We start from the raw sequence: 57,363 nt of genomic DNA on the forward strand, positions 1-57,363 counted from the left end.
CTCTATCAGATCTTTCCGATCCGATTTCCTCGGTGCTTTCCAGGTTTCCGCTCTCGCGGTTTCCTTTCCGGCGGTTCCGACTTTATCAGAAGTTTTTGGCCGGACTGACCGGCCACTCATTTCTGATTCATCGGGAGAGGCTTCTTCGAACTCAGAGATTCAAGAAGCAGATAGACACTCACTGTGCCGGTCCGGGGCTGAGCCCCACTTCCAGGCAACTGTTCGAATCTACCTCCCCGCAGTCGCCGTGTCAACGGCTCCCGTGGGGCGAAGAGGAGACTAGCAGTTGAACGGACGTACTCGCACATCCGCCGGTGGACGGGACGATCAAGCGGCTGTGGGGACGGTCGCGCTGCGCTCCGCCGCCTCGACGTCACCGGTCTCACCGGTACGGGCGGCACGACCGCCGAGGACGTAGACGTAGGCCAGGAAGGCCACTTCCGCGGCGATGCCGATGGTGATGCGGGCCCAGGTCGGGAGCCCTGACGGGGTGACGAAGCCTTCGATGGCTCCGGAGATGAAGAGGACCAGGGCGAGGCCGATGGCCATGCCGATGGCGGCGCGGCCCTCTTCGGCCAGCGCTGTGCGACGCGTGCGGGGTCCGGGGTCGATCAGTGTCCAGCCGAGGCGCAGGCCGGTGCCTGCAGCGACGAAGACCGCGGTGAGTTCCAGCAGACCGTGCGGGAGCACCAGGCCGAGGAAGGTGTCCAGGCGGCCGGCCGAGGACATCAGGCCGACACCGACGCCCAGGTTGAGCATGTTCTGGAAGAGGATCCACAGGACCGGGAGCCCCAGGAAGACGCCCAGGATGAGGCAGAGCGCGGCAGCCCAGGCGTTGTTCGTCCACACCTGGGCGGCGAAGCTGGCGGCCGGGTGGCTGGAGTAGTACGTCTCGTACTGGCCGCCGGGGCGGGTGAGGTCCCGGAGTTCGCTGGGGGCCGCGATGGAGGCCTGGACCTCCGGGTGGGTGCCGATCCACCAGCCGAGGAGCGCCGCGACGGCCGTGGACAGCAGGGCTGTGGGCACCCACCAGTGCCGAGCCTTGTAGACGGCGGCCGGGAAGCCGTGCGCCAGGAAACGGGTGACGTCGCGCCATGAGGCGCGGCGGGTTCCCGTCACCGCACTGCGCGCGCGTGCCACGAGCTGGCTGAGCCGGCCCGTCAGCTGCGGATCGGGGGCGCTGGACTGGATCAGGGACAGGTGGGTCGCTGCACGCTGGTAGAGGGTGACGAGTTCGTCGGCCTCGGAGCCGCTGAGGCGGCGCCGGCGGCGGAGCAGGGCTTCGAGGCGGTCCCACTCCGCACGGTGGGCGGAGACGAAGACGTCGAGGTCCATCGGTGTGCCTGCTCCTCGGCTGATCGTCGGCGGCTCGTCGTGGATCAAGCTTGTCGTACTACGGTGCGATGCTCAGCTTGGCAGACTGGGGGCTGTCGGGGGCAGGGCAGGGGAAGGGACGGCGGGCGTGAGTGAGCTGGTGACGGGCGAGGCCGTGGCGTTGGAGCTGCGGCCCGCGAGGTTGCCCAGCAGGGCGCTGGCCGTGCTGCTCGATCTTGTGGCGGCCGTGGCGGTCTACGTCGCCGTGACCATCGCGCTCGTCGCGTCGACGGCCTCGCTGGACGAGGCGGCGCAGACGGCGCTGTCGATCGCGTCGTTCGTGCTGGTGCTGGTGGGCGGCCCGATCGCCGTCGAGACGCTCAGCCACGGGCGGTCGCTCGGGAAGATGGCGTGCGGGCTGCGCGTGGTGCGGGACGACGGTGGTCCGATCCGGTTCCGCCACGCGCTGGTGCGGGGTCTGATCGGGGTGATCGAGATCCTCATGACCTTCGGGGTCGTCGCCTGCATCGCCTCGTTCGTGTCGGCCCGTGGCCGGCGGCTGGGGGACGTGTTCGCGGGGACCCTGGTCGTGCGGGAGCGGCTTCCGGTGACCCGGAGCGGCTTCGTGCCGCCCCCTCCGCCCTGGCTCGCGGGGCGGTTCGCGGAACTGGACCTGTCGGCGGTGCCGGACGGGTTGTGGCTCGCGGTCCGTCAGTACCTGACGCGCATGCACCAGCTGGATCCGCAGGTGGGCTGGTCGATGGCGCAGCGGCTGGCGTCGGATCTCGCGGGGCGTACGGGGGCGCCGGTGCCGCACGGGGTGCCGGCGGCGGCCTATCTGGCGGCGGTCGTGCAGGAGCGGCAGGTCCGGGAGACCCGGCGGGCGTTCGGCAGCGGGCCGGTCGCGCCCGCCGGGTCTCCCGGTGCGCCCGCGGCTCGGGGCGGACCCGGCGCTGCTTCCGCCGCGTCCCTGCCGCCGGTCGCGCCCGGTGCCGAGTCCTCCGCGTTCACGCCCCCGGTCCCGCCGGGTACGGCACCGGTGGCGTCCGCACCGCCCGCCGGGCCGGTTCAGCCGCCCGTCGAGCCGTCCGCTCCGCGGTCGGGCGGGGCGTCGGAGGACGCGCGGCCCGAGCGGTCCGGTACGGGATTCGTGCCGCCGGCGTAGGGGTGCCGAGCCCGAGCCGGCCGGTGGTTCAGGGGAAGACCGACGGGGGCGATTCCAGGTCCTCGAGTTCGATGCCGGGGGCGGCGAGGACCACGTCGCCGGCGATGTGCACGGCGTGCTGCTCCCCCGTGTCCAGTGCTGTGACCTGGTATTCGTCCACGATGAGGGGGGCGTTGTCAGTGGGGTGTGCTTCGCTTCTCAGCAAGGTCCAGGACTGGTCGACGGTGCGGGGGGCCAGGACCGGATCCGTGAAGGCGACGAGGCGTACGCGCGTGGCTGCGGAGGAGGGGATGAGGCGCAGGAGCCGGGCGGTGGCGACGAGGAACGCCGGGGAGGTGCCGGTGAAGGCGTGGGCGCGCACGTTGCCTTCGGTGGCCTCGGTTCCGGTGGGGTCGGTGCGGACCCAGGTGACGCCGTCGAGGGCGGCGCCGCGGACCTGCCAGGCGGCGGCGTGCAGTTCTAGGCGGAGGGGGCGGCCGAGCTCGTCGAGGGTGAGGTCGACGGAGCCGTGGTGATCGCCCGAGGGGGCGGTCAGCTGGGAGACGTAGCGCCAGCCGGAGGGGCCGGGGGCGCACTGGAAGTGTTCTTCTGCGAGGGGGGTGTGATCGTGCGGATCGTGGAGCGAATAGCGGCCGCGGGGCATGGGGGTCCTGGGTCCTGACGGGCTGGGCCGGTCATCGGCCGGTCGAACGGGGCAGGCCCCCCGGCACGGGGGTGCGGGGGGCCTGCCTCGGAGCTTCGGCTACTGGCCGGCGGTGCTGTTCCGGTCCCGGCCGAGAGCCGGCCGGGAGCGGTTCGGCAGCCGATCAGTAGCGGTAGTGGTCCGGCTTGTACGGGCCCTCGACCTGCACGCCGATGTACTCGGCCTGCTCCGGGCGCAGTTCGGTGAGCTTGACGCCGAGGGCGGCCAGGTGGAGGCGAGCGACCTTCTCGTCCAGGTGCTTGGGCAGGACGTAGACGCCGGTGGGGTACTCGTCGGGCTTGGTGAACAGCTCGATCTGGGCCAGGGTCTGGTCCGCGAAGGAGTTGGACATCACGAACGACGGGTGGCCGGTGGCGTTGCCGAGGTTGAGCAGCCGGCCCTCGGACAGGACGATGATGACCTTGCCGTCGGGGAAGGTCCAGGTGTGGACCTGCGGCTTGACCTCGTCCTTGACGATGCCGGGGATCTTCGCCAGGCCGGCCATGTCGATCTCGTTGTCGAAGTGGCCGATGTTGCCCACGATGGCCTGGTGCTTCATCTTGGCCATGTCGGAGGCCATGATGATGTCCTTGTTGCCGGTCGTGGTGATGAAGATGTCGGCCGTCTCCACGACCTCGTCCAGGGTCGTGACCTGGTAACCGTCCATCGCCGCCTGCAGGGCGCAGATCGGGTCGATCTCGGTGACGATCACCCGGGCGCCCTGCCCGCGCAGCGACTCCGCGCAGCCCTTGCCCACGTCGCCGTAACCGAAGACGACCGCGGTCTTGCCGCCGATGAGGACGTCGGTGGCGCGGTTGATGCCGTCGATCAGCGAGTGGCGGCAGCCGTACTTGTTGTCGAACTTCGACTTGGTGACCGCGTCGTTGACGTTGATCGCCGGGAACAGCAGGGTGCCCTCGCGCTGCATCTCGTACAGGCGGTGCACGCCGGTCGTGGTCTCCTCGGTCACGCCGCGGATCTCCGAGGACAGCTGGGTCCACTTCTGGGGGTTCTCGCCCAGGGTGCGGGTCAGCAGCTCGAGGATGACGCGGTGCTCGTCGGACTCGGCGGTGTCGGGCGAGGGGACCTTGCCGTCCTTCTCGTACTCGACGCCCTTGTGGACGAGGAGGGTGGCGTCACCGCCGTCGTCCAGGATCATGTTCGGGCCGCCGGTGGGGCTGTCCGGCCAGGTCAGGGCCTGCTCGGTGCACCACCAGTACTCCTGGAGCGTCTCGCCCTTCCAGGCGAAGACGGGGACGCCCTGGGGGTTGTCCACGGTGCCGTTCGGGCCGACGGCGATGGCCGCGGCGGCGTGGTCCTGGGTGGAGAAGATGTTGCAGGAGGCCCAGCGGACCTCGGCGCCGAGGGCGACCAGGGTCTCGATGAGCACGGCGGTCTGCACGGTCATGTGCAGGGAGCCGGTGACGCGGGCGCCCGCCAGGGGCTGCGCCTCGGCGTACTCCTTGCGGATCGCCATCAGGCCGGGCATCTCGTGCTCGGCGAGGGTGATCTCCTTGCGGCCGAAGTCGGCCAGGGAGAGGTCGGCGACCTTGAAGTCCTGTCGGTTCTCGACAGTCGTCATTGCGAGCTGCTCCTCGGGTTGGGTCGAGGGTGGGTACGGCTGGTCTGCGCGGCGGCGGACACAGGGGTGCCCGAAAGAGGACACAGGCATGCCCGCGTGCGCGCAGCGCAGTCCGTCGGAGGCCCTCTCTCCCTCGGCCGGTCCGCGGTGGGACCGCCCGACCGCCATCAGCAGCGACGTCTGGCTCCGTCCCAAGCTACACCGGGGGCGGGTGCGATCCCCAGTCCGCCCGCGAACACATCGAGCCGATCATGTGAGGGAGCCGGGGCGATCGGGGCCTTCCGCATCGGGCGGCGGAAGGCCGTGGGCCGGCCGGGTGCGCGGGGCGCGGGCCGTGGAACGCCGCGGGGCCCGCCGGGTGTCCGGCGGGCCCTACGGGTCGGAGGCGGTGTCGTCAGTGGTCGGTGGCGTGGGGGGCCGGGCCGCCGGGGCTGGCCTCGGGGTCGGGGCCCTTGGCCGCCTCGGTCTCGCTGTAGATGTCCGGTTCGAGGTAGATGACGCGGGCGATCGGGACGGCCTCGCGGATGCGGGCCTCGGCGGCGTCGATGGCGTGGGCGATCTCGGTGGCCGTGTCGTCGTGCCGGACGGCGATCTTCGCGGCGACGAGGAGCTCCTCGGGGCCGAGGTGCAGCGTGCGCATGTGGATGATGCGGGTGACGACGTCGCCGTCGACGACGGCGGCCTCGATCTTGCGGGTCTCCTCGGCGCCGGCGGACTCGCCGAGCAGCAGCGACTTGGTCTCGGCGGCGAGCACGAGGGCGATCAGGACGAGCAGGATGCCGATGCAGAGGGTGCCGATGCCGTCCCAGACGCTGTCGCCGGTGAGCAGGGCGAGGCCGACGCCGCCGAGGGCCAGGACGAGACCGACGAGGGCACCGAGGTCCTCCAGCAGGACGACCGGGAGCTCGGGAGCCTTGGCGTGGCGGACGAAGTCCTTCCAGGACCGGCCGCCGCGCAGGCTGTTGGACTCCTTGATGGCGGTGCGGAAGGAGAAGCCCTCGGCGATGATGGCGAAGACCAGGACGCCGACCGGCCAGTACCAGTGCGTCAGTTCGTGCGGGTGCTTGATCTTCTCGTAGCCCTCGTAGAGGGCGAACATGCCGCCGAGCGAGAAGAGGACGATGGAGACGAGGAAGGCGTAGATGTAGCGCTCGCGGCCGTAGCCGAAGGGGTGTTGCGGGGTCGCCTCCCGCTTGGCCTTCTTGCCGCCGACGAGCAGCAGCGCCTGGTTGCCGGAGTCGGCGACCGAGTGCACGGACTCGGCGAGCATCGACGACGAGCCGCTGAAGAGGAACGCCACGAACTTCGCTACCGCGATCGCGAGGTTGGCGGCCAGTGCCGCCACGATCGCCTTGGTGCCGCCTGACGCGCTCATTGGTTCGCGTTGTCCCTTCGTACGCCGTTCCAGGGCCGGGGCGCCGCCGTGATGCGACGCCCGTGGCTTTGCCCGTGCTTGACGGTGGGCCATTGTTGCAGCCCGCCGCAGCCGCGGTGGTTCAGGTCACCGGCACGGGGGGCTTCGAAACGGTCAGACGACGACGGTGGCCCGGAAGAGCGTTCCGGATCCGGACACTTCGGCCTTTTCGCCGGCCGGGACGAAGACGGAGCGGCCCGGGGCCAGTTCGTGCTCGCCCGCGCGGACGGTGCCGGCGGTGCACAGCAGGATCTGCGGGGTCGCCCGTGTGAGGTCGCGGGGGCCGCCCGCTTCGGCGAGGACGTAGCGCGAGAGGCGGAACTCGTCGATGGGCGTCTCGTAGACCTCTTCGCCGTCCGGGGCGGCCTCGGGGCGCAGCACCCCCGGGTCGGCGGCGTGGAAGCGGACGATGCGCAGGAGTTCGGGCACGTCGACGTGCTTGGGGGTCAGGCCGCAGCGCAGCACGTTGTCCGAGTTGGCCATGATCTCGACGCCGAGTCCGTCGAGGTAGGCGTGCGGGACGCCGGCGCCGAGGTAGAGGGCCTCGCCGGGCTGGAGCCGGACGTGGTTGAGCAGCATCGCGGCGATGACGCCGGGGTCACCGGGGTAGTGGTGGGCGATGTCGGCGTACGGGGCGTAGGCGCCGCCGAGGCGGGTGCAGGCGGCTGCGGCCTCCTCGACGGTGCGGGTCATCTCCTCGCGGTCGGCGGTGAGGATCGCCGTGAGGACCTCGCGCAGGGCGGCGTCCTCGGGGTGGGCGTGCAGCAGGTCGACGTAGGGCTTGAGGGAGTCGACGCCGAGGCCGTCGAGGAGGGCGGCGGCCTCCAGGGGGGCGCGGAAGCCGCACAGGCCGTCGAACTCGGTGAGGGCGCAGATGAGTTCGGGCTTGTGGTTGGCGTCCTTGTAGTTGCGGTGCGGGGCGTCGGCGGGGATGCCGCGGCGCTCCTCGTCGGCGTAGCCCTCCCTGGCCTGGGTCAGGTCGGGGTGGACCTGGAGGGAGAGGGGGGCGCTGGCGGCCAGGAGCTTCAGCAGGAACGGCAGGCGGGGGCCGAACCGGGCGACGGCGGCGGCGCCGAGTTCCTTCTCGGGGTCGGCGTCGATGACGTCGGCGAGGGTGCCCCGTGCGGTGCGCGAGGGGGCGCCCGGGTGGGCGCCCATCCACATCTCCGCCTGCGGTTCGCCGGTCGGTTCGGTGCCGAGCAGCTGCGGGATGGCCGTCGGGGAGCCCCAGGCGTAGGGGCGGACGGTGTTGTCGAGGCGGTCCATGGCGTTCTCTCTGCGTGTACGGGCGTGCGGGCGCGAGGGACGTCCCCGGCGTCAGGGCGTCCCGGGCAAGATCAGGCCCTCGAGGCGAGCGCCAGGTAAACCGCGGCGAAATCCGTCATGGCGATCAGTTCCGCGAGGGTCTCCAGTTCGCCGCCCGGCTCGGGTTCGAGTTCGCTGATCGGCGTGTCGTGGCTGAGGGCGAGTTCCCGGGCGCCGGGGGCCGCGGTGAGGCCGCCGATGGGGCGGTCGCGCAGGAGCACCACGCGCGCGTGCAGGGCGGGCGGTTCCTCGACGCGGTCGCGGAAGAAGTCGTCCGGGTCGGCGCTGGCGGCGAGTGGGCCGGCCAGCAGCGCGCTGTGGGCGGCGAGGGCCTCGGGGAGCTCGGCGACCATGGCGGGGGCGCCGGACAGTTCGGCGAGGGCCGCGGCGAAGCGGCGGCCGGCGGGACCGGCCGAGACGCCCTCGGTCCACACCAGGGGCAGCGCGTCGGCGAGTTCGGTGGCCAGGGTCTTGGCGGGGTTGCTGTAGGTGGCGATGGCGGGGCCGCAGCGTTCGGCGACGCGGTCGAGGCGGTCGGCGACCTTGGCGAGGGCGTCCGGCGGGGCTTCGAGCAGGCCGGTGCGGTCCAGCAGCGCGAGGAGCGGGGTGAGCAGGGCCCACAGCACGCCGGGGGCGGACGCGGCGAGCGGCTCGTCCTGGTCGTAGGGCGCGGTCGCCATGGGGACGAACAGGCCGTGCGAGCCGTTGACGGCGTCGGCGAGCGGGGAGCCGGCCGGTGCCACGGCGACGACGGTGCAGCCGCGGCGGTAGGCCTGCTCGGCCAGCAGGGACAGGCCCGGTTCGGAGCCGTCCGGTGTGGTGATGAGCAGCAGGTCCACCGAGCCGGTCCAGCCGGGCAGTTCCCAGCGCAGGGCGCCCGCGGCGGGGGCGACGCCCGTGGGGGCCAGCCGGGTGACGGGGCTGCCGGCGGCGGCGAGGGTGCCGAGGAGGTCGGCCGCGTGGGTGGCGGCGGCGCCCGGCCCGGCGATCAGGACCGCGCGGGGGCGGCCGTCGGGCTTGAGGTCGTTGATGCCGGCCTCGGCGGAGTGGCGGGCCGCCGTGCGCACCCGCGCGCCGGCTTCGGCCGCGCCGCGGAGCAGTCCGCGGCGGTCCGCCTCGGCGAGGGCGTCCGGGTTGTCGAGCAGCGATTCGTCGAGCATGGGGCGGCAGCCTCCGATCGCCGGGGTCTGTGGGATGTCGTCCTACGTCGATGCCCGCCGTGCCGGGACGTCATGTGCTCCGCGGACCGCGAAGGTGCGCCCCGTGGCCGTCAGGCGGGGCGGCGGGCCTCGTCGACGAGGAGGACGGGGATGCCGTCGCGGACGGGGTAGGCCAGGCCGCAGCTGTCGTCGGTGCAGACCAGCTCGCTGTCCTGCTCCCGGAGCGGGGCGTGGCAGGCCGGGCAGGCGAGGATGTCGAGGAGGCCGGATTCGAGGGGCATGGAGGTTCCTTCGCGGTGCGGGCGCATGGGTCGTGCCTGGTCAGATTACCGCCGCGGGGGGCGGGGCCTCAGCCCCTGATGATCCCGAGGACCTCGTCCCGCACCCGGGCCATCGTCTGCGGGTCCCTCGCCTCGGCGTTCAGCCGGAGGAGCGGTTCGGTGTTGGAGGGGCGGACGTTGAACCACCAGTCGGCGGCGGAGACCGTCAGACCGTCGAGCTCGTCCAGGGTGACGCCCTCGCGGGTCGCGTACGCGGAGCGGACGGCGGCGAGGCTGGCCCGCTGGTCGGCGACGGTGGAGTTGATCTCGCCCGAGCCGGTGTAGCGGTCGTACTCGGCCACGAGGGACGACAGCGGGGCGTCCTGGCCGCCGAGGGCCGCCAGGACGTGCAAGGCCGCCAGCATGCCCGTGTCGGCGTTCCAGAAGTCGCGGAAGTAGTAGTGGGCGGAGTGCTCGCCGCCGAAGAGGGCACCGGTACGGGCCATCTCGGCCTTGATGAAGGAGTGGCCCACGCGGGTGCGGACGGGGGTGCCGCCGTGCTCGGCGACGACCTCGGGGACGGACCAGGACGTGATCAGGTTGTGGATGACGATGCCCTGGCCGCCGTTGCGGGCCAGTTCGCGGGAGGCGACGAGGGCGGTGATCGCCGACGGGGAGACGGGCTCGCCGCGCTCGTCGACGACGAAGCAGCGGTCGGCGTCGCCGTCGAAGGCCAGGCCCAGGTCGGCGCCCTCCTCGCGGACGCGCTTCTGCAGGTCGACGAGGTTGGCCGGGTCGAGGGGGTTGGCCTCGTGGTTGGGGAAGGTGCCGTCGAGCTCGAAGTACAGGGGCACCAGCGTCAGGGGCAGGCCGGCGAGGACCTCGGGGACCGTGTGCCCGCCCATGCCGTTGCCGGCGTCGACGACGACCTTCAGGGGGCGGATCGCGCCGAGGTCGACGAGGGAGCGCAGATGGGCCGCGTAGTCGGACAGCGTGTCACGGGCGCTGATGGTGCCCGTCCGGGCGGCGGCCTGCGGGGCCCCGGTCCCGCTCCAGCGCTCGACCAGTTCCCGGATGTCGGCCAGGCCGGTGTCCTGGCCGACGGGGGCGGCGCCCGCGCGGCACATCTTGATGCCGTTGTACTGCGCGGGGTTGTGCGAGGCGGTGAACATGGCGCCGGGCAGGTCCAGCGCGCCCGAGGCGTAGTACAGCTGGTCGGTCGAGCACAGGCCGATCTCCGTCACGTCGGCGCCCTGCGCCGCGGCCCCGCGGGCGAAGGCCCGTGACAGGCCGGGTGAGGAGGGCCGCATGTCGTGCCCGGTCGTGATGGCGCTCGCTCCGGTGACCTGGACGAAGGCCGCTCCGAAGAGTTCGGCCAGGGACTCGTCCCACTGGTCGGGGACGACCCCGCGTACGTCGTACGCCTTGACGACCTGCGACAGATCAGCAGCCACGCCCCGCCTCTTCCTGGAAAGTCCACTCGGGCGGTCCAACCTACCCGCACCGCCGCGTGGGCCTTGAGCCGGACACCGCCGGGCAGGAACGACCGGCAGGGGCGGGGTCGCGAGCAGGGGGGAGCCGCGGCCAGGGCGGACAGGCCGAGCCAGCCGCCGACGGGCGCCGGTTCCTGGACGTACGCGGACGCCTCACCGGTGTCCGCCGAGCGAAAGCGATTTCTCGCCGCTGCGGAACGGACGGGTCACGTCCGCGCCGGGGGCGCGTCGACGGGTGGGTGTGCGGAGAAACCGGGAGCGGCGCGGCGCGGCGCGGTCAGTTGTCGGGCGAACGCAGGACCCGCAGGTGACCGCGCCGGGCGACCTCCATCGGGTCGGCCGCGCGCCCCCCGCCGCCGGCTCCGGCCGCCCGCTCCTGGGGGCGGGCCGCCTCGCGCACGGCGTTGGCAAGCGCTTCGAGATCGTCACCGCTGGGGCGGGCCGGCGCCGAGCCGTCGAGGAGCCGGACGACCTCCCAGCCGCGCGGGGCGGTGAGGCGCTCGGAGTGCTCGGCGCACAGGTCGTAGCAGTGGGGTTCGGCGTAGGTGGCGAGCGGGCCGAGGACCGCGGTCGAGTCGGCGTAGACGTACGTCAGCGTCGCGACGGCGGGACGGCCGCAGGCGGTGCGCGAACAGCGACGTACAGGGCTCACGACGTTGGACGGTACCGCACTCTTGAGCGGGCCGCGACGACTCTCCACCAGGTCACTCCACCGTGTCGTGGCGTGAAACGCCCCACACACCCCTTCGAGTGCACCTTACCGACTGCTCGGGCCCTCCCGCACCCGGCCTGGGACAGCTCCACGAGCGGTCAAAAGTCAGCATAAAGAGGTCAATTGCCGCGAAGTTCTCGGTCTCATCGAGAGGCGGGAGCGAACCCGAGCTTGGCTTGAACGGTCATGTGACGACATGCCGTGCGAGGCGGCCGGAACCCGCCCCGGCAGCCCCGCCGTGCCGGGCACGCGGGCCCCGCGGGGACTACCCTTCACCAGTGATGGACAAGCCCGTAGCCCCCCGCACCGCCGCCCCCGGGCCCCGCCGCCGTGATCGGCACGGCCGGGGCATGCGCGGGCCGATCGCACCCCCGCAGGTGCCGCTCGCCGCGAGTCGCGCGGAGGCGTTCGCGGATCTGGTGCAGGACTCCGTGGAGCGCCTGGAGCGGCGGTGGCCGCAGCTCGCCGACATCGATTTCCTGGTCCTGGAGGTGCCCCGGCTCGACGGGCCCGGCCAGGCCTGGCACGACGAGGCGGTTCCGCTCGGCGGGACGGTCGGCGCGCGCGAGGGGCGCCCCGCACGCGTGGTGATCTACCGGCGGCCGGTGGAGATCCGCACCAAGGGGCGGGACGAGCGGGCGGCGCTGGTGCACGAGGTCGTCGTCGAGCAGGTCGCCGAGCTGCTGGGACTCACACCGGAGACCGTGGACCCGCGCTACGGCGAGGACCAGGGCTGACCCCGCCGCCGGCCGGCCGGACCGTCAGGGCGGGCCGGGCCGGCAGACCGATCCGGCCGGTGCGGCCTAGTCCAGCAGCACCGACAGGTCCTGCTCCGCCCGCGGCACCGCGACCGTGCCCCGGTCGTCCGGGAGGACCTGCACGGTGAAGGCCGGGACGCCGTCCCGCGCGGCCGACAGCGTGCGGGCGCCGTGGACCGGCCCGCCGGAGACCGGCTCGACGGTCAGCGCGTAGGTGCCCTTCAGGCCGCCGGGGACCGGGGGCTCGATGTCCTGGGTGGTGCCCGCCTTGATCGTGTACGTCTTGGACACCGGGGTGCCGCCCCCGCTGCCCGCCGAGGCCGTGACCTCGACGGTGGCGGCGCGGCCGGGAGCGGTCAGGGACAGGGTGCTGCCCTTGGCGCCGTTGGCCGGGGCCGTCGCGCGCGTGCCGACGGGGCGGGTGGCCGGGATGAACGCCGTCTCCTTCCGGTCCCCCTTGCCGCGCACGACACGCAGGGCCGCGACGACCGGCACCGACTGCTGGGTCGGCGTCAGCACCAGGGAGCCCGGCTCGCCGCGGGTGACGTCGCCCAGGTCCACGGCGGCGGTCATCCCGCCCTTGACGTGCACCGTCTCGTGCCCGGCCGGGGTGATCAGCCCGGACGGGGAGGCGAGGCGCACCTTCAGGTCCGCGTCGGCGTCGCCGGGGGCGAAGGCGATCAGGCGCACCTCGGTGGCGTCCTTGGGGATGCCGGGCAGGACCAGGCTGCCGGACGGGTCGGCGGACGCGGCCAGCCAGTCGCCGCCGATCTTGTCGTCCAGCGCCTGCACCGCGGCCCCGACGCGGCCGCTGCGGACGTTGACGTGCACGGTCAGGTCGGTCTGGTCCGCGTCCGCGAGGGTGGACAGCAGGACCGGTTCGCTGGAGTGCGCCGGGACGGTGATGCCCTCGCCCACCTCGGACTTCAGCAGGCCGTCCTTGCCGTAGAGCTCGATGTCGACCACGGCCGCGGCGTCGTCCGGGTTGGTCAGGTGCACGTAGTCGGTGCGCTCGGGGGATGTGGCGGCGCCCGGGAACCAGAAGTCCGTGTCCGGCGCGGTGCAGGTCACGCCCTGCAGTCCCCGGCCCGTGCCGGCCGCGACCTCCGTCGTCTCCTGGAGGGTCCAGCCGGGGGCGAAACGGCCGTCGGCGGTGCCGACCAGGGCGGGTGCGTCCGAGCCGGACGTCTCGCCGGTGACGGGCCTGCCCGGCTCCTTGGGGGTCAGCACGGGCTCGCCGGCCGCGTCCCCACTCGAGGTGCCGCCGGTCTTCTCGCCGTCCTTGCCGTCCTTGCCGTCCTCGCCCTTCCCGTCGTCCGCGGCCCCCGCGTCGGCCGACTTCGCGGCGGCCGCCCGGAGTTCGGCCTTGCCGCCGCTTCCGGCGCCCTTCGTGACGGGGGTGAAGGACGTGTAGGTGGTCTCGGCGATGTCGGACGTGCTCGGCGCGGGGCACAGCAGGCTCGTGCGCTCCACGGGCCGTTGAGCGGCCGGCTGGGCGGCGCTCTCCGTGCCCGTGGCGTCCGGGGCGGACAGCGCGGCGAATCCGGTGACGGCGGCGAGCGCGGTCGCGCCGGCGATCAGGGACAGGGTCGTGCGGTTCACTGCTGGCTCCCGTCGGGACGCTCACTGCCCGTGCCGTGGGGGTGGTGGTGCTGCTGCGCCGGGTCGTACGGCGTGCCGTAGTCCTGCGGGTACGAGGGGTCGTAGCCGGTCCGGTCGTACGGGGTGTGGCCGTACGGGGCCTGGTCGTGACCCGCCTGGGGGGTGCCGTCGTAGGCGTACGGGTCGTACTGGCCGGCCTGGTACGGGTCGGGCTGGTACTGCTGCCCGTACGGGTCCGCCGGGTACGCGGCGTCGTGGTACCGACCGTTGTCGTGGCCGCCGTACTCGTGGCCGCCGTACTCGTGGCCCGGGTGGGCCGCCGTGTCCCACTGGCCGCCCTGCTGCGGGGGCACGGCGGCGGGGGGCTGCGGGGGCGGGAAGTCGTCGGGTGCGGGGGCCTGTTCGGCCTCGGCCTCGGCCTGGGCGCGCAGCCGGCGGGCGCGGCGGCCCTCCCCGGCGGCGGCCTGGGCCGGGACGACGGGCTCCTCGGGCAGGTCGTCGTCGATGTCGCGCCGGCGGCCGGGCAGGGCGAGCACCACGAGGACGAGGGCCAGCAGTCCCTGGGCCCACAGCCAGGCGGTGTGGCCGATCGGGTCGTCGTGGGTGACGTCCAGCCTGCCGCCGGAGGCGGGGAGTTCGAAGCCCTGGGCCCAGCCGTCGACGGTGGTGGGCTTCAGGGGCTTGCCGTCGAGCGTGGCGGTCCAGCCGTCGGAGGCGGTGTCGGCCAGGCGCAGCAGGCGCCCGCCGGCCCCCGCAGGGATCGTCGTGTGGATGTCGACCGGTCCGGCGGCGACGGGCTTCGGGGTGCCGGAGCCGGCGGGGGCGACGATCACGGCCCGGGCGACCGACCGCTTGACGTGCCACAGCGCGCCGCCCTCCTGCCGGCTGAGCCGGGCCAGGCCGGGCGTGGCGTCCAGGACGCGGGTGACCTCGCGGGGCGCGCCCTGGTGGACCAGCACGTAGCCGATGGCGAAGTCGCCGAGCTGGCCGGCCTGGTCGGCTCCGGAGCCGGCGACGAGATGGGCGACGACCTTGTCGAGCGTGGCGTTGTCCCCCTGGGAGGCGGCGATCTCGGCGTCGCCGAGACGCGCACCGGAGCCGCGGACCAGTGTGTAGCGGACGTGGGCGGTGGAGTCGCTGTCGAGGACGAGGGTGCGGGCCTGGTCGCCGTTCGTGCCGCTCTCGTCGGCGACGAAGGCCGGGACCTGGACGGGGTCGCGCCGCTCCAGGGGCCCGTCGGCACCGCCGATCATCCAGCCCGCGGCGATGAGCAGCGGGCCGGCGGCGGAGGCGAAGGCGATCAGGACGGCGACCGGCTGGCGCCAGCCGAAGCTCTGCTCGGCCACGCGCGAGCGTGCCCCGTCGGCGCCGAGCGCGGCGGCCGAAAGCAGGGCGATGCCGTGGACGAGGGTCGCGGGGCCGGCCCAGGCCGTGCCGTTGGCGAGGACGGCGAAGACGAAGCCGGTCAGGGCGACCACCCAGGCCGTGCGGATGCCCAACTGGCGCTCCGCGCGCAGCAGGGCGGCCAGCGCCGCGAGGACGATGCCGAGGAGCATCAGGCCGCTGACCGTGCCGGGGCCGCCCGGGCTCGCGCCGAGCAGGTCCGTGGCGGAGGCGGCCGACGCACCGAAGTCCAGCCCGGCCTCCCGGAAGAAGCCGAACGGCAGCAGCGTCAGCGACCAGGGGGCGAGGACCAGCAGGGGGGTGCCGAGCTGGGCGAGGAAGCGCAGCCCGTAGGCCAGGACGTCGGAGCGGCGCAGGACCAGCAGTGCCAGACCGAGGACCAGCGCGACGGGCCACACGACCGGGGTGAAGGCCGTGGCGATCGTCAGCAGCAGCGCATAGGCCCAGGTGGCCCGCCAGCTGCCGCGTGTGCCGCCGCTGTGCGCGAGGCCGCCGGCCGCGACGGCCGCGCGGGCGATCAGCGGCAGCAGCACGGCGAGGACGGCGGTGCCGATGCGGCCGCCGGCGAGGGCGCCGGTGGCGGCGGGCAGGAAGGCGTAGACGACGGCCGCCCAGGCGCGCAGCAGCCGGGACTGGACCAGCGGGCGGGAGGCGAAGTAGGCGGTGACACCGGCCAGGGGCACCGAGCAGACGAGCAGGAGCGTGACGGCGAGGCCGGTCGACCCGAACAGCAGGGAGGCCAGCAGCGCCACCAGCGCGAGGTACGGCGGCGCAAAGGAGGTGCCTCCGGCGCCGACCGGGTGCCAGGCGTCCAGGTAGCGCGCCCACAGCTCCGAGGAGTCGGCCGGGGCGGGCAGCAGCGCGCCGCCCGCGAGGGCGCCGCCGCCGAGGAGCTGGCGGCAGGCGACCAGGGAGACGAGCAGCAGCACCAGGAACAGCACCGGGCCGGGCTTGCGCGCTACGCGCTTGAGCCGGGCGAACTGCTCGACCTCCAGGAAGTCGGCGTCGTCACCGCCGGGGCCGGACTCGACGGCCCCGCCGTGCCGTCCGGCCCCGGCGGTGACCTCCGGGTCGGAGCGGCCGACGAGGTCGCCGGCGACCTGCTCGACGGTGGCCCGGACGGTCGCGCCCGGCGGCGGGAACAGCGGCCGCAGCTCGTCCTTGTCGACCCGGGGCGCACCCCGGTCGCGGCGCCCGGCGAGGATCCGCTCGGGCCGCAGCAGGGTGCCCAGCAGACCGCGGATCTCGTCGACGGCCTGTCCGGGGACCTTGCCGACGAGGTAGGCGACGGTCCGCACCAGGGTGCCCAGCACGATCCGCAACAGCACCCAGGGGAGCGCGGCCGTGCGCGAGTTGACCAGGAGGGTGTAGACGGCGCCGGCCTTGTCGACCTTGTGCGGGGAGGCCGCCGTGCGGCCGACGCAGTCGACGGTGCGGCGTTCGCGGGAGGCCGCCTCGGCGTGCCGGACGACCGCCTCGGGGGCGATGAGGACGCGGTAACCGGCGCTGTGGGCGCGCCAGCACAGGTCGACGTCGTCGCGCATGAGGGGCAGGTGGCGGTCGAAGCCGCCGAGCTGCTCGAACACGTCCCGGCGGACCAGCATGCCGGCGGTGGAGACGGACAGCACGGGCCGGACGTGGTCGTGCTGGCCCTGGTCCTGCTCGCGGCGGTCCAGGCCGGTCCAGCGGCGGCCGGAGTCGGCGATGGAGACGCCGACCTCGAGCAACTGCCGCCGGTCGTACCAGCCGCGCAGCTTGGGGCCGACGACGGCGACGTCCTCGCGGCCCAGTTCGTACTCGGTGTCCACGACCCGCAGGAGCTGGGCCAGGGCGTCCGGTTCCGGGGCGCAGTCGTCGTGCAGCAGCCACAGCCATTGGACCGGCTCGCCGTGCGGCAGCTCGGGCAGGTCGTAGGCGTCGTCGCGCCAGGAGCGGGTGACCGGGTCCCAGCCGCTGGGCCGCCTCAGGTACGGCAGTTCGTCCGGGGTGAGGACGGGGGCGGTGCGGTCGCACTCCTCGACGGCCTGGCCGAAGCCGGTGCGGCGGGCCAGGTGCAGCACCCGGTCGGCGCCGAGGGCGTCGGTGACCAGCTCGGCGGAGGCGTCGGCGCTGCCGGTGTCGGCGCCCATCGCGTACTGCACGGGGCGCTCCTGGCCGAGCAGCCCGGCCAAGGCGTCGGGCAGCCAGCGGGCACCGTCATGGGAGACGAGGACCGCGGTGACCACGTGGCGCGGGAACTCGGGTGTGTGGGCCGGGTCGAACGCGGCTGAGGCAGCGGTGTCGTGAGGAGCTGCCGGGTGGCTGTGCACGGACATCGAGGTACGGGCCCCGGTTCGCTGGACTGTGGTGGACGCCCGCGACCGGTGGGGGCTGCGGGGCGTCTCGGACGAGCGACCACACTATCGGCTGCGCAACACGGCGGCCCGCCGCCTGTGGACAACCCACGGGCAACGGGCCGTTCGGACAACGGGGGCGGGTCAGACGGCCGCCTTCTTCAGCCGGCGGCGCTCACGCTCGGACAGCCCGCCCCAGATGCCGAAGCGTTCGTCGTTGGCGAGGGCGTACTCGAGGCATTCGGAGCGGACCTCACAGGCGAGGCAGACCTTCTTGGCCTCCCGGGTCGAGCCGCCCTTCTCGGGGAAGAAGGACTCGGGGTCGGTCTGGGCGCACAGTGCGCGCTCCTGCCAGCCGAGTTCCTCGTCCGCGTCGTCGACCAGCAGTTGCTGCACCGTCTCGGTCATGTGCGCCCCTCGTCTGTCTTCTCGCGTCCCCGTGATCTAGCCGTTACCGATTCCGGCTGAACGACACGAGTGAAATTACAAGTGTGCTGCTCCGGGCGAGTCAAGCTGAGATCTGCTATTGGGCCCCTGATTCACTCTGCGGAACCAAGCCCTTGCGGTAAGTGTTCAAATCACCATAAAACCTGACACACCGACAGGGCCCCGGAGGGCCCTGTCGTCCGCCGGACCCCTCGCAGATCTCTACGGGGAAGGACGCCCAGTCGTTCGACCTCGTTCCGACGCACGCCCCGAAGCGAACGGGATCACATTCGGATCACGAGTACGCAACGGGGTTTGTGCGCCCGGATGGACGCCATGTGTCCCGGGTGGGGCATGGACAAACCTTTCATCGGAGAGATCGACCGGATGAGGTGAACCTCATCCCACATACCGGGTGCCGAGTTGACAGTGGGGGTGTGAACCGGTGTCCTAGTGGGCATGCTCGCGAACTTGGCATCCACCTCGACCCGCACCGCCGGGTCCCATGGTGCTGCCCGCGTTCGCTGTAGCTGTTGCTGTCGCGGCTGTTGAGCCCAACGCGCTCCGGCTGCCGCCGGGTCACCCACGACCCGGCCGCTGTTCCCTCCGCTCCCACCAGGGCACTCCTGTCGCCGCCCGCGATCCGGGCACAGGCGGCGCGACCCCCCACCGACCTCCACTCCCGCCGAGGAACCACCGCACCCCATGAACAGCGACAGCGACCTCCAGATCGCCGGCGACATCCTCGAAGTCCAGCACCTCCTGCAGGCCCCGCGCGAGCACCCGGCGACCGTCGCCGAGTTCGCCGGACTGGCCCGCTCCCTCGCCGCCGACACCTCCCAGTGGGAGCACCTCGTCCGCTACGACGCGACCAGCCGCTGGTACCACCGCCTGCGCACCGGCCCCGGCTACGAGGTGTGGCTGCTGTCCTGGGTGCCCGGGCAGGGCAGCGGGCTGCACGACCACGGCCGCTCCTCCGGAGTGCTGACCGTGCTGCGGGGGGCGCTGACGGAGCGCACGGAACGGGGCACGCGCGCCTTGCGGGCGGGCGCCCAGCGCGTGTTCGCGCCCGGGTACGTGCACGAGGTGGTGAACGACGCGCTGGAGCCCGCCGTGAGCCTGCACGTGTACCACCCGGGGCTGACGGAGATGCCGATGCACACCGCGCCGCACTGCGAGGCCCGGAGCGTACCGGGCGGCGTCACCGCCTGACGGGGGCGGCCGCCGAGGGCCGGGGGGTGCCCGGTGGCCATGGCCGGCGGACCGCTGCCGCGGTCGCCTGCGAGACTTGCCCCATGCGCATTGTGGTTCTGGCAGGCGGCATCGGTGGTGCCCGGTTCCTGCGCGGTCTGAAGCGGGCCGTGCCCGACGCGGACATCACGGTCATCGGCAACACCGGGGACGACATCCACCTCTTCGGGCTGAAGGTCTGCCCGGACCTGGACACGGTGATGTACACGCTCGGCGGCGGCATCAACGAGGAGCAGGGCTGGGGGCGCGCCGACGAGACCTTCCACCTCAAGGAGGAACTCGGGGCGTACGGCGTCGGGCCCGACTGGTTCGGCCTGGGCGACCGGGACTTCGCCACGCACATCGTGCGGACACAGATGCTGGGCGCCGGTTACCCGCTGAGCGCGGTGACCGAGGCGCTGTGCGACCGGTGGCGGCCGGGCGTGAAGCTGATCCCCATGTCGGACGACCGCGTCGAGACGCACGTGGCCGTCGAGATCGACGGCGAGCGCAAGGCGATCCACTTCCAGGAGTACTGGGTGCGGCTGCGCGCCTCCGTGGCCGCCGAGGCGGTCGTGCCGGTGGGCGCCGACCAGGCCAAGCCCGCGCCGGGCGTGCTGGAGGCCATCGCCTCGGCGGACGTGATCCTCTTCCCGCCGTCCAACCCCGTCGTCTCCATCGGCACGATCCTCGCCGTGCCCGGCATCCGCGAGGCCATCGCCGACGCGGGGGTGCCGGTGGTCGGCCTCTCCCCCATCGTCGGCGACGCACCGGTGCGGGGCATGGCCGACAAGGTGCTCGCCGCCGTGGGCGTCGAGTCGACGGCGACGGCCGTCGCCGAGCACTACGGCTCGGGCCTGCTGGACGGCTGGCTCGTCGACACGGTGGACGCGGGAGCGGTGGAGGCGGTCGAGGCGGCCGGGATCCGCTGCCGGGCCGTGCCGCTGATGATGACCGACGCGGACGCCACCGCCCGTATGGCCCGGGAGGCACTGGACCTGGCGGAGGAGGTGCGCGGCGCGTGAGCGGCGGTGAGCGGGGCGCCGCCGGGTACCGCGTGTGGGCCCCGGCCGGGCTGCCCGAGGTGACGCCCGGGGACGATCTGGCCAAGCTGATCGCGGCCGCCGAGCCGGCGCTGGCCGACGGCGACGTGCTGCTCGTCACCTCGAAGATCGTGTCCAAGGCCGAGGGCCGGATCGTCCGGGCGGACGACCGGGAGGCCGCGATCGACGCCGAGACGGTCCGGGTGGTCGCCCGGCGCGGCGCCCTGCGCATCGTGGAGAACCGGCAGGGCCTGGTCATGGCCGCCGCCGGGGTCGACGCCTCCAACACCCCCGCAGGAACCGTACTGTTGCTGCCCGAGGACCCGGACGCCTCCGCCCGGGCGATCCGCGACGGGCTGCGGGACGCGCTCGGGGTGGACGTCGGCGTCGTCGTCACCGACACGTTCGGGCGGCCCTGGCGGGCCGGGCTCACCGACGTCGCCATCGGCGCGGCGGGCGTGCGCGTCCTGGACGACCTGCGCGGCGGCACGGACGCGCACGGCAACCCGCTCAGCGCCACCGTCGTCGCCACGGCCGACGAACTCGCCGCCGCGGGCGACCTGGTCAAGGGCAAGGCGGCGGGCCGGCCCGTCGCCGTGGTGCGCGGGCTGTCCCACGTCGTGGCCGACGGCGACGAGCAGGGGGCACGGGCCATGGTCCGCGGCGCCCGGGACGACATGTTCCGCCTGGGCACCTCCGAGGCGGTCCGGCTGGCCGTGACGCTGCGCCGCACGGTGCGGGCGTTCACCGACGAGCCCGTGGACCCCGCCGCCGTACGGCGGGCCGTGGCCGCGGCCGTGACGGCGCCCGCCCCGCACCACACCACGCCGTGGCGGTTCGTGCTGCTGGAGTCGCGGGAGTCGCGGTCCCGGCTGCTGGACGCCATGCGGGACGCCTGGATCGCCGACCTGCGGCGGGACGGGAAGACGGAGGAGTCCATCGCCCGGCGCGTCCGGCGCGGCGACGTCCTGCGCAACGCGCCCTGCCTCGTCGTGCCCTGCCTCGTCATGGACGGCGCGCACCACTACGGCGACGCCCGCCGGGACGGCGCCGAGCGTGAGATGTTCGTGGTCGCCGCCGGGGCGGGCGTGCAGAACTTCCTGGTCGCGCTCGCCGGTGAGCGGCTGGGCTCGGCGTGGGTGTCCTCGACGATGTTCTGCCGCGACGTGGTGCGCGAGGCCCTGGACCTGCCGGGCGACTGGGACCCGATGGGGGCGGTGGCGGTCGGGCATCCGGCGGGGGAACCGCCCGAGCGGCCCGAGCGGGACGCGGAGGCGTTCATCGAGGTGCGGTGATCAGGGCCGGGAGGGGCCTACCCTCGTAGGGCCCCCCGGCACCGGCACTCGCACCCAGGGACTTCACCGATGGCAGGACGATTCGCCCCCCGGCCCACCCGCACATCCGTGCGCGGTGGCCATGTCGCCGTGGGCGGGGGCGTGCCGCGGCAGGCCGCGGGGCCGGGGCGGGTACGGGACTGGGTGCCCGACGGGCCGCTCGACCTGGGGCTGGTGCTCGGGCCGCTGCGGCGCGGGCCCGGGGACCCGACGTTCCGCGCGACGCCGGACGGCTCGGTGTGGCGCGCCACTCTCACCCCGGCCGGACCGGGCACGCTGCGGGTGTGCGCCCACGGCGGCGGGGTGCGCGGGCAGGCCTGGGGACCCGGGGCCGAGTGGCTGCTGGAGCGGATGCCGGAGCTGCTCGGGGCCGCGGACGAACCGTCGGCCTTCGTGCCGCGGCACCGGCTGCTGGCGACGGCACGGCACCGGCGGCCCGGGCTGCGGCTGACGCGCAGCGGGCTGGTGCTGGAGTCGCTGATCCCGTCGATCCTGGAGCAGAAGGTCACCACGGACGAGGCGTACCGGGCGTGGCGGCTGCTGGTCCGCCGCTACGGCGAGCCCGCGCCCGGCCCCGCGCCGGAGCGCATGTACGTGATGCCGGCGCCCCGCACCTGGGCGCTGATCCCGTCGTGGGAGTGGCACCGCGCGGGCGTCGACAACAAGCGGGCGTCGACGATCCTGCGCGCCGTGCGGGTCGCCGCGCGGCTGGAGCAGACGGTGGGGATGGAGCCCGCCGCCGCCCGGGCACGGCTGGAGCTGGTGTCGGGGATCGGGCCGTGGACCTCGGCCGAGACGGTGCAGCGCAGCCACGGGGCGGCGGACGAGGTGACCGTCGGCGACCTGCACCTGCCCGGCATCGTGGGCTGGGCGCTGGCCGGGGACCGGGACGCGGACGACGCGGTGATGCTGGAGCTGCTCGCACCGTACGCGGGCCAGCGGCACCGGGCGGCCCGGCTGATCCTGCTGAGCGGACGGGTCCCGGCGCGCCGGGCGCCGAAGATGCCCCGGTGGGACATCGGGCGGTTGTGAGGCGCGCCGGACGGGGCGGCCGGGCCGCCCCGTCGCACGAGCGGCCTACTGGTCCGAGGAGAAGCGCACCGCGCCCGCCGGGATGCGGGCGTCGCACCATATGCGGGCGCCTTCGAGCAGCTCGTTGTCGGCGCCGATCACCGCGCCGTCGCCGATGACCGTGCCGGTGAGGACCGAGCGCTCGCCCACGCGGGCCCGGGTGCCGATCAGCGAGTCGGTGACGACGGCTCCCGGCTCGATCACCGCGCCCGGCAGGATCGTGCTGCCGAAGACCCGCGCGCCCTCCGCGACGAACGCGCCCTCGCCCACCACCGTGCCGCCGGACAGCTTCGCGTCGGAGGCGACGTGGGCCGTCGGCAGCACCAGGCGGTCGCCGCAGCGGCCCGGGACGGCGGGCGACGGGGCCCGGCCCAGGACCAGGTCGGCGGAGCCGCGCACGAAGGCGGCCGGCGTGCCCAGGTCGAGCCAGTAGGTGGAGTCGACCATGCCCTGGAGGTGGGCGCCCGCGGCCAGCAGGTCGGGGAAGGTCTCCCGCTCCACCGACACCGGCCGGCCCTGCGGGATCGTGTCGATCACCGAGCGGCGGAAGACGTAGGCCCCCGCGTTGATCTGGTCGGTGACGATCTCCTCCGGCGTCTGCGGCTTCTCCAGGAACGCCAGCACCCTGCCCGTGTCGTCCGTGGGGACCAGGCCGTAGGCGCGCGGGTCGGTGACCTTGGTGAGGTGCAGGGAGATGTCCGCGCCCGAGGTCGCGTGGGCGTCGACCAGGGCGCGGATGTCGAGGCCGGTGAGGATGTCGCCGTTGAAGATCAGGACCGGGTCGTCGGGGCCGGAGTGCAGCCGGGAGGCGACGTTGCGGATGGCTCCGCCGGTGCCGAGCGGCTCCTCCTCCGTGACGTACTCCAGGTGCAGGCCGAGCGCGGAGCCGTCGCCGAAGTAGGGCTCGAAGACCTCGGCCAGGTAGGACGTGGCGAGGACGATGTGCTCGACGCCCGCCGCTCTCGCTCTGGCCAGCTGGTGCGTGAGGAAGGGCACCCCGGCCGCCGGGACCATGGGTTTGGGCGTGTGCACCGTGAGCGGGCGCAACCGGGTGCCCTTGCCGCCGACCAGGAGGATCGCTTCTGTCACGTGTCGTCTCTGCTTCCTGCCGGGACCGGCCGAACTGTCTTTCGGCCGGTCAGTGTATGCAGACCGTTCCGTGGCGCCTTCGCTGGCCGTGCGGCGTTCCGCCTCCCTGCCCCGCATGCCCCCCCGGCGGCGGCGGTGAGGACGTGTGGCTCAGCGGCCCTGGTAGTGGGCCGCCTTGGAGCGGGCCGAGCCGAGCTTCGCGTAGAGCTTGCCGCCGGGGCACTCCGTCTTGAAGCCGTCCCGGTGCCCCGAGATCACGTTCAGCCGCACCTTCCTGCCCTTGCTGTAGAGGTTGCTGCCGGCCGACGTCAGCGTGGTCTTCTTCTTCGGGTTCATCCCGTGCAGGCCGAGCTTCCAGGCGCTGAGCCGGGCGACGGCCTTGACCGCGGCCTTCGACGGCTTCTTCGAGCCGTACGTCCCGAGGACGGCGATCCCCATGCTGTTGCTGTTGAAACCGAGGGTGTGCGCGCCGAGGACCGGCTTGGCCACGCCTCCGGCCCGGCCCTCGTAGATCTTTCCGCACTTGTCGACGACGAAGTTGTAGCCGATGTCCCGCCAGCCCATGCTTCTGACGTGGTAGCGGTAGATACCGCGGATGAGTGAGGGGACCTGCGAGCAGTTGTAGCCGTTGCCGCTGGCGGTGTGGTGCACGAAGGCCGCCTTGACCTTCTTCGTGTACTTGAAGCCCGACTCCCGCAGCCCTTCGTCCGCGCCCCAGCCGCGCCGCGTGACGATGGCCGGGCGGGGGCCGATGTACGGCTTCGCCCGCGGGGCGGTGGCCACCCCCTCGGCGGCGAGCGCGAGCAGCTCCTGCTCGGTCTCGGCGCGGTCGAGGGCCGCGATCTGTGCGGCGCCCGGGGCGGCGAGGCCGGCGTTGGCGGCGGAGGCCTCGGCGGCGGCGGTGCTCTCGGCGGCGGAGCCCGCGGTGCGGGGTCCGTCGACGGACCGGTCCTCGTCACCCGGGTCGACGAGTTCGAGACGGAGTCCGGCCGGGAGCGGAGGCGCGGCGGCCGCCCCGCGGGCGTCGGTGCCCTGCCCGGTGGCGTCCTGCGCCGGCTCGGAGCGGACCCGGAGCTCCACTCCGTCGGAGTCGCCCACCCACAGCGGTGCCGTGGCGCCGCGCACCCGGCCCGAGGCGCCCTCGGCGGTGTCCCGGTCGGCCGCGTGCTCGGTGTTGTGCGTCTCCAGGGCCTGCCAGTCGGACCAGGCGCCGGTCGCGGCGGTGCGGGTGCGGACCTGGACGCGGCCGTGCAGTTCGGCCGCGGGGTCGTCCCAGACGACCCCGACGAGGGAGAAGTGGCGTACGGAACGGCGGGGCACCACCTGCTCGGTGGCGGGGGCGGAGGGGGTGGCGCGGTCGCGGGCGGAGGGTTCCAGGGGGAGGGACTGGGTGCTGCCGGGGACGGCGGGCGCGGCCGCGCGAGGGGCCGGTGCGCCGGGGGCGCCCGCGTCGGCCGCGGGTCTCGCCGCCGCGGCGGCGGGCGGGGTGAGGGGAAGGGCCAGAGCGGCCGCACAGGTGACACCGATCGAGGAGGCAAGGAATCCACGCATGCCCCTGATCTTGGACATAGTCATACAAGTCTGTCCATCTGGGATGTGACGGGCTGTCGGCCCGGATTCCGCCGAACCGGTGGCGCATCCGGGGCGGGTCGGGAGGCCGTCCCTTGGGCGCGGGCCCGGGTGTTGCGTACGCTTGCCCGGGTGAACGCCACCGATCGCACCCCTGCCGACCTGCTGGCTTCCGCGCTCGCCGCGGACCCCGGACGCCCCCTGGTGACCTTCTACGACGACGCGACGGGCGAACGGGTCGAACTGTCCGTGGCCACCTTCGCCAATTGGGTGGCCAAGACCTCGAACCTGCTCCAGGACGAACTGTCGGTCGAGCCCGGGGACCGGGTGGCCCTGCTGCTGCCGGCGCACTGGCAGACGGCGGTGTGGCTGCTGGCCTGCGCGTCGGTGGGCGTCGTCGCCGACGTGGCCGGGGACGTGCGGGCCGCCGACGTCGTGGTGAGTGGGCCGGACGGGCTGGAGACGGCCCGGGGCTGCTCCGGGGCACGGATCGCGATGGCGCTGCGGCCGCTGGGCGGACGGTTCCCGCAGGTGCCGGAGGGCTTCGCCGACTATGCGGTGGAGGTGCCGGGGCAGGGTGACCGGTTCGTGCCGTACACGCCGGTGGACCCGGACGGCCCCGCGCTGATCGTGGCCGGCCGCGAGTTCAGCGGCGCCGAGGTCGTCGAGCGGGCCCGGGCGGAGGCGACGGCCCTGGGGCTGACCGGTCCCGGGTCGCGGATCCTTTCGGGGCTCGGCTTCGACACGTGGGAGGGCCTGAACGCGGGCCTGTACGGGCCGTTGGCGACCGGAGGCTCGGTGGTGCTCTGCCGCAACCTGGACCGGGCCGGCGCCGGGGTGCTCGACAAGCGGATCGAAAGCGAACGCGTCACGACCCTCGCCCAGGGCTGAGCCACGCGGCCGGACCGAGCCGACGGGGCTGACGGCCGGGCGGCTGGGCGGCTGGGCCGAGTACGAGGGCTCTCGCCGGGCGGCTGGGCGCGAGTACGAGGGCTGAGCGGGCTCGTTCGCTCGTTCGGCGTATCCCCATCCCTCCCCCGGGGCCCGTCCGGGCCATCGTCGTAGGAAGCAGTGCGCACGTTCCTACGTCAGGAGGGGTGGTCCCTGTCGTGGCCGACACAGGAGGGCAGGGGCCGGTGCGGGGGCCCGTCGCCGGGGCCACGGCCGGTGGCGGGGGCCTGGCCAGGCGGCGCCGGCGGCGGTGGGTGCGGATCGCCGCGTTCACCTTCACCGGCGTCGTCCTCGTGGCCGCGGGCGCGGGCTGGGCCGTCTACGCCAAGCTCAGCGGGAACATCACCCCCGACGAGGCCGCCGCGGCGGAGCTGGCGCGCTACGAGAAGGAGCGGCCCACCGCGCTGGTCAAGGACGCCCGGAACATCTTGCTCATCGGGTCGGACTCGCGCGAGGGCGACGACAACGCCCGCTACGGACGGGACTCGGGCACCGAGCGGTCCGACACCGCGATCCTGCTGCACCTGTCCGCGGGCCGCGGCCGGGCGACCGCCGTGTCCCTCCCCCGCGACCTGATGGTCCAGCTGCCGGGCTGCCGCCGCCGGGACGGATCCCGCAGCGCGCCCCGGTTCGCCATGTTCAACCAGGCGTTCCAGGTGGGCGGTTCGGCGTGCACGATCCGCACGGTGGAGAAGCTCACCGGCATCCGGGTCGACCACCACGTCGTCGTCGACTTCCACGGCTTCAAGGAGATGGTCGACGCCGTCGACGGCGTCCAGGTGTGCCTGCGCGAGCCGATCGACGACCGGGCCGCCAAGCTGCGGCTGCCCGCGGGACGGGTCACCCTGAACGGCGAGCAGGCCCTCGGCTACGTCCGCGCCCGCAAGTCCCTCGGCGACGGCAGTGACACCGAGCGGATGGAACGCCAGCAGCGCTTCCTCGGCGCGCTCGTCAACAAGGTGCGCAGCAACGGCGTCCTGCTGAACCCCGCGAAGCTGTATCCCGTGCTGGACGCCGCCACGTCCTCCCTCACGACCGACCCGGATCTGGCGAGCCTGCGCGGGTTGTACGAACTCGTGCGCGGCCTGCGCGACATCCCCATCGAACACGTGCAATTCCTGACCGTGCCGCGGGAGTCGTACGCGCTCGACGCCAATCGCGACCAGCTCGTGGAGCCCGAGGCGGAGGAGTTGTTCGAGCGGCTGCGCACCGACAGGGCGGTGGCCGTGGCGGGAAACGTACCGCCGGATCCCGCGCCCGACGAGCCCCGTGAGGGCCGCGTCGAATCGAACGGGGAGTCGCACCGCGGGCCCTCCGGGACGCCGCCCGTCACCGCTTCTCCCCCTCCGACGTTCCGGGGGAACACCGCGGCCGAACACTTCTGTGAGTAAAGCGGGCCCCAAGGGAATCTACGGCGACGAACTCTTCCTCTGGGAAATGGGCGAATTGCCCAGGTGTAGGGACGTGGAATTTGTCACCGCCGTCGTTCGACGCTGAAGTGGGCGGTTAGTGTGAGCGATCCGGTGCGCCCGGCTTTCCGAGGAACGGTCCTCGAGTCGCGCACTGTGACCGAGACCCGAGCGCCTGGAGGGGGAAGGCGCCGCGTGCCCCGACGGAGGAATCAGGCAACCGTGGACGCGCAAGGCCGTGGGCGGGCGGACGACATCGATCCCGCCGACCAGTGGGTGCTCAACCCGAACACCGGCGAATACGAACTGCGACTGGGCCCTTCCGCACCGCAGTCGGTGCCGGGCCCGCGCAGGCCGCGGTCCTCCGACGCGGCCCCGCCGGCCCGCGGCCGCAAGGAGGCCGCGGGACGCCCGCGCCGGGAGGGTCAGGGGCAGAAGACCCGGAGCCGGGAGACGGCGCGCCGCGAGGCGCCGGGGCGGGAGACCCCGGGACGCGACGCCCCGGGCCGTAGCGTGCCCCCGCCGCGCAGACGACGCGGGGCGCCGGAGGAGCCGCCGCCGGGACGCCGCGGCAGGCGTCCGGTCAAGAAGACGTCCAAGGGCAAGAAGATCCTGCTGTGGACCGGCGGCACGATGGCCTTCGTGCTGGTCGCCGGAGCGGGCGCGGCGTACCTCTACATCCAGCACCTCAACGACAACATCGCCTCCGTCTCCGACGACGGCGCGAGCACCGGTGGCTTCGAGAAGGACAAGGCCATCAACATCCTGCTGATCGGCACGGACAAGCGCACCGGCAAGGGCAACGAGAGCTACGGCGACGCGGGCAGTGTCGGGCACGCCGACACCACGATCCTGCTGCACGTCGCCAAGGACCGCTCCAACGCCACCGCGCTCAGCATCCCCCGCGACCTCATCGTGGACGTGCCGGACTGCCCGACCACGCAGGACGACGGCTCGCAGAAGGTCATCCCCGGCACCCAGCGGGCCCGCTTCAACACCAGCCTCGGCCAGGACGGCCGCACCCCCAGCTGCACCATGCGGACCGTGACCGAGCTGACCGGGGTCAAGCCGGACAACTTCATGGTGGCCGACTTCAACGCGGTCAAGACGCTCACCAGCGCGGTCGGCGGGGTCGAGGTGTGCCTGGGCAAGGACATCGACGACCCGGACTCCCACCTGAAGCTGTCCGAGGGCACGCACACCATCGAGGGCGAGCAGGCGCTGGCCTTCGTGCGGACGCGGCACGCCGTGGGCTTCGGCGGTGACCTGAGCCGGATCGGGTTGCAGCAGCAGTTCCTGAGCGCGCTGATGCGCAAGCTGAAGTCCAACGACACGCTGACCAGCCCGCAGAAGATGCTCGACCTGGCCGAGGCCGGCACCAAGGCGCTGACCGTCGACTCGCAGCTGGACAGCATCGGCAAGCTCAAGGACCTCGGCCTGGAGCTGGGCAAGCTCAACGTCAAGAACCTGACCTTCACCACGGTGCCGGTCATCGACAACCCGGCGGAGAAGGTGAAGGCCACGGTCGTCCTCGACGACTCGAAGGCTCCGCAGGTCTTCAACATGATCCGCAACGACGTCTCGTTCACCGAGGTCAAGAAGCAGAAGAAGAAGGAGAAGGACGCCGCCGCCGCCCGGTTGAAGGGCAGCAAGGCCCCGGCCTCCGAGGTGCGGGTGCGGATCCTCAACGGCGGCGCCGTCTCCGGCAGCGCCCAGGAGACGCTCAGCTGGCTGCAGAACGAGGAGGGCGTGACCAAGTCGGAGAACGCCGGCAACGCGCCCGAGCCCCTGAAGAAGACGACCCTGGAGTACGCCCCCGAGCAGGCCGGGCAGGCCCGCCGTCTCGCCGAGATCATGGGCCTGTCCGGGGCCGCGATGAAGCCCGGCGAGAGCGTCACCAACTCCCAGGGCCTGCCCGCGATCACCCTCACCCTCGGCAAGGACTTCGAGGGCGCGGGGGTGCCGCTCACGACCCCGGACAAGGCACCGGAGGGCGTCGACAAGTCCACGGCCGACAAGGTCGAGTGCGCCAAGTGACGTGACGGGCCGGTCGTGCGTCCTACAGGGCGTACGACGGGCCGTGTCCGGTGACGCGCGCGACATCGCGCGGGGTGGGAAGGCGGGGGAGAGATGGCGCAGGGCAGCAGTGTGTTCGGGGAGGGGACGAGACCGGGCCCCGGGCCGCGCCGGCCGGTGGCCGGGGACGGCGGTCCGGTGGGCGGGGCGGGTGGCTCCGGCGGTACGGGCGGCCGGCCGCCGCGGGGCCGCGGCCGCCGCGTGCTGCGCTGGTCGGCCCTCGGGCTGTCCACGCTCGTGCTGGTCACGGCCGGGGCGGGCTACCTCTACTACGAGCACCTGAACGGCAACATCCACAAGGGCGAGCGCAGCAGCGGCGACTCCAAGGCGCGCAGGGCCGAGCCGAACGCGGCCGGGCAGACGCCCCTGAACATCCTGCTGATCGGCTCCGACAGCCGGAAGTCCGATGCGAACGTGCGGTTGGGCGGCAGCCGGGACAGCCGCGGCAACCCGCCCCTGGGCGACGTGCAGATGCTGATCCACCTGGCCGCGGACCGCAGGAGCGCGTCCGTGGTGAGCATCCCGCGCGACACCCGGGTCGACATACCCCGGTGCACGGACCCGGAGAGCGGCCGCACGTACCCGCCGGTGAACACCATCATCAACGCCTCCCTCGCCCGGGGCGGAGCCGGCTGCACGCTGACGACGTGGGAGAACCTCACCGGCGTCTACATCGACCACTGGATGACGATCGACTTCGCGGGCGTGGTGCGGATGGCCGACGCCATCGGCGGGGTCGACGTCTGCGTGCGCCAGAACGTGTGGGACCGCCCGCTGCCCGGTGTGCCCGGCGGCTCGGGGCTGAAGCTGAAGGCAGGCCACCGCAAGGTGCAGGGCGAGCAGGCGCTCCAGTGGCTGCGCACCCGCCATGCCTGGGGCAGCGACCCGCTGCGGGCCCGGGCGCAGCACCTGTACATGAACTCGATGATCCGCACGCTCAAGGCGCAGAACGTCTTCACCGACACCGGCCGGCTCACGGACCTCGCGGAGGCGGCCACCAGGTCGCTGCACGTCTCCGAGGAGATCGGGACGGTCAAGAAGCTGTACGACCTGGGCGCCCAGCTCAGGACCGTCCCCACCGGCCGCATCACCATGACGACGCTGCCCACGGCCGCGGACCCCGAGGACGCCAACCACCTGGTCCCGGCGGGCGCCGACGCCGACCGGGTGTGGGAGATGCTCCGCGACGACGTGCCGTTCGACGGCAAGGGCTCACGGGCGTCGAAGAAGCCCCGGGCGAAGACGCCCCGGGACCCGGCCGCGCCGGACGGCGAGATCGAGGTGCGCGTGCGGAACGCCACGCGCACCGGCACGCTCGGGCCGGTCGGCGGGCGGGCGGCCGACGTGGCGCGGATCCTCGCCGGGAAGGGCTTCACGAAGGCCGCGGCGGACACCTCCGGCGCCCTGGCCGAGGAGCGGACGGTGGTGCGCTATCCGGACGCCGGGCTGGAGGGCGACGCCCGGCGGGTCGCCAAGTCCCTGGGGGTGCCGACGAGTTCGGTACGGCGGTCGCCGGACGTCCCGGGGGTGACCGTCGTCGTGGGCGCCGACTGGCGTACGGGCACGGCGTATCCGAAGCGGCCGGAGCCCGGGGTGGAGGATCTGCCCGGTGACGCGGACGCGCTCAACGGCTCGGACGCGGGCACGTGCATGGACGTCTACAAGCCCTACCGCTGGTGACGGCCGGGGGTCCGGCGACACACGTGTGCATCGAAATCCGCTTGCGGACTTGAGCGTTGATGCCCGATATGTGGACGCCGAAATCGTCGTTCTGCGCACACCGGCGTTCAACCGGGCGGATAGTGTGAGCGATCCAGTGCTTCTGTGACGATCGAGTACCCGTGCGCTCCCCGGGGGGAGGGGCGCCGCGTGCCCCGACGGAGGAAACAGCGACCGTGGACGCGCAACGCCGTGGGCGGGGGGACCGGATGGACCCCGCGGACCAGTGGGTGCTCAATCCGAACACCGGTGAATACGAACTGCGACTGGGCCCTTCCGCACCGCAGTCGCCCGGCGGTACCCCCGGGTCCGCGGGCGCCGCGCGCACGACGGCCCCCCGCTCCGGCGCCTCGCGCCCGGCGGGTCCCCGGACGGGCGGAGCGCCCCGCACGGACGTGCCGCCGCAGCGCAAGCGGCGCACCGAGCCCGCCGGGACCCCCGCCGGGCGGCGCGGCGGTCGCCGGCCGGTGCAGCCGAAACCCCGGCGGGGCAGGAAGGTGCTGCTGTGGACCGGCGGCACGATGGCCTTCGTGCTCGTCGGCGTCGCCTCCGCCGGCTACCTCTACCTGAGGCACCTGGAGGGCAACGTCACCACCACCGACGTCGGCAGCGCCGGCGCCTCGGACTTCAGCACGGACGAGGCGTTCAGCATCCTCGTCATCGGCACGGACAAGCGCACCGGTGAGGGCAACGAGGGGTACGGCGACAAGGGCAGCTCCGGGCACGCCGACACCACGATCCTGCTGCACGTCGCCAAGGACCGCTCCAACGCCACCGCGCTCAGCATCCCCCGCGACCTCATCGTGGACATCCCGGACTGCCCGACGAAGCTGGAGGACGGCTCGGAGAAGGTCGTCCCCGGGACGCGGGGCGTCCGCTTCAACCGCAGCCTCGGGGAGAACGGCCGGGACCCGGGCTGCACGATGCGCACGGTGGAGGAGAACACCGGCATCTCCGTCGACCACTTCATGATGGCCGACTTCAACGCGGTGAAGACGCTGACCACGGCGGTCGACGGCGTCGACGTGTGCGTGGAGAAGCCGATCGACGACAAGGACTCCAAACTCAGGCTGCCCGCGGGCGAGTCGACGGTCGAGGGCGAGCAGGCCCTCGCCTTCGTCCGCACGCGCAAGAGCTTCGGCAACAGCGGCGACCTGGACCGCATCAAGGTGCAGCAGCAGTTCCTCGGCTCGCTGATGCGCAAGATGTCCTCCGGCAACACCCTCACCAACCCGTCCAAGCTGCTGAAGCTGGCCGAGGCCGCGACCGAGGCGCTGACGGTCGACAAGGCGATCGGCTCGGTCGGCACCCTCAAGGACGTGGCGCTGGAGCTGAAGAAGGTGCCGACGAAGAACATCACCTTCACCACCGTCCCCGTGAAGGACAACCCGGCGGAGACGGTGAAGGCGACGGTCGTCCTCGACGAGTCGAAGGCGCCCCAGGTGTTCGACATGATCCGCAACGACGTCTCGTTCACCGAGGTCAAGAAGCAGAAGAAGAAGGAGAAGGACGCCGCCGCCGCGCGGTTGAAGGGCAGCAAGGCCCCGGCCTCCGAGGTGCGGGTGCGGATCCTCAACGGCGGCGCCGTCGCCGGCAGCGCGCAGAAGATGCTCCAGTACCTCCAGATCGAGGAGGGCGTGACCAAGTCGGAGAACGCCGGCAACGCGCCCGAGCCCCTGAAGAAGACCACCCTGGAGTACGCCCCCGAGCAGGCCGGGCAGGCCCGCCGTCTCGCCGACATCATGGGCCTGTCCGGGGCCGCGATGAAGCCCGGCGAGAGCATCACCAACTCCCAGGGCCTGCCCGCGATCACCCTCACCCTCGGCAAGGACTTCAAGGGCGCGGGCGTGAAGCTGAACGCCCCCGCCGAGGCGCCGGAGGTCGAGAAGTCCACGGCCGACAAGGTCACGTGCGCGAGTTGACCCGCTGAGGGCAACTGACGGGCCCGTCGTGCGTCTAACAGGGGGCAGGACGGGCCTGTTGCATGCGCCGGGGGGCGGGAAGGACCGGGGAAGTGACGCAGAGCGGTGTGCGGGAGGACGGAGTGCGACAGGGCGTCCGTGAACCGGGAGCGGAGGAGACGGTGCCGGACGACGCCCCGGCGCTCGACGCGGGCACCCCGCCGGACGACGACAGCCCGACCGACGACGACGGCCGGTCCGACGACGACGGCCGGCCGGACGACGACGGCCCGCCGGGCGGTGGCGCCTCCCCCAGCGGCGGCTCCGGTGACGGGAGCGACGGGAAGGCGGGCGGGGCGCGCCGCGGTGGCCGTCCCAAGCGCCGGCGGCGGGCGCTGAAGTGGGCCTCCGCCGTGCTGGCCGTACTGATACTCGGGACCGCCGGGGCGGGATACCTCTACTACCGGCACCTCAACGGCAACATCAAGAAGGACGCCCTGAACCTCGGCGACGGCAAGGTCGCCGCCCCCACCCCGAACGCAGCCGGCCAGACCCCGCTGAACATCCTGCTCATCGGCTCCGACGCCCGGGACACCGAGGAGAACCAGAAACTCGGCGGCGCCCGCGAGACGTTCGGCTCCACCCCGCTCGCGGACGTGCAGATGCTGCTGCACGTGTCGGCCGACCGCAGCAACATGTCGGTCATCAGCATGCCGCGCGACACCCTGGTCGAGATCCCCAAGTGCACCGACCCGGACGACGGGAAGGTCTACCCGGGCACCCGGGGCCGGACCATGACCAACCAGAGCCTCGGCCACGGCGGTCCCGGCTGCACGGTCGCCACCTGGCAGGAGCTGACCGGCATCCACATCGACCACTTCGTCATGGTCGACTTCGCCGGGGTCGTGTCGATGGCCGACGCGGTCGGCGGGGTGCCCGTCTGCGTGGACCGCAACATCCACTCGCGCACCTCCGACGGCAAGGGCTCGGGCCTGAAACTGAAGAAGGGCACCACGTACATCCAGGGCGAGCAGGCTCTGCAGTGGCTGCGCACCCGCTACGGCTTCGAGGACGGCAGCGACCTCGCCCGCGCCAAGGCCCAGCACATGTACATGAACGCGATGGTCCGCCAGCTGCGCGAGAACGCCACCCTCAGCAGTCCCAACAAGCTGCGCAGGCTCGCCGAGGAGGCCACCCGGGCGCTGACCGTCGACCCGGGCCTGGACACCGTCAAGAAGCTCTACGACCTCAGCGACCAGCTGCGGATGGTCGAGCCGGAGCGCATCACCATGACCACGATGCCCAACCGGTACGTCGGCGCCCGGGTCGAGCCCACCGAGGACGCCGAGCAGCTGTTCCGGCTGGTGCGCGAGGACATCGCGCTGGACGGCAAGGACAAGCCGAAGGCAGTGGTGGACAAGGCCTCCGACGACCCGGCCGCCGCCGACGGCGAGATCGCCGTCCAGGTGCGCAACGGGACCCGGACCGACACCCTGGCCCCGGCGAGCGGCCGCACCAGCGCCGTCGCCGGACTGCTGAAGGAGCAGGGCTTCACCCAGGCCGTCGCCGACACCGACGGCTCGTGGAGCGAGAAGACGACCGTCGTCCGCTACCCGAGCGCCGACCTGGAGGGCGACGCGCAGCGCGTCGCCAAGGCCCTCGGGATCCCGCTGGGTTCGGTGAAACGGTCCACCGACGTCAGCGGCGTCACCCTCGTCGTCGGCGCGGACTGGCGCACGGGCGACGCCTACGAGGCGCCGGAGCGCAGCGACAGGACCCCCGAGTCGGCGCAGGCCCTCAACGGGGCGGACGACAAGGCCTGCATGAAGGTGAGCCCCGGCTTCACCTGGTGACGGCGACGGGCCCCCTCCCGGTGCGGGAAGGGGCCCGTGGGCCACACCTGTGGACGGAGGGGGCGTCAGCCGGTGGCGGCGTCCGCGCGGACCGCCGGGCGCCGGGAGGCGATGACCTTCCTCGCCAGCGACCGGGGGCTCGTCAGGAAGCCCCAGCCCCACGACATGTGCATCGTGGCGAGCGCCACCGGGATCCGCAGCCGCGCCTTCAGCGGCAGCCCCTTGCCCGCGGGCACCGAGCCGAGTGCGATCGCCGCGAGGTAGCCCCCGGGCACCACGAAGCCCCACGGCGTCAGCAGGGCGCCCACGACCGTACCGGCCGCGATCGCGCACACGGCGGTCGGCGGGGCCAGGTAGCGCAGGTTGATGGAGCCCTCGTGGTACCGGGCGACGACGTGCCGCCACCGGCCGTAGTCCTTGTACTGCTTGGCGAGCGCCTTCACGGTGGGCCGCGGCCGGTACGACACCTTCAGCTCGGGCGAGAACCAGATCAGCCCGCCCGCCTCACGGATGCGGAAGTTCAGCTCCCAGTCCTGGGCGCGGATGAACTCCACGTTGTAGCCGCCCTGCTGCTCCAGCGCCTCGCGCCGGAACACCCCCAGGTACACCGTCTCGGCCGGGCCCGCCTGGCCGCCGGTGTGGAAGGCGGCGTTGCCCACCCCGATCTTCGAGGTCATCGCGGCGGCGACCGCGTGCTCCCAGTCGTTCTCGCCCTCGGCGTGCATGATGCCGCCGACGTTCTGCGCGCCGGTCTCCTCCAGGAGCCGTACCGCGGTGGCGATGTAGTTCGGCGAGAGCATGCCGTGGCCGTCGACGCGGACGACGATCGGGTGCCTGGAGGCGTTGATCGCGGCGTTCAGCGCGGCGGGCGTGCGGCCCGTGGGGTTGGGGACGGTGTGCACGCGCGGGTCTTCGGCCACGAGCTCGGCGGCGATCTCGTCCGTACGGTCCGTGGACGGACCGAGGGCGATCACGACCTCCATCTCGCCGGCGTACTCCTGCGCGAGGATCGCTTGGACTGCTCCCCGCAGATGCCGCTCCTCGTTGAGGACGGGCATGATCACGGAAACGGCGGGGAGCCGCACGTCGGGATTGGCGTTCATAGGGGGCTCACGTTACCGCGAACGGGGGACACCGGTGCGCGCCGCCGGGGCGGTACCGCGGGCCGCAGATCGTATCGGCCTACGGTTTCACGGATCCCACGCACGGCCGTCGTCCGGAGGTGCCCCATGCCCACGCCGCCGCGGTCCCCTCGGTCCACCGCCGCCCCGCAACGCCGCCCCCAGCCGCCCTCCCGGCGGACCCCGCGCCGGCCCGCCCCGCCCGGGCGCGGGCGGCGCCGGCCCCGCTGGGGCCTGCGGATCGTCACCACGCTGTCCGTGGTGGTCCTCGCCTCGGCCGGGATCGGGCACGCGGTGATGACCAGCCTGGACGCGGACATCGCCCGGGTCGACCCCTTCAAGGACATGAAGAACCGCCCGCAGGCGGGCCACGGCATGAACGTGCTGCTGGTCGGCACGGACGGCCGCGACCGGATCAGCAAGGAGGAGCGGCGCAGGTACCGGCTGGGCGGCGCCCCCTGCCACTGCACGGACACGATGATGATCGTGCACATCTCGCAGGACCGGGAGCGGGCCAGCGTGGTCAGCCTGCCGCGCGACTCCTACGCCGAGACACCGGCGCACGTCGACCGCACCTCGGGCGAGCGCCACCGCGGGCACCCGGTGAAGCTGAACGCGGCGTACGCCGAGGGCGGGCCGCAGCTGACCGTGCGCACCGTGGAGAGCATGACCAAGGTGAAGATCGACCACTACCTGGAGGTCGACTTCACCAGCTTCATGAAGACGGTCGACGTGGTCGGCGGTGTGCAGATCTGCACCGCGGACCCGCTCAAGGACAGCTACACCGGCCTGAACCTGCCGGCCGGCCGGCACACGCTCGCCGGCGGCCAGGCCCTGCAGTACGTGCGCGCCCGCCATGTGGACGGGGCGTCCGACCTGGGCCGGATGAAGCGGCAGCAGCGGTTCCTGGCGGCGCTGGTGGAGCGGGTCACCTCGTCCGGGATCCTGCTCAACCCGATGAAGTTCCGGGACGTGACCCGGGCGGTGCTGGGCTCGGTGCGCGCGGACAAGGGGTTCGGCACGGACGAGATGCTGGACCTGGGCCGGGCGATGCGGAACTTCTCCCCCTCCTCGTCCGAGTTCACCACCGTCCCGATCGGGCGCATGGGCTACGCCGTGAAGGGCGTCGGCTCGACGCTGAAGTGGGACCCGGTGAAGGCCGAGCGGCTCTTCCACGCCCTGCGCCAGGACCAGCCGCTGTCGGTGCACCACCAGCGCGGCGCGGCCCTGATCGTCCCGGTCGCCCCGCAGCAGATCCGCGTCCAGGTGGAGAACGGCACCCGGACCGCCGGTCTCGGGCGCCGCGTGGACGCGGCCCTGGCCTCGACGGGGTTCCGCACCACCAAGGCGCCGGTGAACTCGGCCACCCACGACGTCAGGCGCACGGTCGTCGCCCACGACCCGCGCTGGGACCGCTCCGCGAAGTCCCTCGCCGCCGCCCTGCCGGGCAGTGAGCTGCGCCCGGTCCGGGGCCTCGGCCCGACGCTGAAGGTGATCGCGGGCGCGGACTTCGAGCGGGTGCGCAAGGTGCGGGCGGAGGACCCGGGGCAGGGCGAGTTCGGCGTGGTGCGCGGCGACGAGGTGGCGTGCTCGTAGGGACGGCCGGGCCGGAGGGCTCCGGCCTTCCCCGGGCGGACGCGGCGGCGCCTCAGTCCTCGAAGCCCTCCGCGGCGCGCTTCTCGCGCAGTTCCTTGATCGCCCGGCGGCGGGCCAGCCGGTGGGTGCGGCGGATCTGGGCCTCCTGGTAGCGGCGCTTGTCGCGCTCCGTCTCGGGGAGGACCTGCGGGACCCGGCGGGGCCTGCCGTCGGCGTCGACGGCGGCGAAGACGAGGTAGGCCGAGCCGACCTGGGTGGCCGGGGTGGACTCGTTCCAGCGTTCGGCCAGCACCCGGACACCGACCTCCATGGAGGTCCGGCCGGTCCAGTTGACCTGGGCCTTGACGTGCACCAGATCCCCGACGCGCACCGGCTCCAGGAACACCATCTCGTCCATCGAGGCCGTCACCGCCGGCCCGCCGGAGTGCCGCCCGGCGACGGCCCCGGCGGCGTCGTCGACCAGCTTCATGATCACCCCGCCGTGCACCGTCCCCAGAAGGTTCGTGTCGTTGTGGGTCATGATGTGGCTGAGGGTGGTGCGGGACGCCGAGGTCGGCTTGCCCGGGATCTCCGAAGCGCCGGAATCCGCAGCTGGGGCCAGGTCTGTCATGACCCCCACCTTATGCCGCGGCGGCGTGCGGGGGATTTGTGTCAGCTTCGCCACAGCCGTGCTCTGATTTTCCGACGACTCTTGTATGGCCCACCACCGGGACCTGCACACTGTTCGGCATGAATGATTGGCCCGAGGGGTTCTCCGGCGGCGACCGCGGCAGCCGGTACGGACGGGGCAGCTCCAGCGCACAGCCCGAGAGCGCCCGTGTCATGCGGCAGGTCCGCCGCGGCCCGGCGGCACCGCCCGGGCCGGCCGGCTACGGCGGGGTGCCGCCGCAGCCGTCGTACGTCGACGGCGCCGGCCACGGACCCGCCGACGGCTACGACAGCGGCTACAACACCGGCCAGGTCTACGGCACCCCGGGCGGCAGGGGCCCCGGCGGTCCGGGCGACGGCCGGTACGAGCCGCGGCCCGCGCCGGACTGGCGCCGCCGCATCAAGCTCACGGCGATCACGGTCGCGGTGGTGCTGGTGGTGACGGGTGTCGGCACCTACTTCTGGGCCGACTCCAAGCTGAACCGCGAGGTCGACCTGTCGAAGGTCATCGAGCGGCCGGAGGCGGGCGAGGGCACGAACTACCTGATCGTCGGCTCCGACAGCCGCAAGGGCATGTCGGCCGAGGAGAAGAAGAAGCTGCACACCGGGTCCGCCGAGGGCAAGCGCACGGACTCGATGATGATCCTGCACACCGGCGGCGGCGCCCCGACGCTGGTCTCGCTGCCGCGCGACTCGAACGTCACGATCCCGTCGTTCAAGGGCTCCGACTCCGGCAAGTTCTACCCGTCCACGGGCCGCCAGACGAAGCTGAACGCGGCCTACGCCGAGGACGGCCCGGAGCTGCTGGTGCGCACGGTGGAGGCCAACACGGGCCTGCACATCGACCACTACGTGGAGATCGGCTTCGCCGGCTTCGCCAACATCGTGGACGCGGTCGGCGGGGTCGAGATGGACATCCCGCAGGACATCAAGGACACCAAGTCGGGCGCGGACCTCAAGAAGGGCAAGCAGACACTCAACGGCGAGGAGGCCCTGGCCTTCGTCCGCACCCGCTACGCCCTGGCCGGCTCCGACCTGGACCGGACGAAGAACCAGCAGAAGTTCCTCTCGGCCCTGGCCAACCAGGTCGCCACCCCCAGCACGATCCTGAACCCCTTCAGGCTGTACCCGACCATGGGCGCGGGCCTGGACTCGCTGGTCGTCGACAAGGACATGGGCCTGTACGACCTGGCGTCGATGTTCTGGGCGATGAAGGGGGTCAGCGGCGGCGACGGCAAGTCCATGAACATGCCGATCGCGGGCAACACCGCGAACGGCAACCTGCAGTGGGACACCGCGAAGGTGAAGACGCTGGTGAACCAGCTGAAGAACGACGAGACGGTGACCGTCTCCGGCAAGTGAGCCCGGCCGGGCGCCGAAGGCGGCCGGCAGGAAAGGGGGGGCACCCGGGCGGGTGCCCCCCCCTTCGCCGTGCGGCGGCGCTCACATCGTGGCGCCGGACATCGACCGGCACAGGTCGGCGCAGCGGCGACACGCCTCCGCGCACCGCATCATCTGGGCGTCGTCCGGCATGGACATACACGCCTCGGCGCACATGTCGCAGGCCCGGGCGCACATCGCGCACATGTCGGCGGACAGCGGCGAGCGGCGCATCATCATGTCGGCGCACATACGGGTCATCTCGGCGCAGTCGATGACGGCGCGCATGATCGGCATCTGGGCCGGGCCGCCCATCTGCAGGCAGGAGCTCATGGTCTCCTCGCACACGCCGTGGCAGGTCATGCACGCCTGGACGCACTCCTGCATCTCCTGGCTCAGCGGGGTGGCGGTGGCGGGCTGCTGGGTCATGACGTCCTCCCGGAGGGAGCGGGAGCCGCGGATCGGCGCCCGCCCTTCCCGTCCTACGCCTGTCGCCCCATGAGCACCACAGGGGGGACACGGGCGGGTGCGAAGCGGCGCCGGCCGCCCCCGGAGGGCCCGCGGCTGTGAGGCATGACTCATTCCCGGCGGCGTGAAATCACCGGCAGCGGCAAAGAGGGTGGATGGCGCGTCCGCGGGGAGCGGCGTCGCGCAGGCGGGGCGCCCAGCAGTTCGTGGCAGGGGAGACCACAGATGACACAGCAGACCGAGGAACGGCCGTCGGTGAGGCCGGCGGACCCGGAGGAGCGCAAGCAGCGGCTGCGCAGACGGCTGGAGCGGCTGATCGGCATCGCCGCGACCGAGGGCAACGAGCTGATCCCGCTGCGCAACGGCGACGAGATCTTCCCGGCGATGCTGGCCGCCATCCGCGCGGCACGGCACACCGTCGACATGATGACGTTCGTGTACTGGCGCGGCGAGATCGCCCACGAGTTCGCCGCCGCCCTGGCCGAGCGGGCCCGGGCCGGGGTGCGGGTGCGGCTGCTGCTGGACGGCTTCGGGGCCAAGCAGATCGAGCGGGACCTGCTGGACGCCATGGACGAGGCCGGTGTGCAGGTGGCCTGGTTCCGCAAGCCGACGCGGCTGTCGCCGATGCGGCAGAACCACCGCTGCCACCGCAAGGTGCTGGTCACCGACGAGCACACCGCCTTCACCGGCGGCGTCGGCATAGCCAAGGAGTGGTGCGGCGACGCGCGGAACCCGGACGAGTGGCGCGACACCCACGTGCAGGTGCGCGGTCCGGCCGTGGACGGCATCGCCGCGGCCTTCGCGCAGAACTGGGCCGAGTGCCACGACGACCTGTACGACCACCACGACCGCTTCACCGCGCAGGAGCAGCCGGGCCGGGCCACGGTCCAGGTGGTGCGGGGTTCGGCGAGCTTCGGCTGGCAGGACATGCAGACGATCCTGCGGGTGGTGATCACCTCGGCGCAGGAGCGGCTGCGCCTGTCCACCGCCTACTTCGCCCCCGACACGTACTTCATCGACCTGCTGGCCGCCGCGTCCCGCCGGGGCGTCGAGGTCGAGATCCTGCTGCCCGGGCCGCACACCGACCAGCGGGCCTGCCTGCTGGCCGGGCGGCAGCACTACCAGACGCTGGTGGACGCGGGGGTGCAGGTGCGGGAGTACCAGCCGACCATGCTGCACACGAAGATCCTCACGGTGGACGGGGTCTGCTCGCTGATCGGTTCGACCAACTTCAACCGCCGCTCCATGGAGCACGACGAGGAGGTCCTGCTGGCCGTCCTCGACGAGGACTTCACCGCCCGGCTGGACGCCGACTTCGAGGCCGACCGCAAGCTGAGCGAGCCCATCGACCCGGCGCGCTGGCGGCGGCGCCCGCTGCCGATGCGTCTGGCCGAGGCCTCGGTCACCCCCATCCGCCGCTTCCTGTGAGACACCCCGGCCCCCGGCGGGCGCCGGGGGCCGGAGACGTTCTCGCCGCAAGGGCCTCCATGATGCCCTCGGAACACTCTGGAGCGGCCAGGCAGGCCGCGACCCTGAGGGCCTGCTCTGCAGTCCGCTCGATGAACACGGCCTGCCTCTCGGGCAGGTCTCACCCAAAGTGCGGGCGTAGCGGCGCACGATCCGCCACAGTGGCCGGGCGTCCTCCGCAAGCGTGATCACTCGGGGCCGTGCGGTCGCCACCCGTACGCGTCCGACAGTTCCGAACCATCCGCCTTCGGCAGGCTCACCCGGTCGTCATCGAGCATCGGGACAGATTCGAGCAGGAAGGTGAGGATGCGGTTGTACGAGCCTCCGGCAGCCTCCGACGCCCACGTACTTGGTCCAGTCGGACGGAGTGACGTGGCAGTGCAGAACTTTGGCGGGGTCGCGCACTTCCTGCGCCTCTTCCTTGGTCGTGTTGCGCAGCGTGGCCCCTCCCATGCCGCCCGCAGCTTGATCGTGGACGACACGTCCCGCTTCACTCGGCGGAGCACTTCCGTAGTAGCGGACGTCAGATCCGGCCATCATCAGAATCTACGAGGGCCGCAAGGACCCGCGTGGTCTTCTCAGTAAGTTCACCGCCAGCCTTGCCCGCAACTGTGGTCAGGTAGCCCTCTCGTCGCGCGCGCTTGAGATGGTCCTTCACGGTTTCGGGACGGCGGCCGATCAGCCGCGCCAGCCATGGGACGGGAGCCTGGGCGCCCAGGTCGGCCATGGTCTTGTAAGTCGAGGCCAGCATGGCCAAGTACCGCTCTGACACACCTTCGTTGGTGAGCAACAGGCCCGCCGCCGACCCCGCTTCCTCGACCTTCGTCGTCACCTCCTCCATACCTTGCTGAAGCTCAGGCGCCTTCTCTGCCAGCTTCATGGCCGCCGCAAGGTCGAGCCTCCGCAGAACAGTGGTGGAGATCCCACGCGCCACGTCACGCGTGGCGGAGCCCTCCGCTGCCTCGACAGTGATCCGCTGCGGCCCTCCGCTGATCGGTCCCGTCGGCCACCACATGCGGATCACCCAAGCCCCTTGCTCCTGGGTGATCTCGAACCCGCTCTCATTCGGTTCCACGCTTTCGAACGTACCACACAGGGTGAGCCACCCTGTGTTGACAACCCAGGGTGGACCATGTGCAGACTGGATCACGCCGGGCAACCGGCACGACGCAGGGCCGTCCGTGCGTCATCGACAGAGAGGGCCGCCTCAATGGCAAGGGCACGGGTCGCGCGATCAAAGGACGACCCGAAGAAGCGCAAGGAACAGGAACTCGACGCCGGAACGTACCTCGACGATCGGCTGGGCAAGCAGCCGGTGACGGCCGTGTGGGAGCAGTGGACCCAAAGGAAACTGGAGAACAGCACCAAGAAGCAGTACCGATCCATCCTCGGCACGACCATTGAGCCGTTCTTCAAGGCCCGTTCGATCGTATCCCTGAAGGTTTCCGACGTTGAGCAGTGGCTCTCGTGGATGGAGCAGGACCGGAAGCTCTCGGCCCGCACACGACGCCAGCGGTTCTCGTTCTTCTCCGGGATGATGGACTGGGCCGTCGTCAACGAGATCATCGGTCGGAACCCGTGCAAGAAGGTCAAGGGCGCGGGCAGCCGCGCCAAGGAGATCCGGGAGCACAAGAGCACCGCCCGGCAACTCACGACGCGGGAAGTCCTAGCGATGCTCGATGCCGCTCCTCCGCGATACCGCGCGATGCTGTGGCTCATGGCCGGGTGCGGCCTGCGGCTGGGTGAGGCCATGGCGGTGTCCCGCGATCAAATCGACTTCAAGGCCGAGACGCTTCGCGTCGACTTCCAGATTGCGGAGGACGGAGACACCGCATCGGGTAAGAACAGCGCAATTCAGCGTCGGCACATCAAGGCGCGTGACGAAGGCGAGCCAGGGCGTTCCGTCCCCCTCCCGCCGAACGTCGCGTTCGAGCTTCGGCGGCACATCAAGAACCACGGCGTATGGGGGCCGGAACGGCTCCTCTTCCCCAACGTGACGAGGACTGGCTACCTCTACGCGTCGTACTTCTACCCGAAGATCTGGATGGAGGCTCTGGGCAAGGGACAGGTGAAGTACTGCAAGGCTCACTCGCTCCGGCACTACTACGGGTCGCGACTGCTGTACGCCGGAGTCCCCGAGAACGATGTGGCCGACTGGATGGGCCACAGCAGTACTGACGTGCTCAGGGAGCACTACCACTACATCTTCGAAGGGGCCGAGCAGCGCGGCCGTGCAGCCATCGCAACCATGCTGACGCCCGGCGCGGACGATCCCACGGAGGCGCCAGAGGTCGCCTGATCCACGTACGACAACAGCCCCCGGCAGCACGCCGGGGGCTGCGTCGTTTGTACAGGTCAATGGCTGGTTTTCAGCTCGGAACTGCCCAGGATTCCCCCAGCATGACGCCCAGGAACGGCCTTGATCGGGCCGCGACGGGCAGAAAACCGAGGGTGTCCCTCCGGACCTTCGAAACAGCTTCTGAGCTGCGAAAACCCTGCTAGGGCAGGTTCCTCGCCATCACGATCCGCTGCACTTGGTTCGTGCCTTCATAAATTTGCGTGATCTTGGCGTCGCGCATCATGCGCTCGACCGGGTAGTCGCGGGTGTAGCCGTAGCCGCCGAGGAGCTGGACAGCGTCGGTGGTGACCTCCATCGCCACGTCCGAGGCGAAGCACTTGGCGGCGGCGCCCAGGTAGGTGAGGTCGGCGTCGACGCGCTGGGAGGCGGCGGCGGCCTGGTAGGTCAGGGCGCGGGCGGCCGAGATCTTCATGGCCATGTCGGCGAGCATGAACTGGATGCCCTGGAAGTCGGCGATGGGCTTGCCGAACTGCTTGCGCTCCTTGACGTAGCCCTTGGCGTAGTCGAGGGCGCCCTGGGCGATGCCGAGGGCCTGGGCGGCGATGGTGATGCGGGTGTGGTCGAGGGTCTTCATCGCCGTGGCGAAGCCGGTGCCCTCCTCGCCGATCATGCGGTCGGCGGGGATGCGGACGTTGTCCAGGTAGACCTCGCGGGTGGGCGAGCCCTTGATGCCGAGCTTCTTCTCCGGGGCGCCGAAGGAGACGCCCTCGTCGGACTTCTCCACGACGAAGGCGGAGATGCCCCTGGACCGCTTGGCGGGGTCGGTGACGGCCATCACCGTGTAGTACTCCGACTCGCCGGCGTTGGTGATCCAGCGCTTCACGCCGTTGAGGACCCAGAAGTCGCCGTCGCGGACGGCCTTGGTCTTCATGCCGGCGGCGTCGGAGCCCGCGTCCGGCTCGGACAGGCAGTAGGAGAACATGCCCTCGCCCTTGGCGAGCGGGGCCATGTACTTCTTCTTCAGCTCCTCGGAGCCGGAGAGGATCACGGGCAGGGAGCCGAGCTTGTTCACGGCCGGGATGAGGGAGGAGGAGGCGCAGACCCGGGCGACCTCCTCGATGACGATGACGGTCGCCAGGGCGTCGGCGCCCGCGCCGCCGTACTCCTCGGGTACGTGCACGGCGTGCAGGTCGTTGGCGACCAGCGCCTGGAGCGCCTCGCGCGGGAAGCGGGCCTCCTCGTCCACCGCGGCGGCGTGCGGCGCGATCTTCGCCTCGGCCAGCGAGCGGACGGCGTCACGGAGCATGTCGTGCTCCTCGGACGGGCGGTACAGGTCGAAGTCAGCCGATCCGGCCAAGGTCTCTCACGCTCCAAAACGCTGCGATGGTGGCGCTAACTACCGTTAAGTAATCAAAATTTTATGACGTAGCCCACCGGAGTGATACGTGAGCTAGGCGACAGCCCGTAAGTCGCCCCGTGGGGCGGCCCGCCGGGCCCCGGATATGCTCGGGCGCGCACGACATGCCGCAGACGTCTGGAGCACCCATGGCCCTGAAGATCACCGTGATCGGCACCGGTTATCTCGGTGCGACCCACGCGGCGGCCATGGCCGAGCTGGGCTTCGAGGTGCTGGCCCTCGACGTGGTGCGCGAGAAGATCGAGAAGCTGGAGCGCGCCGAGGCCCCGATGTACGAGCCGGGCCTGGACGACCTGCTGCGCCGGCACGTCGCCGGTATCGAGGGCTCCAGCGGACGGCTGCGCTTCACCCAGGACTGGGCCGAGGTGGGCGCCTTCGGCGATGTGCACTTCGTGTGCGTGAACACCCCGCAGCGGCACGGCGAGTACGCCTGCGACATGTCCTACGTGGACTCCGCGATCGCCTCGCTCGCCCCGCACCTGCGCGGCCCGGCCCTGGTGGTCGGCAAGTCGACCGTGCCGGTGGGCTCTGCGGACCGCCTCGCCTCCTACCTGGCCGCGCACGCGCCCGCCGGGGAGGACGCCGAGCTGGCCTGGAACCCGGAGTTCCTGCGCGAGGGCTTCGCCGTCGACGACACGCTGCACCCGGACCGGATCGTGGTGGGCGTGCGCAGCGAGCGGGCTGAGAAGCTGCTGCGCGAGGTCTACGCGACGCCGGTCTCCGAGGGCTCGCCGTTCGTGGTGACCGACTTCCCGACCGCCGAGCTGGTGAAGACGTCCGCCAACTCCTTCCTCGCGACGAAGATCTCCTTCATCAACGCCATGGCGGAGGTGTGCGAGGCGGCCGGCGGCGACGTGGCCAAGCTCGCGGAGGCGATCGGCCACGACGACCGCATCGGGCGCAAGTTCCTGCGGGCCGGCATCGGCTTCGGCGGCGGCTGCCTGCCCAAGGACATCCGGGCGTTCATGGCGCGCGCCGGTGAGCTGGGCGCGGACCAGGCCCTGACCTTCCTGCGGGAGATCGACTCCATCAACATGCGCCAGCGCGGCCAGATGGTGGAGCTGGCCCGGCAGGCGCTGGGCGGCGGCCCGTTCCTGGGCAAGCGCGTGGCGGTGCTGGGCGCGACCTTCAAGCCCGACTCCGACGACGTGCGGGACTCCCCCGCGCTGAACGTCGCCGGGCAGATCCACCTCCAGGGCGGCCAGGTCACGGTCTACGACCCCAAGGGCATGGACAACGCCCGCCGGGTCTTCCCCACCCTCGGCTACGCCGGCTCGGCGCTGGACGCGGTGCGCGGCGCGGACATCGTGCTGCACCTGACGGAGTGGCGGGAGTTCCGCGAGCTGGACGAGGAGGCCCTGGGCGAGGTCGCCGCGGCCCGCGTCATCCTGGACGGCCGCAACGCGCTCGACCCGGAGCGCTGGCGCAAGGCCGGCTGGACCTACCGGGCGATGGGCCGCCCGCAGGCCTGAGCGCGCGGCGCGCGAGACACGCGGGACAGGTGACGCCGGTTCGGCCGAGGCTCAGTCGGCCGAACCGGCGTCCTGCTGCATTCTGCCCCACCGAGGCGGACCGCGGGGCGGTTGAGGGCTCCCGGGGCCCGTCCGGCCCCGCCGGACTCCTGGTGCGATCGCGCCTGACTCCAGGTGCGGCCGGTCCACGCGGGGCGCTCCCCTAGCCCTCCTTGGCCCGGTACCTGCGCATCTTCGCCCGGGCCCCGCACACCTGCATGGAGCACCAGCGGCCGCGGCCGGCCGGGCTGCGGTCGTAGTAGGCCCAGTGGCAGTCGGCGGCCTCGCAGGCCTTGAGCCGGGACCAGGCCCCGGTGACCAGCGACTCGGCGACGGCGGCCGCCACGCGGGCGGGCAGGCTGCGGCTGTCGGCGGGGGCCAGGGCGGCGGAGCCGGTCGCGGGGTCGACCGTGACGACGAGCGGGGCCGTGGCCAGCAGCTCCCCGAGCGGTGTCACCGCGCGGTGGGGCGGGTGCCCGGCGTGGGCGAGGAGGACCGCGCGCAGCGACTCGCGCAGTTCGCGCGCCCGGTCCGCCTCCTGCGGGGTGATCCCGAAACGCGCCCGGCCCTCGGCCGTGTCCAGGGCGTCGGCGCCCGACTCGATGTCCAGCGTGTTGACCAGGGCCTCGACCAGGGCCAGGCCGCCGGGCGCGGGCGATCTCTCCGTCATGGCTGGACCGTACCTCTCGCGTTTTCCCTTGCGAGGTTACCGCCGATACGGGAGCATGCAGTAACGGTTACCGGTTACCCGTCCTCTGTCGGTAACGCGACGGAGGTCACGACGGGTGACGAGAATGCGAGGAGGAAGTCATGGCTCTGGCCAAGCTGGGTGTCGTCGTCCTGGACTGTCCCGATCCGCGCGCACTGGCCGGCTTCTACGCCGAGGTGCTCGGCGGCACGCCGACGGTGGAGACCGACGGGGAGGACGAGTGGGTCGACCTGAAGGTGCCGGGCGGTCCGGACCTGGCCTTCCAGTCCGCCGCCGGACACGTGCCGCCCCGATGGCCCTCGCCGGAGCACTCCCAGCAGTTCCACCTGGACCTGGTGGTGGAGGACCTGGACACGGCCGAGAAGGGCGTCCTGGCGCTGGGCGCGAAGGTGCTCGACGCCGAGGACCGGGAGCGCAGCTTCCGGGTTTACGCCGATCCGGCCGGGCACCCGTTCTGCCTCTGCGCCTGCTGACCCGGGGAGGGTTCATGTCCGTTGTGGCACGTCTGCGTTCGGTGGTCGTCGACTGCGCCGACCCCCGCGCACTGGCCCGCTTCTACGCGCAGGTCGTCGGCGGGACGCCGGAGGACCACGGTCAGGACTGGGTGGTGCTGCACGTCCCCGGTGGTCCCCGGCTCGCCTTCCAGCGCTCGCCGGACCACACGCCGCCCGAGTGGCCCCGGGCCGACCGCAACGCCCAGCAGTTCCACCTGGACCTCGACGCCGGGTCGACGTGGGAGGAGATCGACGCGGCCGAGGAGCGGGTGCTGGCGCTGGGCGCACGGGTGCTGGACAAGGAGGACGACGTCAAGAAGGACTTCCGGGTCTACGCCGACCCGGCGGGGCATCCGTTCTGCCTCTGCCGCATCGAGCACGGCTGACCCGCGGGCCCGTCCCCAAGGACGGGCCCGTCAGCCGTCCAGTTCCGCGATCGTGGCGGCGGACGGCAGGCGCCGCTGCTGGGCGGCACGGGCCGTGAAGTCCGCGCCGCGCAGCACGCGTTGCACGTTTCCCCAGGTGAGCAGGGCCACGTCGGCCTCGTCCCAGCCGCGCCGCAGCAGCTCCGCGACCAGCCTGGGGTAGCAGGAGGTGTCGGCCAGCTCCTGGGGGTGGGCGGAGCCCGAGTCGTACGTACCGGACAGCCCTACGCTGTGGGCGCCGGCCACCGCGCGCACGTGGTCGAGGTGGTCGGCCACGTCCCGCACCGTCGGCCCGGTCTGCTCGGCGGTCAGCGGCACCAGGCACAGCCCCTTGGCCGCACCGAGCTCCGCCAGCAGGTCGTCGGGGAGGTTGGCCGGGTGGGGGCGGATGGCGCGGGCGGCCGAGCGGCTGCACAGCACGGGCGCCCGGGACAGGGACAGCACCCGGCGGATGGTGGGGACGGACGCGCCGGACAGGTCCGCGATCACCCCGAGCCGGTTCATCTCGCGCACCACCTCCTCCCCGAACCGGGTCAGCCCGGCCTCGCTCGCCCAGGTCACCCCGGTCAGGGTCAGCGCGCGCACGCCGAGCCGGTGCAACTGGCGCAGGATGCCGAGCGAGTCGCCCACCGCCGGCGCACCGGCGGGCCCCAGCAGCACCGCGACCCGGCCGCAGTTGCGGGCGTCCACGACCTGTCCGGCCGTGGTGGCCAGCCGCAGCCCCTCGTCACAGGTCCGGGCGACGGTCCTCGCCAGGTCCAGCTGCTCCAGGGTGGCGCCGACGGCCCGGTCGCCGTCCAGCCCCTCCGGCAGGTGCAGGGACCAGAACAGCGCGCCGACCCGGCCCTCGCGCAGCCGGGGCACGTCCGTGTCGACCGTGGTCTCGCCCTCCTCCAGGTCGTACCAGGACAGCCGCTTCAGCGCCCAGGGCAGGCCGTTGTAGCCGTCGGCGACGGGGTGCGCGGCGAGGATCGCGCGGGCCCGGGTCAGGGGCGCGTCGTCCGGGTCGGAGACGGGCTCGTAGGTCTCCGCCGGGACGACGGCCTCGTCGGGGTACGGGCCGGGCAGGTCGTCCAACTCGCCGGCCGCGGCGGTGGGGCGCAGCTCGTCCTGGAGGTCTGCCATGGCGGCTCCCGTACGGTCGTTCGTGAGGTACGGTCACCGTCGCACGCGGCAGGGGGTTGTTCCTGGTGGGCGGGGCGTTCGGGGTACGGGTCCGGGGCCCCCGGGGGCTTCAGCGGGCGGGCGCGTCCAGCGACTCGATGGTGGCGTGGGACGGCGGGCGGGCCGCGTGCAGCGCGCGGGCCACGTCCTCCGCCGCGTCCAGCACCCGGACGGCGTTCTTCCAGGTCAGCTTGGTCAGGTCCGCTCTGGACCAGCCGCGGTCGAGGAGTTCGGCGATCAGGTTCGGGTAGCCGGAGACGTCGTCCAGTCCGGCCGGGGTGAAGGCCGTGCCGTCGTAGTCGCCGCCGATGCCGAGGTGGTCGACGCCCGCGACCTCGCGCATGTGGTCCAGGTGGTCGGCGACCGTCGCCACGGTGGCGACGGGCCGCGGGTGGCGCTCCTCGAAGGCCCGGTGGACCTTCATCGCCCCGGCGGTGGTGTCGAGGTGGTGGAAGCCGTGGGCGCGCATGTTCTCGTCCGCGGCGGCCGTCCAGTCGACGGCGGCCTGCAGCACGAACTTCGGCACGAACGTCACCATCGCCATGCCGCCGTTGGCGGGCAGCCGCTCCAGGACGTCGTCCGGGACGTTGCGCGGATGGTCGCAGACGGCCCGGGCCGAGGAGTGGGAGAAGATCACCGGGGCGGAGCTCGCGTCGAGCGCGTCCCGCATGGTCGTCGCGGCCACGTGGGAGAGGTCCACGAGCATGCCGAGGCGGTTCATCTCCCGGACGACCTCGCGGCCGAACGCGGTGAGACCGCCGGCCTTCGGCACGTCCGTCGCGGAGTCGGCCCAGTCGACGTTGTCGTTGTGGGTGAGCGTCATGTACCGCACGCCGAGCGCGTACAGGCCGCGCAGGGTGCCCAGGGAGTTGGCGATGGAGTGGCCGCCCTCCGCGCCCATGAGGGAGGCGATGCGGCCCTCCGCCCGGGCGGCCTCCATGTCGGCGGCGGTGAGCGCCGGGCGCAGGTCCGCGGGATACCGGTCCAGCAGCCGGCGTACGCAGTCGATCTGCTCCAGCGTGGCCGCGACCGGGTCGGGCGAGTCGGTGCGCACGAACACCGACCAGTACTGCGCACCGACCCCGCCGGCCCGCAGCCGGGGGATGTCGGTGTGCAGGTGGGCGCTCTGGTCGGCGGCCACGTCCCGGGCGTCGAGGTCGTAGCGCACCTGCTCGCGCAGCGCCCAGGGCAGGTCGTTGTGCCCGTCGACGACGGGGAACTCGGCCAGCAGCGCCCGGGCGTCGTCGAGGGACGGCACGCCGGTCACTTCCCGAACCCGAAACCGCCGCCCGCGCCCTCGACCTTGGAGCGCAGGCGCTTGCCCTTCTCGGTGGCCTGGTCGTTGAGCTCCTGCTGGAACTCCCGCATCCGCGTGCGCAGGTCCTCGTCGTGCGCGGCGAGGATGCGGGCCGCGAGCAGTCCGGCGTTGCGGGCGCCGGCGACGGACACCGTGGCGACCGGCACACCGGCCGGCATCTGCACGATCGAGAGCAGGCTGTCCATGCCGTCGAGGTACTTCAGCGGCACGGGCACGCCGATCACGGGCAGCGGCGTGACCGAGGCGAGCATGCCGGGCAGGTGGGCGGCGCCACCCGCCCCGGCGATGATCACCTTGAGCCCGCGCGTGTCGGCCTGCTCGCCGTAGGCGACCATCTCGCGCGGCATGCGGTGCGCGGAGACGACGTCGACCTCGTAGGCGATCTCGAACTCGTCGAGGGCCTTGGCGGCGGCCTCCATGACGGGCCAGTCGGAGTCCGACCCCATGACGATGCCAACAACAGGGCTCATTCGGTGATGGTGCCTCTCAGGTAGCCGGCAGCGTGACGGGCGCGCTCCAGCACGTCGTCCAGGTCGTCGCCGTAGGTGTTGACGTGTCCGACCTTGCGGCCGGGCTTCACGTCCTTGCCGTACATGTGGATCTTGAGCTGGGGGTCGCGGGCCATGCAGTGCAGGTACGCGGAGTACATGTCCGGGAAGTCGCCGCCGAGGACGTTGACCATCACGGTCCACTTGGCACGCGGGCGCGGGTCGCCCAGGGGCAGGTCCAGGACCGCGCGGACATGGTTGGCGAACTGGCTGGTGACGGCGCCGTCCATCGACCAGTGGCCGGAGTTGTGCGGGCGCATGGCCAGTTCGTTGACGAGGATGCGGCCGTCGCGGGTCTGGAACAGCTCGACCGCGAGGTGGCCGACGACGCCGAGCTCCTTGGCGATGTTCAGCGCCATCTCGGAGGCCTCCAGGGCGAGGGCCTCGTCGAGGCCGGGCGCCGGGGCGATCACGGTGTCACAGACGCCGTTCACCTGCTGCGACTCCACCACGGGGTAGGCCACGGCCTGGCCGTGCGGGGAGCGGACCACGTTGGCGGCCAGCTCCCGGACGTAGTCGACCTTCTCCTCGGCGAGGACGGGGACACCGGCCCGGAAGGGGTCGGCGGCCTCCTCGACGGAGTCGACGACCCACACGCCCTTGCCGTCGTAGCCGCCGCGGACGGTCTTCAGGACGACGGGGAATCCGTCGCCCTCGGCCGCGAAGGCGGCCACGTCCTGCGGGTCGGACACGATCCGGTGCCGGGGGCAGGGCACGCCGATCGCGTCGAGTCTCGCGCGCATCACCCCCTTGTCCTGGGCGTGCACGAGCGCGTCCGGGCCGGGGCGCACGGGGATGCCGTCCGCCTCCAGGGCCTTGAGGTGCTCGGTGGGTACGTGTTCGTGATCGAAGGTGATCACATCGCACCCGCGCGCGAACTCGCGCAGCGTGTCGAGGTCGCGATAGTCGCCGACGACGACCTCGCTCACGACCTGCGCAGCGGAGTCCTGCGGGGTGTCACTGAGGAGCTTGAACCTGATGCCGAGCGGGATGCCCGCCTCGTGTGTCATACGAGCGAGCTGGCCACCGCCGACCATGCCGACTACCGGGAACGTCACCCTCTTAGGGTATCGGCCGCGCCAGGGTGGCCGGTTTCCCGTCCCTCCCGGGGCCGGACCGGACCGTCTGCGGCCGTCCCCCGGCGTCCGCAGGAAGATCGCGCGGGCGGGTGGTTAGCATGGCTGCGTTGACGCCGACCACGGACGGGGGCCTGTACGACCATGGCAGATGGTGCCTCCGGGCTTCGGCGTTTCGTCCGCGAAGTCGCCAAGTTCGGCGCGGTGGGCGGGGCCGGGGTGCTGGTCAACCTGCTGGTGTTCAACCTGGTGCGGCACGTCACCGACCTCCCGGTGGTCCGGGCCAGCGTCATCGCGACCGTCGTGTCGATCGCCTTCAACTACGTCGGCTTCCGCTACTTCACCTACCGGGACCGCGACAAGTCCGGCCGGACCCGTGAGCTGACCCTGTTCCTGCTGTTCAGCGCGGTCGGCCTGGTCATCGAGAACGGCGTGCTGTACACGGCCACGTACGGCTTCGGCTGGAACACCCCGCTGCAGAACAACGTCTTCAAGTTCGTCGGCATCGGCGTCGCGACCCTGTTCCGCTTCTGGTCCTACCGCTCCTGGGTCTTCCGGGCCCTGCCCGCCGCCGCGGAGCCGGTGGCCCGGCCGGAACCGGTCCGCCCGGCCCGGACCGGCCAGCGGGTGCCCTAAACCCGTCCTCCCGACGGACCGGACCTAGCGGACCGTCGGCTCGTCGCCGTCGAGGGACTTCTGCACCGGGGTGCGGGACAGGAACAGGCCGAAGACCGGGGGTTTGGTCTGCAGCATCTCCAGGCGGCCGCCGTCGGCCTCGGCGAGGTCGCGGGCGACCGCCAGGCCGATGCCCGTGGAGTTGCGGCCGCTGATCGCGCGCTCGAAGATCCGGGCGCCCAGGTCCGCGGGGACGCCGGGGCCCTCGTCGGTGACCTCGATGACCGCCTGGTTGCCGGTGACGCGCGTGCGCAGCGCGACCGTGCCGCCGCCGTGCATCAGCGAGTTCTCGATCAGCGCGGCGAGGACCTGCGCCACCGCGCCGGGTGTGCCGACCGCCTCCAGGTGGCGCTTGCCGGAGCTGACGATCGCCCGGCCCGCGCTGCGGTACGCCGGCCGCCACTCGGCGAGCTGCTGCTGGATGACCTCGTCGAGGTCGAAGGTGACGGCGGAGCCCGTGCGCGGATCGCGCGAGTTGGTCAGCAGCCGTTCCACCACGTCCGTCAACCGCTCGACCTGCGTCAGCGCGATCGTGGCCTCCTCCTTCACCGTGTCCGGGTCGTCGGTGAGGGTGATCTCCTCCAGCCGCATGGACAGCGCCGTCAGCGGGGTGCGCAGCTGGTGGGAGGCGTCGGCGGCGAGCCGCCGCTCGGCGGTCAGCATGCGGGCGATGCGCTCGGCCGAGCCGTCCAGCACGTCCGCGACCCGGTCCAGCTCGGGCACCCCGTACCGCTTGTGCCGCGGGCGGGGGTCGCCCGAGCCGAGCCGCTCGGCCGTCTCGGCCAGGTCGGTCAGCGGCGAGGCGAGCCGGTTCGCCTGGCGCACGGCCAGCAGGACGGCGGCGACGACCGCCAGCAGGGCGACCAGGGCGATGATCAGCAGGGTGCGGCCGACCTCGCGGGTCACCGAGGAGCGCGGCTCCTGGACGGTGACGGTCTCGCCCTCCTCACCGGGGGCGGTGGCGCTGATGACGTCCCCGGCCGGCTGGGTGCCCACCTCGATGGGCGCCTCGCCGGGGATGCGGATGACGGCGTAGTAGCGGTCCTGCGTGACCTGGTCGCGCAGCACCTCGGCGTCGACCTGCTGCTCGCCGAAGAGCCGGCTGTCCACGATGCTGGCCAGCCGCACCGCCTCGGACTCGACCCGCTCGCGGGCGCTGTTGCTGATCGTCCGCGTCTCGACGATGACGAGGGAGACGCCGAAGACGGCGATCACCACGAGCACCACGGCGAGCGTGGACTGGATCAGTCGGCGGCGCATGTTCTCTTACCCGATCCCCCGTGCCGGCCCGCGGTTCAGCTCTTCTCGAAGCGGAAGCCCACACCGCGCACGGTGGCGATGTAGCGGGGGTTGGCCGCGTCGTCGCCGAGCTTCTTGCGCAGCCAGGAGATGTGCATGTCGAGGGTCTTGGTCGAGGACCACCAGGTGGTGTCCCAGACCTCCCGCATCAGCTGGTCGCGGGTGACGACCCGGCCCGCGTCCCGCACCAGCACCCGCAGCAGGTCGAACTCCTTGGCCGTGAGCTGGAGCTCCTCCTCGCCCATCCAGGCGCGGTGCGACTCGACGTCGATGCGCACGCCGTGCGTGGCGGGCGGCTGCTGCGGTTCGGCGGCACCGCGCCGGAGCAGGGCCCGCACGCGCGCCAGCAGCTCGGCGAGCCGGAACGGCTTGGTGACGTAGTCGTCGGCGCCGGCGTCGAGCCCGACGACGGTGTCCACCTCGTCGGCGCGGGCCGTCAGGATGAGGATGGGAATGCTGTGGCCCTCGCCACGCAGGCGGCGGGCCACCTCGAGACCGTCCATGCCGGGCAGGCCCAGGTCGAGCACGACCAGGTCGACGCCGCCCTGCAGTCCGGCGTCGAGCGCGGTGGGTCCGTCCTCACGCACCTCGACCTCGTAGCCCTCCCGGCGCAGAGCACGGGCCAGCGGCTCCGAGATGGACGCGTCGTCCTCGGCGAGCAGTACTCGGGTCATGCAGTGATGGTAGACCTGCACGGCCCTGAGCTGGGGTGTGACCGGAAGGGGCCGCTCTTACCGGGGGCACACCCGCCTCTCACCCGCCTGGGGTATGCGTACGTACCTCTGCCTGTGGGGTGCGATCCTGGTAAGGACCTTCGAAACCGGGTGCGCGGTTCCGTCGAGACCTGTGATCCGCGTCTCAAACCCTTCCATATCCGGCGGTGTCCTGCCGTATGGTGATGCAACGCCTGTAGCACCGCGGCGACCTTCAGAGGCCGTTTGCCCTGAAGGTCTCTTTTGTGTGCGGGCCGGTTCCCGCCGGCCCCCGAAAGTGAACGACCTGTGGCCGGGCCTTCGCGTGCGGCGATGCGCGTGAGGGCGTGGATCCCGGTGGCGACCGCCCACCGCTTCGTGATCCGGAGCGGACCCCCGAAGGCGTCGGGCGGACGGCCGTACGCACCGGTGCCGGCAACCCCCACCGGGCGCGCCACCGCTTGCTGCGGTACGCGTCCCGAGCAGCAAGGAACGACCATGGCGTCCAGCCTGACGAAGGACTCGGCCCGACCGGGCACCCCCGGTTCCGAGAAGACCTTCTTCGGCCACCCCCGCGGACTGGCCACTCTCTTCATGACCGAGATGTGGGAGCGCTTCAGCTTCTACGGCATGCGGGCCCTGCTCGTCGTGTACCTGCTCTCCGGCGGCCCCGATGCCAAGAAGGGCAGCATGGGCGGCGGTCTGGGCATGGACCTCGCCACGACGACGGCGATCTACTCGGTCTACCTGTCGATGGTGTACCTGCTCGCCATGCCCGGCGGCTGGCTCGGCGACCGGGTCTGGGGTCCGCGCAAGACGGTGGCGATCGCCGCGGTCACGATCATGGCGGGTCACCTGGTGCTCGCCCTGCCCGGCGGCCAGGCACCGTTCTTCGCCGGTCTGGGTCTGGTCGCGCTCGGCTCCGGCCTGCTGAAGGCCAACATCTCCACGATGGTCGGCCACCTCTACGACGGCCCGGACGACCCGCGCCGTGACGGTGGCTTCACGATCTTCTACATGGGCATCAACATGGGTGCCTTCTTCGCGCCGCTGATCATCGGCACCGTCGGCCAGCAGGTCAGCTGGCACCTCGGCTTCGGTCTCGCCGCGGTCGGCATGGGCATCGGCCTCATCGCCTTCCTCCTCGGCACCCGCCACCTGAGCCCGCAGAGCAACCTCGTGCCCAAGCCGCTGGCCGCCGAGGAGCGCACCTCGTGGCTGCGCAAGGGCCTGCTGTGGCTGATCGTCGCGACCGTCTTCTACGGCGTCGTCGGCCTCACCGGTCACTTCACGCTCAACTGGGCGATGATCCCGCTGACCGTGATCGGTCTGATCATCCCGGCCGGCGTGCTGATCCGCATCAAGCGGGACAAGGAACTCAGCGACGTCGAGCAGTCGAAGATGACCGGCTACATCTGGTTCTTCGTCGCGGCGGCCGTCTTCTGGATGATCTACGACCAGGGCGGTTCGACGGTCCAGGCGTTCGGCGAGACGAAGGCCTCGGGCTCGCTGCTCGGCTTCGACTTCCCGTCCTCCTGGTACCAGTCGCTGAACCCGGTGTTCATCATGGCGCTGGCGCCGGTCTTCGCCTGGATCTGGCTGTGGCTCAACCGCAAGGGCAAGGAGCCGAGCACCGTCGCCAAGTTCGCCGCGGCGCTGTTCTTCATCGGTGTCTCGTTCTTCTTCTTCCTGCTGCCGCTGGGCATGGCCGACGGCGACAAGCTGGTCAGCCCGATGTGGCTGGTGGGCATCTACCTGATCCAGACGGTGGGCGAGCTGTGCCTCTCCCCCGTGGGCCTGTCGGTGACCACGAAGATGGCTCCGGCCAAGTACGCCAGCCAGATGATGGGTGTCTGGTTCCTCGCGGTCACGGCGGGCGACTCGGTGACGGGCCTGCTCTCCAACCCGGCCGTCGGCGGCGTCGACCTCAGCGGCACCGGGGCGGTCGCCGTGGAGGCGGTCCTGGCCGCCGCGGCGGGTGTCGCGGTGTACATGTACCGCAGGAAGGTCAAGGCCCTGATGGGCGACGTGCGCTGACCCTCCGGCAACCTCACGGAAGGGGCGCCCCCCCCCCCCGGGGGGGGGCCCCCCCCCCGCCCCCCCCCCCCCGGGGGGGCCCCCCCCCCCCCCCCCCCCGCCCGCCGCGCGCCCCCCCCCCGGGGGGGGGGCCCCCCCTTCCGCATGCCCGGCCCTCCGGGCGG

General features: G+C 72.5%; 47 protein-coding genes. 21 read left to right on the forward strand and 26 right to left on the reverse strand.

Annotated elements, in window-relative coordinates; translation table 11 throughout:
• Positions 1-327: 327 nt before the first annotated feature.
• Positions 328-1,335, reverse strand: a complete 1,008-nt coding sequence (locus ACH4C6_RS33300) for a stage II sporulation protein M (protein WP_398112411.1) — start codon at positions 1,333-1,335, stop codon at positions 328-330.
• A gap of 127 nt (positions 1,336-1,462) precedes the next feature.
• Here ACH4C6_RS33300 and ACH4C6_RS33305 point away from each other — a divergent pair, with 127 nt between their 5' ends.
• Positions 1,463-2,479: an RDD family protein gene (locus ACH4C6_RS33305; RefSeq protein ID WP_398112413.1), complete on the forward strand. Its 1,017-nt coding sequence runs from the start codon at positions 1,463-1,465 to the stop codon at positions 2,477-2,479.
• 28 nt (positions 2,480-2,507) lie between these two features.
• Here the strand turns inward: ACH4C6_RS33305 and ACH4C6_RS33310 are convergent, their stop codons facing one another.
• From ACH4C6_RS33310 to ACH4C6_RS33345, 8 genes are all read right to left on the reverse strand, one after another.
• A complete protein-coding gene (locus ACH4C6_RS33310) occupies positions 2,508-3,122 on the reverse strand; it encodes a hypothetical protein (RefSeq protein WP_398112414.1) in 615 nt (204 codons plus the stop codon).
• A 163-nt stretch (positions 3,123-3,285) separates the two neighbouring features.
• The gene (gene ahcY / locus ACH4C6_RS33315; protein ID WP_398112415.1) at positions 3,286-4,743 is read right to left on the reverse strand and encodes an adenosylhomocysteinase; all 1,458 of its coding nucleotides are present in this window, start codon (positions 4,741-4,743) and stop codon (positions 3,286-3,288) included.
• Positions 4,744-5,137: 394 nt separating this feature from the next.
• Positions 5,138-6,118, reverse strand: coding sequence for a cation diffusion facilitator family transporter (locus ACH4C6_RS33320; RefSeq protein WP_398112417.1), 981 nt, complete (start codon positions 6,116-6,118; stop codon positions 5,138-5,140).
• Between the two features lie 153 nt (positions 6,119-6,271).
• Positions 6,272-7,423 (reverse strand): mannose-6-phosphate isomerase, class I, encoded by a 1,152-nt coding sequence (manA, locus tag ACH4C6_RS33325; protein ID WP_398112419.1) that lies wholly within the window; start codon positions 7,421-7,423, stop codon positions 6,272-6,274.
• 71 nt (positions 7,424-7,494) lie between these two features.
• Entirely contained in the window at positions 7,495-8,622 is a 1,128-nt protein-coding gene (locus tag ACH4C6_RS33330; protein ID WP_398112420.1) for an SIS domain-containing protein, read from the reverse strand.
• Between the two features lie 110 nt (positions 8,623-8,732).
• Complete coding sequence (locus tag ACH4C6_RS33335) at positions 8,733-8,903, reverse strand: Trm112 family protein (protein WP_398112422.1); 171 nt, start codon at positions 8,901-8,903, stop codon at positions 8,733-8,735.
• A 68-nt stretch (positions 8,904-8,971) separates the two neighbouring features.
• Positions 8,972-10,336, reverse strand: coding sequence for a phosphomannomutase/phosphoglucomutase (locus ACH4C6_RS33340; protein WP_398112423.1), 1,365 nt, complete (start codon positions 10,334-10,336; stop codon positions 8,972-8,974).
• A gap of 316 nt (positions 10,337-10,652) precedes the next feature.
• Positions 10,653-11,075: a DUF3499 domain-containing protein gene (locus ACH4C6_RS33345; RefSeq protein ID WP_010034669.1), complete on the reverse strand. Its 423-nt coding sequence runs from the start codon at positions 11,073-11,075 to the stop codon at positions 10,653-10,655.
• Positions 11,076-11,368: 293 nt separating this feature from the next.
• On the opposite strand from ACH4C6_RS33345, the gene ACH4C6_RS33350 reads away from it, so the two are divergent.
• Positions 11,369-11,824 (forward strand): metallopeptidase family protein, encoded by a 456-nt coding sequence (locus tag ACH4C6_RS33350; RefSeq protein WP_398112425.1) that lies wholly within the window; start codon positions 11,369-11,371, stop codon positions 11,822-11,824.
• A 66-nt stretch (positions 11,825-11,890) separates the two neighbouring features.
• Here ACH4C6_RS33350 and ACH4C6_RS33355 read toward each other — a convergent pair whose 3' ends face one another.
• The 3 genes from ACH4C6_RS33355 to ACH4C6_RS33365 form a co-directional block, all read right to left on the reverse strand.
• On the reverse strand, positions 11,891-13,447 hold the full coding sequence (locus ACH4C6_RS33355; protein WP_398112427.1) for a DUF5719 family protein: 1,557 nt from the start codon (positions 13,445-13,447) through the stop codon (positions 11,891-11,893).
• A complete protein-coding gene (locus tag ACH4C6_RS33360; protein ID WP_398112429.1) occupies positions 13,444-17,166 on the reverse strand; it encodes a glycosyltransferase in 3,723 nt (1,240 codons plus the stop codon). The genes ACH4C6_RS33355 and ACH4C6_RS33360 overlap by 4 nt, the downstream gene beginning before the upstream one ends.
• A 162-nt stretch (positions 17,167-17,328) precedes the next feature.
• Entirely contained in the window at positions 17,329-17,592 is a 264-nt protein-coding gene (locus tag ACH4C6_RS33365; protein ID WP_010034659.1) for a WhiB family transcriptional regulator, read from the reverse strand.
• Between the two features lie 723 nt (positions 17,593-18,315).
• Here ACH4C6_RS33365 and ACH4C6_RS33370 point away from each other — a divergent pair.
• The 4 genes from ACH4C6_RS33370 (at position 18,316) to ACH4C6_RS33385 (ending at position 22,249) form a co-directional block, all read left to right on the forward strand.
• Positions 18,316-18,822, forward strand: coding sequence for a cysteine dioxygenase (locus tag ACH4C6_RS33370; RefSeq protein ID WP_398112430.1), 507 nt, complete (start codon positions 18,316-18,318; stop codon positions 18,820-18,822).
• Between the two features lie 83 nt (positions 18,823-18,905).
• Positions 18,906-19,865, forward strand: a complete 960-nt coding sequence (cofD, locus tag ACH4C6_RS33375) for a 2-phospho-L-lactate transferase (RefSeq protein ID WP_398112432.1) — start codon at positions 18,906-18,908, stop codon at positions 19,863-19,865.
• On the forward strand, positions 19,862-21,178 hold the full coding sequence (locus ACH4C6_RS33380) for a coenzyme F420-0:L-glutamate ligase (protein WP_398112434.1): 1,317 nt from the start codon (positions 19,862-19,864) through the stop codon (positions 21,176-21,178). Before cofD ends, ACH4C6_RS33380 begins: the two co-directional genes overlap by 4 nt.
• Positions 21,179-21,247: 69 nt before the next feature.
• Positions 21,248-22,249, forward strand: a complete 1,002-nt coding sequence (locus ACH4C6_RS33385) for a DNA-3-methyladenine glycosylase family protein (protein ID WP_398112435.1) — start codon at positions 21,248-21,250, stop codon at positions 22,247-22,249.
• 45 nt (positions 22,250-22,294) lie between these two features.
• Here ACH4C6_RS33385 and ACH4C6_RS33390 read toward each other — a convergent pair whose 3' ends face one another.
• Both ACH4C6_RS33390 and ACH4C6_RS33395 read right to left on the reverse strand, forming a co-directional pair.
• A complete protein-coding gene (locus ACH4C6_RS33390) occupies positions 22,295-23,377 on the reverse strand; it encodes a sugar phosphate nucleotidyltransferase (protein ID WP_398112436.1) in 1,083 nt (360 codons plus the stop codon).
• Between the two features lie 150 nt (positions 23,378-23,527).
• On the reverse strand, positions 23,528-24,928 hold the full coding sequence (locus tag ACH4C6_RS33395) for a peptidoglycan recognition protein (protein ID WP_398112437.1): 1,401 nt from the start codon (positions 24,926-24,928) through the stop codon (positions 23,528-23,530).
• Between the two features lie 150 nt (positions 24,929-25,078).
• Between ACH4C6_RS33395 and ACH4C6_RS33400 the strand changes: the two genes are divergently transcribed.
• The 6 genes from ACH4C6_RS33400 to ACH4C6_RS33425 all read left to right on the forward strand — a co-directional run bounded on the left by ACH4C6_RS33400 (position 25,079) and on the right by ACH4C6_RS33425 (position 34,855).
• The gene (locus ACH4C6_RS33400) at positions 25,079-25,837 is read left to right on the forward strand and encodes a TIGR03089 family protein (RefSeq protein WP_398112439.1); all 759 of its coding nucleotides are present in this window, start codon (positions 25,079-25,081) and stop codon (positions 25,835-25,837) included.
• Between the two features lie 218 nt (positions 25,838-26,055).
• Positions 26,056-27,288, forward strand: a complete 1,233-nt coding sequence (locus tag ACH4C6_RS33405; protein WP_398112440.1) for an LCP family protein — start codon at positions 26,056-26,058, stop codon at positions 27,286-27,288.
• A gap of 240 nt (positions 27,289-27,528) precedes the next feature.
• Entirely contained in the window at positions 27,529-29,343 is a 1,815-nt protein-coding gene (locus ACH4C6_RS33410; protein ID WP_398112441.1) for an LCP family protein, read from the forward strand.
• Positions 29,344-29,436: 93 nt separating this feature from the next.
• Positions 29,437-31,062: an LCP family protein gene (locus tag ACH4C6_RS33415; protein ID WP_398112442.1), complete on the forward strand. Its 1,626-nt coding sequence runs from the start codon at positions 29,437-29,439 to the stop codon at positions 31,060-31,062.
• A gap of 215 nt (positions 31,063-31,277) precedes the next feature.
• Positions 31,278-33,023: an LCP family protein gene (locus ACH4C6_RS33420; RefSeq protein ID WP_398112443.1), complete on the forward strand. Its 1,746-nt coding sequence runs from the start codon at positions 31,278-31,280 to the stop codon at positions 33,021-33,023.
• A gap of 92 nt (positions 33,024-33,115) precedes the next feature.
• Entirely contained in the window at positions 33,116-34,855 is a 1,740-nt protein-coding gene (locus tag ACH4C6_RS33425; protein WP_398112444.1) for an LCP family protein, read from the forward strand.
• A gap of 65 nt (positions 34,856-34,920) precedes the next feature.
• Here the strand turns inward: ACH4C6_RS33425 and ACH4C6_RS33430 are convergent, their stop codons facing one another.
• On the reverse strand, positions 34,921-35,958 hold the full coding sequence (locus ACH4C6_RS33430; RefSeq protein WP_398112445.1) for a glycosyltransferase family 2 protein: 1,038 nt from the start codon (positions 35,956-35,958) through the stop codon (positions 34,921-34,923).
• Positions 35,959-36,084: 126 nt separating this feature from the next.
• Here ACH4C6_RS33430 and ACH4C6_RS33435 point away from each other — a divergent pair, with 126 nt between their 5' ends.
• Positions 36,085-37,572, forward strand: coding sequence for an LCP family protein (locus ACH4C6_RS33435; protein ID WP_398112446.1), 1,488 nt, complete (start codon positions 36,085-36,087; stop codon positions 37,570-37,572).
• A 52-nt stretch (positions 37,573-37,624) separates the two neighbouring features.
• Here the strand turns inward: ACH4C6_RS33435 and ACH4C6_RS33440 are convergent, their stop codons facing one another.
• Positions 37,625-38,182 carry an acyl-CoA thioesterase gene (locus tag ACH4C6_RS33440; RefSeq protein WP_398112447.1) on the reverse strand — a complete coding sequence of 186 codons (558 nt, stop codon included), beginning with the start codon at positions 38,180-38,182 and terminating at the stop codon, positions 37,625-37,627.
• Between the two features lie 119 nt (positions 38,183-38,301).
• Between ACH4C6_RS33440 and ACH4C6_RS33445 the strand changes: the two genes are divergently transcribed.
• Positions 38,302-39,582 carry an LCP family protein gene (locus tag ACH4C6_RS33445; RefSeq protein WP_398112448.1) on the forward strand — a complete coding sequence of 427 codons (1,281 nt, stop codon included), beginning with the start codon at positions 38,302-38,304 and terminating at the stop codon, positions 39,580-39,582.
• A gap of 81 nt (positions 39,583-39,663) precedes the next feature.
• Here ACH4C6_RS33445 and ACH4C6_RS33450 read toward each other — a convergent pair whose 3' ends face one another.
• On the reverse strand, positions 39,664-40,029 hold the full coding sequence (locus ACH4C6_RS33450) for a four-helix bundle copper-binding protein (protein ID WP_398112449.1): 366 nt from the start codon (positions 40,027-40,029) through the stop codon (positions 39,664-39,666).
• Between the two features lie 264 nt (positions 40,030-40,293).
• On the opposite strand from ACH4C6_RS33450, the gene ACH4C6_RS33455 reads away from it, so the two are divergent.
• Positions 40,294-41,496, forward strand: a complete 1,203-nt coding sequence (locus ACH4C6_RS33455) for a phosphatidylserine/phosphatidylglycerophosphate/cardiolipin synthase family protein (RefSeq protein WP_398112450.1) — start codon at positions 40,294-40,296, stop codon at positions 41,494-41,496.
• 562 nt (positions 41,497-42,058) lie between these two features.
• Here the strand turns inward: ACH4C6_RS33455 and ACH4C6_RS33460 are convergent.
• Entirely contained in the window at positions 42,059-42,610 is a 552-nt protein-coding gene (locus tag ACH4C6_RS33460) for a hypothetical protein (RefSeq protein WP_398112451.1), read from the reverse strand.
• A 135-nt stretch (positions 42,611-42,745) separates the two neighbouring features.
• On the opposite strand from ACH4C6_RS33460, the gene ACH4C6_RS33465 reads away from it, so the two are divergent.
• Positions 42,746-43,834, forward strand: coding sequence for a tyrosine-type recombinase/integrase (locus ACH4C6_RS33465; protein WP_398112452.1), 1,089 nt, complete (start codon positions 42,746-42,748; stop codon positions 43,832-43,834).
• Positions 43,835-44,033: 199 nt separating this feature from the next.
• Here ACH4C6_RS33465 and ACH4C6_RS33470 read toward each other — a convergent pair whose 3' ends face one another.
• Positions 44,034-45,191 (reverse strand): acyl-CoA dehydrogenase family protein, encoded by a 1,158-nt coding sequence (locus ACH4C6_RS33470; protein WP_398112453.1) that lies wholly within the window; start codon positions 45,189-45,191, stop codon positions 44,034-44,036.
• Positions 45,192-45,379: 188 nt separating this feature from the next.
• Here ACH4C6_RS33470 and ACH4C6_RS33475 point away from each other — a divergent pair, with 188 nt between their 5' ends.
• On the forward strand, positions 45,380-46,723 hold the full coding sequence (locus ACH4C6_RS33475; RefSeq protein ID WP_398112454.1) for a UDP-glucose dehydrogenase family protein: 1,344 nt from the start codon (positions 45,380-45,382) through the stop codon (positions 46,721-46,723).
• A gap of 202 nt (positions 46,724-46,925) precedes the next feature.
• Here ACH4C6_RS33475 and ACH4C6_RS33480 read toward each other — a convergent pair whose 3' ends face one another.
• Complete coding sequence (locus ACH4C6_RS33480; protein ID WP_398112455.1) at positions 46,926-47,432, reverse strand: CGNR zinc finger domain-containing protein; 507 nt, start codon at positions 47,430-47,432, stop codon at positions 46,926-46,928.
• A gap of 140 nt (positions 47,433-47,572) precedes the next feature.
• On the opposite strand from ACH4C6_RS33480, the gene ACH4C6_RS33485 reads away from it, so the two are divergent.
• Both ACH4C6_RS33485 and ACH4C6_RS33490 read left to right on the forward strand, forming a co-directional pair.
• The gene (locus tag ACH4C6_RS33485; protein WP_398112456.1) at positions 47,573-47,944 is read left to right on the forward strand and encodes a VOC family protein; all 372 of its coding nucleotides are present in this window, start codon (positions 47,573-47,575) and stop codon (positions 47,942-47,944) included.
• Positions 47,945-47,958: 14 nt separating this feature from the next.
• Positions 47,959-48,351 carry a VOC family protein gene (locus ACH4C6_RS33490; protein WP_398112457.1) on the forward strand — a complete coding sequence of 131 codons (393 nt, stop codon included), beginning with the start codon at positions 47,959-47,961 and terminating at the stop codon, positions 48,349-48,351.
• 30 nt (positions 48,352-48,381) lie between these two features.
• On the opposite strand, the gene ACH4C6_RS33495 is transcribed toward ACH4C6_RS33490, so the two are convergent.
• The 4 genes from ACH4C6_RS33495 to ACH4C6_RS33510 form a co-directional block, all read right to left on the reverse strand.
• The gene (locus ACH4C6_RS33495) at positions 48,382-49,515 is read right to left on the reverse strand and encodes a dipeptidase (protein WP_398112458.1); all 1,134 of its coding nucleotides are present in this window, start codon (positions 49,513-49,515) and stop codon (positions 48,382-48,384) included.
• A gap of 109 nt (positions 49,516-49,624) precedes the next feature.
• Positions 49,625-50,812 carry a dipeptidase gene (locus tag ACH4C6_RS33500; protein ID WP_398112486.1) on the reverse strand — a complete coding sequence of 396 codons (1,188 nt, stop codon included), beginning with the start codon at positions 50,810-50,812 and terminating at the stop codon, positions 49,625-49,627.
• A gap of 5 nt (positions 50,813-50,817) precedes the next feature.
• Positions 50,818-51,342 carry a 5-(carboxyamino)imidazole ribonucleotide mutase gene (purE, locus tag ACH4C6_RS33505; protein WP_369194402.1) on the reverse strand — a complete coding sequence of 175 codons (525 nt, stop codon included), beginning with the start codon at positions 51,340-51,342 and terminating at the stop codon, positions 50,818-50,820.
• A complete protein-coding gene (locus tag ACH4C6_RS33510) occupies positions 51,339-52,478 on the reverse strand; it encodes a 5-(carboxyamino)imidazole ribonucleotide synthase (protein ID WP_398112459.1) in 1,140 nt (379 codons plus the stop codon). Before ACH4C6_RS33510 ends, purE begins: the two co-directional genes overlap by 4 nt.
• A 162-nt stretch (positions 52,479-52,640) precedes the next feature.
• Between ACH4C6_RS33510 and ACH4C6_RS33515 the strand changes: the two genes are divergently transcribed.
• Entirely contained in the window at positions 52,641-53,132 is a 492-nt protein-coding gene (locus tag ACH4C6_RS33515) for a GtrA family protein (protein WP_398112460.1), read from the forward strand.
• 24 nt (positions 53,133-53,156) lie between these two features.
• Here ACH4C6_RS33515 and ACH4C6_RS33520 read toward each other — a convergent pair whose 3' ends face one another.
• Positions 53,157-54,431 (reverse strand): ATP-binding protein, encoded by a 1,275-nt coding sequence (locus ACH4C6_RS33520; protein ID WP_398112461.1) that lies wholly within the window; start codon positions 54,429-54,431, stop codon positions 53,157-53,159.
• A 35-nt stretch (positions 54,432-54,466) separates the two neighbouring features.
• Entirely contained in the window at positions 54,467-55,144 is a 678-nt protein-coding gene (locus ACH4C6_RS33525) for a response regulator transcription factor (RefSeq protein WP_150481273.1), read from the reverse strand.
• 516 nt (positions 55,145-55,660) lie between these two features.
• Here ACH4C6_RS33525 and ACH4C6_RS33530 point away from each other — a divergent pair.
• Positions 55,661-57,199 carry a peptide MFS transporter gene (locus tag ACH4C6_RS33530; RefSeq protein WP_398112462.1) on the forward strand — a complete coding sequence of 513 codons (1,539 nt, stop codon included), beginning with the start codon at positions 55,661-55,663 and terminating at the stop codon, positions 57,197-57,199.
• Positions 57,200-57,363: the final 164 nt, after the last annotated feature.

The organism is Streptomyces sp. NPDC017943 (genome assembly GCF_044328425.1).
GTDB lineage: Bacteria > Actinomycetota > Actinomycetes > Streptomycetales > Streptomycetaceae > Streptomyces > Streptomyces djakartensis_A.

Bases quoted from the DNA above. Each gene is read 5' to 3' on its own strand.
- ACH4C6_RS33300 (WP_398112411.1), bottom strand. From the start codon at position 1,335: ATGGACCTCGACGTCTTCGTCTCCGCCCACCGTGCGGAGTGGGACCGC.
- ACH4C6_RS33310 (WP_398112414.1), bottom strand. From the start codon at position 3,122: ATGCCCCGCGGCCGCTATTCGCTCCACGATCCGCACGATCACACCCCC.
- ahcY (WP_398112415.1), bottom strand. From the start codon at position 4,743: ATGACGACTGTCGAGAACCGACAGGACTTCAAGGTCGCCGACCTCTCC.
- ACH4C6_RS33320 (WP_398112417.1), bottom strand. From the start codon at position 6,118: ATGAGCGCGTCAGGCGGCACCAAGGCGATCGTGGCGGCACTGGCCGCC.
- manA (WP_398112419.1), bottom strand. From the start codon at position 7,423: ATGGACCGCCTCGACAACACCGTCCGCCCCTACGCCTGGGGCTCCCCG.
- ACH4C6_RS33330 (WP_398112420.1), bottom strand. From the start codon at position 8,622: ATGCTCGACGAATCGCTGCTCGACAACCCGGACGCCCTCGCCGAGGCG.
- ACH4C6_RS33335 (WP_398112422.1), bottom strand. From the start codon at position 8,903: ATGCCCCTCGAATCCGGCCTCCTCGACATCCTCGCCTGCCCGGCCTGC.
- ACH4C6_RS33350 (WP_398112425.1), top strand. From the start codon at position 11,369: ATGGACAAGCCCGTAGCCCCCCGCACCGCCGCCCCCGGGCCCCGCCGC.
- ACH4C6_RS33360 (WP_398112429.1), bottom strand. From the start codon at position 17,166: ATGTCCGTGCACAGCCACCCGGCAGCTCCTCACGACACCGCTGCCTCA.
- ACH4C6_RS33365 (WP_010034659.1), bottom strand. From the start codon at position 17,592: ATGACCGAGACGGTGCAGCAACTGCTGGTCGACGACGCGGACGAGGAA.
- ACH4C6_RS33370 (WP_398112430.1), top strand. From the start codon at position 18,316: ATGAACAGCGACAGCGACCTCCAGATCGCCGGCGACATCCTCGAAGTC.
- cofD (WP_398112432.1), top strand. From the start codon at position 18,906: ATGCGCATTGTGGTTCTGGCAGGCGGCATCGGTGGTGCCCGGTTCCTG.
- ACH4C6_RS33385 (WP_398112435.1), top strand. From the start codon at position 21,248: ATGGCAGGACGATTCGCCCCCCGGCCCACCCGCACATCCGTGCGCGGT.
- ACH4C6_RS33395 (WP_398112437.1), bottom strand. From the start codon at position 24,928: ATGCGTGGATTCCTTGCCTCCTCGATCGGTGTCACCTGTGCGGCCGCT.
- ACH4C6_RS33415 (WP_398112442.1), top strand. From the start codon at position 29,437: ATGGCGCAGGGCAGCAGTGTGTTCGGGGAGGGGACGAGACCGGGCCCC.
- ACH4C6_RS33430 (WP_398112445.1), bottom strand. From the start codon at position 35,958: ATGAACGCCAATCCCGACGTGCGGCTCCCCGCCGTTTCCGTGATCATG.
- ACH4C6_RS33435 (WP_398112446.1), top strand. From the start codon at position 36,085: ATGCCCACGCCGCCGCGGTCCCCTCGGTCCACCGCCGCCCCGCAACGC.
- ACH4C6_RS33440 (WP_398112447.1), bottom strand. From the start codon at position 38,182: ATGACAGACCTGGCCCCAGCTGCGGATTCCGGCGCTTCGGAGATCCCG.
- ACH4C6_RS33445 (WP_398112448.1), top strand. From the start codon at position 38,302: ATGAATGATTGGCCCGAGGGGTTCTCCGGCGGCGACCGCGGCAGCCGG.
- ACH4C6_RS33450 (WP_398112449.1), bottom strand. From the start codon at position 40,029: ATGACCCAGCAGCCCGCCACCGCCACCCCGCTGAGCCAGGAGATGCAG.
- ACH4C6_RS33455 (WP_398112450.1), top strand. From the start codon at position 40,294: ATGACACAGCAGACCGAGGAACGGCCGTCGGTGAGGCCGGCGGACCCG.
- ACH4C6_RS33465 (WP_398112452.1), top strand. From the start codon at position 42,746: ATGGCAAGGGCACGGGTCGCGCGATCAAAGGACGACCCGAAGAAGCGC.
- ACH4C6_RS33475 (WP_398112454.1), top strand. From the start codon at position 45,380: ATGGCCCTGAAGATCACCGTGATCGGCACCGGTTATCTCGGTGCGACC.
- ACH4C6_RS33480 (WP_398112455.1), bottom strand. From the start codon at position 47,432: ATGACGGAGAGATCGCCCGCGCCCGGCGGCCTGGCCCTGGTCGAGGCC.
- ACH4C6_RS33485 (WP_398112456.1), top strand. From the start codon at position 47,573: ATGGCTCTGGCCAAGCTGGGTGTCGTCGTCCTGGACTGTCCCGATCCG.
- ACH4C6_RS33490 (WP_398112457.1), top strand. From the start codon at position 47,959: ATGTCCGTTGTGGCACGTCTGCGTTCGGTGGTCGTCGACTGCGCCGAC.
- ACH4C6_RS33495 (WP_398112458.1), bottom strand. From the start codon at position 49,515: ATGGCAGACCTCCAGGACGAGCTGCGCCCCACCGCCGCGGCCGGCGAG.
- purE (WP_369194402.1), bottom strand. From the start codon at position 51,342: ATGAGCCCTGTTGTTGGCATCGTCATGGGGTCGGACTCCGACTGGCCC.
- ACH4C6_RS33515 (WP_398112460.1), top strand. From the start codon at position 52,641: ATGGCAGATGGTGCCTCCGGGCTTCGGCGTTTCGTCCGCGAAGTCGCC.
- ACH4C6_RS33520 (WP_398112461.1), bottom strand. From the start codon at position 54,431: ATGCGCCGCCGACTGATCCAGTCCACGCTCGCCGTGGTGCTCGTGGTG.
- ACH4C6_RS33525 (WP_150481273.1), bottom strand. From the start codon at position 55,144: ATGACCCGAGTACTGCTCGCCGAGGACGACGCGTCCATCTCGGAGCCG.
- ACH4C6_RS33530 (WP_398112462.1), top strand. From the start codon at position 55,661: ATGGCGTCCAGCCTGACGAAGGACTCGGCCCGACCGGGCACCCCCGGT.